Source organism: Oceanihabitans sediminis, assembly GCF_003337215.1.
GTDB lineage: Bacteria > Bacteroidota > Bacteroidia > Flavobacteriales > Flavobacteriaceae > Oceanihabitans > Oceanihabitans sediminis.
The window spans coordinates 346,029-403,699 of record NZ_QPIG01000001.1 but is presented as its reverse complement, the minus strand read 5'-3'; the positions used below and the strand labels follow the sequence as shown (position 1 = coordinate 403,699).

Here is a 57,671-nt window from a genome sequence, read left to right as displayed (position 1 = left end):
GCGGTATTATTCCAGATGTATTTGTCCCTCTAGATTTAAGCATGCAAAACGAAACTTTCGGTTTGGTAACACAAACCGGATTAGTGAATTATTTTGTCTTTGAACAATTAGATAAACAAAGGGAAGCTTATGATGGTTTAACAAGAGAAGACTTTATAAACGACTTTATAATTGGCGATGATGTGGTAGAGGGTTTTAAAGAATATATAAGAGAACGCTTTAACAGTAACGTGGAATTTCAAGAAGAAATTAAACAATACATAAAAGCTTCGTTAGGAGATCAATTATATGGAAATGGTACTTATGAGCAGGTAATCAATCAGCAGGATATAATGATTGAAAAAGTGATTGTCTTAAGCCAACAAAACTAATTATATTTTGTCGTGCACTTTGGTGTGTGCTCCGTTGTTCCAAAGGGTTAAAATATCTGTAGCAACCTGTGCGCCACTTCCAGAAGCAATTGCAAACTGGCTTCTCCAACCCGCTAAAGTTCCAGCTACATATAAGCCTTCTTTTATTTTATGATCGGTGTTTTTTAACCAGATTCTTTCTTTTTCTATAACAGCTCTAGGATGAGGTTCTATATAACTTTCTAATCCTTTTATGTTGATTAAATTTGTGTAACCTACAGCGATAACTACACATTTAGCTGTGTAACTAGATTTGTTTGTTAGGACTCTAAATCCGGTTTCTGTTTGGATTATTTCAGAAACTTTTTCCTTTTCTATTTGTGTAACATGTGGGTACTGCGAAGCGAGTTGTTGCTTGCCAGATTTTAAAATCTCTGCACCTGTTGTTCCTGGCTGTAAGCCTAAAACATTGTTGAATAATGCACTTTGTAAATGTGAAGCTCTTTGGTGAATAATAATACCAATTTTTTTGTCTTTTGCATAGGCTTTGTTTTTTGCTGAACCCAAAATTAAAGCACAAGACATACCAGCCGTTCCGCCACCAATAACTAAAACATCAAACATTACTTTTGCCTTTTTAACTGTTTATCTACTCGTTTAGAAAGTCTTAAAATTTGTAGTAATAAAATAGCACAAAGTGCAGCAAAAATAGTGATTAGAGCAACAACACTTTTGTCTCCAAAAGGATTGCTAAAATCTATTTGTGTAAGGTTGAAAATAATTAGTCCAACACCTATAATGGTAAATATAATTGTGAAAATTTTCATGTTTATTCTTTTTTAATCGAAAAGATTAGAGCTTAAACAACCTGATCGAATAATGCTTTTATATTATGAGCAAATAGTTTTACAGCGATAGCTAATAGTATTACTCCAAATACTTTTCTAATAATACTAATTCCGTTTTGCCCAATTAGTTTTTCAATTTTAGATGAGGTTTTTAAAACGATATATATAATTAATACGTTTACTAAAACAGCAACTATAATATTTTCAATTCTAAACTCTGCACGTAAAGATAGTAAAGTTGTTAAACTTCCTGGTCCTGCAATTAATGGAAATGCTAATGGGAAAACCGAAGCAGTCATGGCGCTATTATCATCTTCTTTGTATAGTGTAATACCAAGAATCATTTCTAATGCAATGAAAAATAAAATAAAAGCACCTGCAACAGCAAAACTGTTAACACCTACGCCAATTAATGAAAGAATATTTTGACCTACAAACAAAAATATAATCATAATAACACCGGCAATAATAGAGGCTTTTTCACTTTGTATATGGCCAACTTTTTTACGTAAATCAATAACGATTGGAATGTTTCCTACAATATCAATTACAGCAAATAAAATCATAAACGCTGTGAATATTTCTTTAAAATCTAGTTGCATAATAGTTGCTTTAAAATTCGGGTGCAAATGTCGTTATAAAAAAGAACACATACCATTAAATCTTTGTAATTTTTAAGTCTATTTAAAGTTAGTTTTTTTTGTTGATTATCTGCTATATTTGCACTTTAATTATATCTCAATATACCAAAAAAAATGTTTCAATTAGGTAATACAATAGTTTCAGAAGACATCATTAAAAAAGATTTTGTGTGTAACTTATCGGCATGCAAAGGACAATGCTGTATTGATGGTGATGCGGGAGCTCCTTTAAATGCTGAAGAAGTAGAAATAATGAAGCGTATTTATCCTAAGGTAAAACCTTTTTTACGTAAAGAAGGTATTGAAGCAATTGAAGCCCAAGGAACTTCTATAGTTACAGAATTTGGTGAGTTGGAGACTCCGTTAATTGGTGGAGCCGACTGTGCTTATGTAATTTTTGATGAGAAAAAAACGGCTCTTTGCGGTATTGAAAAAGCGTATAACCAAGGTGAAATCGATTGGAAAAAACCAGTTTCTTGTCATTTATACCCTGTTCGTGTTAAGGAATACTCCGAGTTTTCTGCTGTTAATTATGACAGATGGGAAATTTGTGACGATGCCTGCTCTTTAGGAGCAGAACTTCAAGTTCCTATTTATAAGTTTGTAAAGGAAGCTTTAATTAGAAAGTTTGGCGAAGATTGGTATGCCGAATTAGAAAAAGTTACCGAATCTATGAAGTAATTAAGCAGATTTTGATTTGCTTGATTCTATTGGTATTTCAATAGTTACTTTGGTTCCTGCTGCTTGTGAATTCCTGTCGTAAAGATCTTCAATCTCTAAATAATAGTTGTTAGAAAAACGATTAGAGTAGTTAGCTAGTCTTTCTTTGGTTAATGAAATTCCTACCGATTTACGTTTCAGTGTTTTTTGTTTTTTAATTTTTCTAGAAGCCACTCTTCCTATACCGTTATCTGTAATGGTAATAGTAATAGCATTGTGCTTTGGTTGAAATACTTCAATACGAATTTTTTTGTTTTCTGCTTTAGACGATAAGCCATGCCATAACGCGTTTTCTAAAAAAGGTTGTAAGATGAGTGATGGTACTTGTATAGCCTCGGTTTTTAGGCCTTCTTCAATTTTAAAATGATAGTTTATTTCATTGTCAAATCGAATATTTTCTATATTTAAATAGAGTTTCATGGTGTCTATTTCTTCTTCTAGTGAGATGGTTTTTTCGGTAGATGCTACTAGGATTTTACGAATGAGTTTAGAAAATTTGTTTAGGTAGTAAACAGCGTTTTCTTTTTCGTTATTAATAATATAAAGCTTGATAGAATTTAGTGTGTTGAAAATAAAATGCGGATTCATTTGATTTCGCAACATATCTTGCTCTAGCGTGATAATTTGTTTTTCGCTTTTTAGTCTCCTTTGTCTGTTGAGAATGTATATGATTCCGAAGATTAAAAAAGCTCCAGCAATGCTTAGTAATAGGATTCTTCTGTTTTTTTCGAGTCTTAGTTTTACGATTTCATTTTCGTTTGCTAATTCTTTAATGCGGTTGGTTTTCTTTTCACTTTCATACTTGATAATTAAGTCGTTTACATATTGTAGATTTCTTTCGTTTATTAAGGTTTGGTCTATGCTTACGTGTTCTTTATAGTATTCTATAGCTTTTTTGTGGTCATCTTTTAATTCGTATAATTCTGAAAGGTACTTATAGGCATCGCTTTCCGAAGAAATTAATTTATAGTCTTTAGATATTTCTAATCCTTTTTTTAAGTTGGCTTCCGATTTATCGTAATGCTTTTCTTTAAATTGTAACCAGCCTAAGTTTATGTATACAGGTGCGAGGTGGTAGTTGTCATTTAATTTTAAGGCTGTTTTTAAGGCGCTATGTAATACCTTATGAGCTTCTTTATAATTCTTTTGTTTGATATAAACTACACCTTTGCTGTTGTTGCAAATAACCCTACCTATATCTGAATTTATTTTATTGTTATACTCTAATGATGTGTTGTAGGATACAAGTGCTTCATTGAGCAGTCCTTTATGTTCTAATACATAACCTATATTATGGTAATTAATTGCTAATCCTAGATAGTTGTTTAGTTCCTCTTCAATAATCAAGGAATGGTTAAACTGGTCTAAGGCTAAATCGTATTGTTTTAATGCTAGATATATATTTCCTAAACTGTTTCTAGATACTGCTATGCTTTTTTTTAAAACATCTGTTTGTGCGCTAGCAGTTTCGGCAAGGTCTAAGGCCTGTGTGTGATAGTCTAATGCGTTGCGTATCAAGTCTAGTCGCCTATTGACAACACCAAGCATGTTTAAACTGATAATTTGTAATTCTAAGTTATCTGCTTTTTCGGCCTGATCTAGAGCTTGTTTATGTAAAAGTAGGGATTCTTTGTACTTAGAGTTATTTCTGTAAATAATTCCAATCTTATTTAAAGCATAACTTTCTCCTTCTAGGTAGTTTGCCTTTTGACTTTTGTTAAGGAGGTAACGTATTCTTAAAGTATCGTTGCGTATAAAGCTAAAAGCACTGTCAATTTGTTTGTACGTTTTAGGTTTTACTTTAATGAAGTTTTTAACTTGATTAGTAAAAAGGGAATCTAAAGATGGGTTTGCAAACGTGTTGTTTGCAATTAGAAAAAAAGTAACCAGAATAAGATACTTATAAGCTATAGACTTATCTTTTTTATTCATGTTTTACAGTCTGTTTAAAAAATCAAGTTTGCGTTGTCTTGCAACAGGAATTCTGTGCTCTGATTGCATGATAACATAACCTTCTGTTTTAATAAATTCCTTAACCTTGTATAGGTTTATTATATAGGAATTATGAATTCTGAAAAACATTTTCTCTGGCAGTAGAGCGGCTAGTTCTTTTATTTTTTTTGTGACAACCATAGCATCGCTTTCAAACAGGTAAATGGTGCAATAGTTTCCTTCGGCTTCTATAAAAATAATTTCGTCAACAGATAAAAATATAAGTTTTCCGTCTGTATTAATAGTTATTTTTTGTTTGTTGTTGTCTTCGTTAAACTTAGAGAATAGTTCTTCTAGTTTATCGTAATTAACAATTTTGGTATTAATGTTTTTTAGCTTGTTTATAGTGCTGCTTAAATCATCCGAATCAATGGGTTTTAATAGGTAGTCAATAGCTTCGTGCTTTATTGCTTTTATAGCATATTCATCGTAGGCTGTAGTGATAACAACAGAAAAGTCTTTGTTTTTAATTTTATCTAAAAACTGAAATCCATCCATAGTAGGCATTTGTATATCTAAAAACAAACAGTCAAGCGTTTTTTCTGAATTATTTAAATAAGCTATCGCCTCTTCTGGTATGGTAAAGGATTCTACAATTTCTATTTCTTTTTTAAAATGACTGAGCTCCCAGGAAAGACTCTGGATTGCTTTAGGCTCATCATCTACAATTACAGCTTTTAACATATTATCAAATATAATAATATAAAGTGTTGTTTTTTAAAATAATGTATAATTGGTAGAGTTTCATGTATAATTGGTTGATATTTTTGCTTTTTTGACATTTTACCAATTTTGTAAAAAATCATACCAAGTATACAAAATTCACTACCAACCATACATTTGTATAAAAACTCTCAGATTTATTTCACAATATTAGCATTGCTATTGGTCAAAATATAGATGGTTAACTCACTTAATCTATTTCGAAATTCATTTTTTAAAAGTTAAATACTAAGAGATTAATTGGTTATAAAATAAACTATTTTGGTTAATTATTTTAGGGGTGAAGAACGAGTGCTTTTGCACTCGTTTTTTGTTTGCTAGCTTTATTCAACTTTCTATATTTTACAGCTGCTAACAAGCTTTTGTGTTTTTAAAAACTTTAAAAACAGGCTTTTAGAATAAATCTGTGTAAACCGTTGTGAGACAAGAGAAACACTGATTTGTTAAAAACTTGTTGACAACGTTTACAGAATCTTCTTTCTTTTTTAAGTACAATTATCAATCTTTGTTGGAGGTGAAAAAAAATAGATTTTTTTATTTTTTTTGAAAAACACACCCTTTTAAATTCCTCTAATTGAGGATGAAACTTTAAATTCATTTTGTCGGTTTATTAACAAATTTTGAATGTGTGAAAATCATTCTTGAAACTGTCTAGCTATTTATTATAAATTATGGAGATTACTCAGATTATTAAAAGAGATTACGAAACAAGCCCATTTGTTTTAAACAAAATCACCAATGCCGTAGAAAAAGCAATGCTTTCTGTTGGTAGTGGAAGTAAAGAAGATGCCAATGCGATTTCTGTAAATGTATTAAAAGCGCTACTGGATAGAAAAGAAAAAGATTACAAGTATGTGCCAACGGTAGAGCAGGTACAAGATCTTGTAGAAGAAAAGTTAATGGAAAGCGCATTTCACGATGTTGCAAAGGCGTATATCTTATATAGAGATGAACAGGCTAGACTTAGAAAAACAAATATTTTTGAAAAACGTATAAACCTGAAGCCTTATGAGTATCCAGAGCTTAACGAGTATGTAGATGCTATTAGACATTCCTATTGGATTCATTCAGAGTTTAACTTTACTAGCGATATTCAAGACTTTAGAACCAAGCTTACCATTGTTGAGCAAAACGCTATTAAAAATACCATGCTCGCTATTTCTCAAATTGAAGTAGCCGTAAAAAGTTTCTGGGGAGATTTATATAATAAAATGCCAAAACCAGAGATAGGCTCTGTAGGAGCAACCTTTGCAGAAAGTGAAGTGCGCCACCAAGATGCATATTCACATTTATTAGAAATTTTAGGTCTAAACAATGAGTTTAAGCACTTAAAAAAGAAGCCTGTAATTATGCGTCGTGTGCATTATTTAGAAACAGCTTTAAAAAATGCTAAAAGCGAAGACAATAAAGAATTTGCCGAGTCAATTTTATTATTCTCTCTTTTTATAGAGCACGTTTCTTTATTCTCTCAGTTCTTAATTATTATGGCATTCAATAAGCATAAAAACATGCTTAAAGGAATTTCTAACGTGGTAGAAGCAACTTCTAAAGAAGAGCAGATTCACGGAGATTTTGGAATTGATATCATTAAAATTATTAAAGCAGAAAACCCAACTTGGTTTGATGAAGCACATGCAACTTTAGTACAGGAAATGTGTAAAGAAGCATTTGAATCTGAAAGCAAAATAATTGATTGGATTTTTGAAGCAGGAGAATTAGACTTCTTACCAAAAGATGTGATTAACGAGTTTATTAAAAACCGTTTTAATAATTCATTAGAAAGTATTGGAATTGAAAAAGTTTTCGTAGTAAACGAAGACTTAGTAGCACAAACCGAATGGTTTGATGACGAAATAATTGGAACAAAGCACGGAGATTTCTTCGTGAAGCGATCTATAAACTATAGCAAAAGAACCAAAAGTATAACAAGCGACGACCTATTTTAAAATGAGTAACTACACAAACCAAACTACCGGGGCTGATTTAAGCCAAGAAGCAAAGACTTCTAATCATGACGAACTAATAAACGCAAGAACAGAGGCTATAAAAGGTTCTACCAAAGATGTAGAAATTAAGTGGCTTACAGAAAATAGTCGTAAGTTTTTGTCGTCTGGATACCTTACAGAAGGAACTACTCCAGAGGCAAGAATTAGAGAGATTGCAGATAGAGCAGAAGAAATCTTAAAAATAGATGGCTTTGCAGATAAGTTTTACGGGTATATGGCAGAAGGTTATTTCTCTTTAGCTTCTCCTGTATGGTCCAACTTCGGAAAGAAAAGAGGACTACCTATTAGTTGCTTTGGTTCGCATATAGATGATGATATGGGTGATATTTTATATACCCAATCAGAAGTAGGTATGATGTCTAAACTAGGAGGTGGTACTTCTGGTTACTTCGGAAAGCTACGCCATAGAGGTGCTCCAGTTAAAAACAACGGAGAATCTTCAGGAGCAGTTCACATCATGCAACTATTTGAAAAAATGGTAGATGTTGTAAGTCAAGGTTCTGTAAGAAGAGGTCGTTTTTCACCATACTTACCAATCGAACATAAAGATATTCATGAGTTTTTAGAAATAGGAACCGAAGGAAACCCAATTCAAGAATTAACCCACGGTGTCACTGTTGGTGATCAGTGGATGCAGGAAATGATTGATGGGGATGTAGATAAAAGAGAAATTTGGGCAAAGGTATTACAGCGTAGAGGAGAGATAGGGTATCCTTATATTTTCTTTAAAGACAATGCCAATAACAACGCAGCAGATGTTTATAAAGACAAGAATTTAGATATCTATGCAAGTAATTTGTGCACAGAAATCATGCTTCCAACCAACGATAGATGGTCGTTTGTATGTGTGCTTTCTTCTATTAACTTATTACATTATGATAAGTGGAAAGACACCGATGCTGTTGAAACCATGGTATATTTCCTAGATGCCGTTTTAGAAGAGTTTATTACGAAGTTAGAAGTGTATAGAGATTCTAGAAATAGAGATGACCAACAAACCTTCCTATTTATGGAAAAAGCTTATAACTTCGCTAAAGAAAACAGAGCTTTAGGTTTAGGAGCTTTAGGATGGCACTCTTTATTACAATCTAAGATGATGCCTTTTGATAGTCAAGAAGCTTTCAATTTAAACAGTGAAATCTTTAAAACTATTCACGAGAAATCTAAAAAAGCATCAGTAGAATTAGCAAAATTATTTGGAGAGCCAGAAGTATTAAAAGGATACGGAAGACGTAATACTACTTTAAATGCTGTAGCACCTACAACATCTTCGGCATTTATTTTAGGACAGGTTTCTCAAGGAATTGAGCCGATTTGGTCTAATAGCTATGTAAAAGATATTGCGAAAATAAAAACGACTATTAAGAATCCGTTCTTAGTAGATCTTTTAGAAGAGAAAGGATTAAATACCAATGAAATCTGGAAGAGTATTCGCGATTATGATGGTTCTGTTCAGCATTTAGAAGAACTTACAGATCACGAAAAAGATGTGTTTAAAACCTATTCTGAAATTGATCAAATGAGTATTATCTATCAAGCGGCAAACAGACAAAACCACATTGATCAAGGACAATCTTTAAACATTATGGTGCACCCAGATATGCCGGTTAAGGATATTAACAAGCTTTATATTAATGCATGGAAACTAGGGCTTAAATCTTTATACTACCAACACAGTATGAATGCAGCTCAAAAGTTCAAACAAAAGAAAGAATGTACTAGTTGCGAAGGTTAATTAGTAGATTATTTAATTAAGTGTTATAAATAAAAAAAACCATCTCAATTGAGATGGTTTTTTTATGGAATAAACTTTAAAGCTTATTAGTGCTTTTGGTTTTCTTCACCTAACACAGCTGGCTTTATACTACTATCGTGTGCTCCATGATACTCTTCCAATAAGTTCATTGTAGCATTCAATAAGTCTTTAGTTTCTAATAATAAACCAAAGTATAAGGTAGTGTTCTTTGGAGAAGATTCTTCAGAACGAGTTCTTGCAACCTGTGCTTGAATCTTCTGTTTTACCAAATTGTACACTTCTGTCTTATCATCTAAGATAGCTCCAATCTTTTCAAACGATTCCGAATCGAAAGCTTCTTTAATATCATCAAATAAGACTTCCACCTTATTATCTACTTGCTTCAATTCTTTAATTTGATTGAATTTAAGTTTCTTATGATTATTGTTAATGTGTTTATGACTCACTTTAGAGATATACTCTAAGGATTGTGCCATATCCTGTAAGTATCCTAATACATTAATGTAGAAGTTACTAGCACCAACACTAGATTCATCTAAGTTTTTAATGAAATAGAAGATGTTATCACGTAACTCATCAATTTCATTAGATAGCTTAACAACTTGTTTTTTGTTCTTTTTAAGCAATGCTAAATCTTGTTTAGCAAGTCCCTTAATAGCATTTGTGTAAATTCTGTTTCCACGTTTTACAACATTTGCAATGTTTTTAGCACTTTCGTGAATAACTCCTTGTACCGAACTACTTTCAGCTTTTGTTAGGCTGTCTTCTTCTTTTACTTCTTTACTCTTTTTGTTATGAGAAATATAGTTTCTTATTAATAAACCAAAAGCAGCAACCAATAAGATTGGGAACATAACTTCTAGGTTTAAGTTAAGTAAATAAGCAACTAAAGCGGCAGCAACAAATGCACTTAAAGCAGTAAAGAACCAACCACCAATTACATTTAATACACCAGCAACTCTATATACAGCACTTTCTGCTCCCCAAGCTCTATCTGCTAAAGAAGTACCCATGGCAACCATAAAAGTTACATAGGTTGTAGAAAGAGGTAGTTTATAAGAGGTTGCTAAAGAAATTAAAACAGCAGCAACCATTAAGTTTACAGCAGCACGAACCATATCGAAAGCTGGTAACTCGTGTACCTTATCTCTAGGTAATTTGATTACAGGTGCTTCAAATTGTTTTTCAATTTTTGTTTGCCAAGTTTCTGGTAATATATAAGAAGACATTTGAGACATTCCAACGGCAACTCTTACAAACCCTCTTGATAGAAAGTTTGGTTGAAAACGCTCTTTTGTTTCTCCTTGACTTGATAAATCTAAAGATGTTTTTACTACGTTTTTCGCTTTTGTTGAAAACCATAAAGTAAGAACCATAATCATTCCAGCAGCAAAAAGTAACCAGTTGTTAGCAGTTACCTTTTCAGCTAAAACTCCCATAGGGAATTCCGTTGCTGGCATTCCTGATGCAGACCATTGCTCGAAAGCACTAAAGGCAGCCATTGGTACACCAATAAAGTTAACTAAATCGTTTCCTGCGAAAGCTAATGCTAAAGCAAAAGTTCCAACAATAATGATGATTCTGTATATATTAAGTTTTAATAAGCTAACTAATAAGAACGAAAGTAAAGACCAAATTATAAAGCTAACTGCAATGATAGATGCAGCATAATGTTCTAAAAATTGGTTCATAGTTTCTCCTCCAAGTATGCTAAATGATTCACTTGCGTAGGAAGTTCCTTTTAAACCTTTTATAAAGATAAAATAGGTTATAGATGTAAGAGCAAAACCTCCAAAAAGAGCAGAAATCCATTTTGCTTTCTTTTCAAAATTATAAGATAAAAGCAATCTTGATACCCATTGTACCAAAGCACCCACAGAGAACGCTATGACGACAGAGAGGAGTATACCAAATATAATTTGAGCAGCCTTAGAAGTGTTTATGTAATTTAAAAGATCAACAAAAGTACCTCCGTCATGACCAATTTTTATTAATGCCATGGCTACAGAAGCTCCAAGTAATTCAAATACAATAGAAACTGTTGTGGAGGTTGGTAGCCCAATAGTATTAAAGAAATCAAGTAGTAGTATATCTGTAATCATTACTGCCATGAATATGATCATGATTTCATTAAACATAAATTCTCCTGGGTTAAAAATTCCTTTACGCGCAACCTCCATCATTCCGCTTGAAAAGATGGCACCAACTGCAACCCCTAAACTCGCAACAATCATAATTGTTTTAAACGAGATAGCCTTAGAACCAATTGCAGAGTTTAAAAAGTTTACCGCATCATTACTTACACCAACTACTAAATCAGCAATAGCTAAAATAGCAAGGGCAATAATCATGTATAAGTATATATTTTCCATATCTTAATTTAAAATTGTTTGCAAATATCTTGAGTGTTCTTGATTATAATGTTACCTAATTGTTATGTTTTTAAAAATGTACTTCAAATTGAAGTCGGTAAAGGAGTTCGTTGTTTCCATTTGCAACTTCTAAATGACTTATATCTGTTTGAAGTTTTAATTTATGTCCGACTATATATTTTGAAATACCAAGTGTATACTGTCTTTGATTGGCTTTAGCTAATACTTTATCCCAATCTACATTGGTATATCTTGCTGAAACTTCCCAATTGTTTTTAAACAAATAACCAGATTGAAGATTTAAAGCAGATCCTATATTTACATAGGAGGTTTTACCATCTTCATTGGTGTAAAAAACTTCATCGGCAGTTCTATCGGCATATTCCACCATAAACGAAATACCCTGATATTTCAGCATTGCGTCTAAATATAAAGTAGAAATGTTTGTTTCATGAAAATTTCCGTTTTCGTTAATCATAAAAGAACCTTGGTTACTTCTAGTTTTAACGGCCTTATTATTGAAATCATAAGAAACTCCTAAAGCTAATTTAGGTGTAGCTTCTCGTTTTAAATCCCCACCAGTATACTCTCCATTATTACTAAAGTTTCCAAAAGGTAAAAACTCTAATCTTCCTGTATATTGAAATCCACCAAGGTTTTCCGAAGTAACATTTCTTCCATCTCCCTTAGAAATTGCAAAAGCTTCTTTAATAACGAAGTTTTCCGATAAATAAAAATGATGTCTTAACTGAATTCCTAAATCGCGGTCTAAAGAAAAAGCACTATTAAGCATGGAGCGATCTACCTGTTGAAGGTTTCCTGAAGAAATCACAGCTTCTCTGTTTCCAGGAAGTTTTGCCTGACCAAACCAAAGTTCAAAGTTTTTATGGAAATTCCATTTAATGGCAGCATCTAAAATGTATCTAGGTGCATTGCTAGTATATTCTGAAGCACCAGACATATCTCTATTAGAAAGTCCTAGTTGTAATTTGTATTTTAATTTCGGACTAAAAACAAAGCCATCGAATTTCAATCTAGCACGTCTTACTAAAAAATTTGATTGATTGGAAGCACCATCTTCCCAATTGGAAGTTGCAAGGAATTGCATTCTAGCACCAATTTTCATCGTGTATGTGCTGTCTTTTCCAACAAGGTTAAATAGGCCTTTTCCAAACGTAGGTGTTTGATTTTCTTGTGCTTGTATTGTAGTAAAACTAAACAGAATCACTGCAATACTTTTGAAAAGTAGTTTCATTTTATAGTTTTTGTCGTTGCAAAGAACTTAAATTTTCGTGAAGTTAATGTTTCCAAATCATTAAATTTTAATAAACGAAAAAAGGCTGCCTTGGCCTGAGGCAGCCTATAGAATTCATGATAATATAGTCGACAAAAACTAATAGATTATATGAAATACTTCTAATGTACTTTAAAATACAAGCAAATATCCATCTTATAAGTAAACTATAGGTCAAGCCAATATTAATTAATTATTAAAAGCAATCTAATTTAAAATAACTTAGATTATTTGTATTCAAGTAATTAAAACTTTAATGTTAAATTAATGTTAAGCGAAAGTTATGTAGGTGTTAATAATTTTCTTATATTTGAATTAATATTAATTAAAACCCATAATAATGATGAAGAAGCAATTTATTTTATTTTTTGTCTTTATGATTTCAGTGGCTTCTTTTGCGCAGCAGGAGAGAACATTAAAACTTAATAAGGAAACCGGATTTATTGAGGTTGTGTACTATCATGACAATGGAGTAGTGAGTCAAACAGGATTCTATACTGCAGATGGTAAACTTCAAGGGGAGTGGTTAAGTTTTGATCAGGAAGGTAAGAAAACAGTTTCTGGAAATTATGATAATGGGAAAAAAGTCGGCAAATGGTTTTATTGGAATGATAAAACTTTAAAAGAAGTAGATTACAACAAAAACGCTATAGCTAGTGTGGTTTCTTGGACGAATTCGTCTGGAGTAGCACTAAGTAATTAAAAAGCTATCTGTTAAAACAAAAAAAAGCATCTTAATTTTAAGATGCTTTTTTTGTTTTGACTAATTCAACCTATTTATTCTACTGTCCAAGAAGCTCCCCAAGTAGCATAATCTGTTCCTGTACCGTTTCCGTTACCAGAAATAAATTCTGCTTCTGTAAAGGTTTCTGCTGTATCGTTTTTCATGTTAAGAGTTACATCTGTAAAAGTAATATCTGTAACGCTTAAGTCTCCACTTAAAACTCCAGCTCCAGTTGGATTGTTACCAGCATCTCCATCTAGATCGAAACCTTCAGTAAATCCTTCAATTAAAACATTATTGAAGATTCCTTGAGTTCCAGCTCTTAATCTAATAGCTTCGTTACCTGTTGCAGATCCTAAACCAATAATTGTAAGGTTGTTTACTGTTGGTTTAGAGAAATAACCTGCAGCATTACTAAAATCTGTATTGTACCCATCTGCTTCAATTCCTTTATCATGACTAGCACCGTGCTTGATGTATGCATGAGTAATTGTTCCTGTATAACCTTCTGTCCAGTCAATAGAATCATCCTGTGCGTTTACTACAGAAACATAACTAGCGTTTACTGTTCCGCCAAAGAATTCTACACCATCATCTTTTCCTTCGTATGCTTGAATGTATTCTACTGTTGTTCCGTTTCCAACACCGTAAAAAGAGAATCCGTTGTTTTCAGATTGTCCATCTGCAGCACCTCCAGAATATTCTACTCTTACATAACGTAAGCTTCCTGAGTTGTCTGCTGCATCTGCTCCTCCAAATGGTAAACTAGCAATTTCTGAAGTGGAAGTAGATGTTCCTGTTACCGAGTTGATAGGAGCCTTTCCTAAAAGAATTAAACCTCCCCAATCTCCTGCAGCAGGAGAAGAAGCGTCTGATGTAAATACGATTGGCTTAGCAGCTGTACCGTTTGCAATAATTCTTGCTCCTTGAGAAATAGCGATATATACATTTGCTCCAGCAGCTAAAGCTTCAACAGTCATACCTGCAGGTACAGTTAAAGTGGTTCCTTCTGCCATGATTAAAGATCCGTTTACTTTGTAGCACTTGTCTGCATCTAAAGTTAAGTCTTCTACATAGGTTCCAGAAAGATAAATACATTCGTCTGTATCGTTGCTTCCGCCGTTGTTATTGTTTACAGTGCTGTTATCGTTGATGATAATGTCTGAAGTGTCATCTGTTGAGCAAGAGAAAAGCACGCTTACTAAGGAAATTCCTAAAATAAATTTTTTCATTGTTTTTAAGTTTAATTGTAATTGAGTTGTGTTTAAATTGTTTTTAAAATTTGTATTTAAGTTGTAGGTTAAGGTCTATTCCTCTTTTGTAGTCGGTTACACCTTTTCCGTTTGCAGAGTTTACAGAAATGTCTCCTAAAACAGTTTCTCTGTAATAATCTATGTTTGTGTTTAAAATATTTTTCACTCCAAGGTTAATTTCAAAGTTTTCTTTCACCTTGTTTTTTAAGATGAAATCTAAAGAGGGAACTCCTTTTTCAATAATATTTCCTAACTGTCCAGAACCTAATGCGTCAATTCTATTAGAGAAATAAGAGAAAACTAGGTTGGCTGTTGGTTTGTAGTTTCCGAAAGTAGGAGAGTAATTAATATCTGCATTTAGAATTAATGGAGAAGCACCTTGTAGAGTTTCATCACTTTCTTGGAAGCTTACGTCATAGAATTTTCCGTCGATAGAGCGATATAAGTCTTGCTCTGTATGCATATATGTAGCGTTAAGTCCGGCAGAAAGTTTTGTGTCGTCATTATCATCTGTTAGAATGTTTTTTCTAATTTCTACTTCCAATCCGTAAACATTTGCTTTATCACCTGTTCTAAAGTAGCGTTGTGTTCCTGTGGCATCTGCACCAACTACTAAGTTTACTGGATCTTTGATTTCTTTGGTAAATGCTGCTACAGAAAGTATTTCGCTTTTACTGAAGAACCATTCGTACTTTAAATCTAGATTCCAAATTTTAGAATATCCTTTTTCTAATAAATCTGGATTTCCACCCATTCTAGTTGAAATGTCTTCGTAAACAAAAGGAGCTACTTCTTTAAACTCTGGAATAGAAACTGTTTGACTAGCAGAGAAACGTAAATTAGCATCTTCTGATAAGGCATACTTCACATTTAATGTAGGAAGTACAAAAGTCTGTTTAGAAGTGATTTCGCTATTTCCTAAGTTTCCTAAGTTGATAACATTAAAAGCAATTTTCTGCTCGATAGATTCTAAACGAACTCCTGGAACGAATAACCATTTTTCACCAGATTTAATTTCGGCATCAAAATATCCTGCGTAAATATTAAGGTTTCCTTTATAAGCATTTTCATACTGTCCCGGTCGGTTTATATTCGATAGAGTAGGAGTAGGCTTGATTACTTGAATTTGGTAAATACCATTGTCCGATTGGTTAAGGTTCAAGTTGTTTAGGTTGAAAATGCTGTCAAAATTATTTACATCTGTAATTCCGTAACCAGCATCTATAATATCATATCCGTAGCGAATATTATTGAAAGATCTTTGTTTGCTTCTTCCGTTGAAACCAATGTTAAACTTTAGGTTTTCCTTTGCGTTATAAGCAAGATTTAATCTTCCGTTGTATTCGTCATCTTCTATATTTTGAAAATAGCGTTGGTTATCAAAAACCACATTGCTATAAAAAGTAGGGTTGGTGCTGCTATCATTATCTAAAGCGTAATGATAGTTTTCTACACTTATACGTTTTCTGTCTGGTTGTTTTGAGAATACGTAGTTATAGCCAAATCCCCAATCTATATCAAGCTTTCCTGAAGTGTGATTTCCTAATAATTGGTTAACGAACATTTGGGTTTGATCAAACTGTGCATTCATTTGATAAAAACCTTCGTCTGTGTTTAAGATAGCATCACGAGATCTACCTTTTCCATCTATTCCGAAATAGCCAATCTTATCAGAAGAACTATTTATAAATAGGGAGTTATACTTAAGACTGTTATCGCTGTTTATTCTGTAGTTAATGGAAGCCATAGCAGTTGTAGTTGTACCGTATTCATATTCTTCGGCATTATCTATAAAGGCTTTCTTTTCGGTAAGTGTATAATCTACTGCAGAACCTTTTCTGTAGTTGTATTTGTTTTCAAAAGAAGCTGTAGCAAAAAGACTTAGTCTAGACTCATCATTTAAATCGAATGATTTTCCAGCGGAAGCTCCATAACCAATATTCATAGGAGTTCCTGCGTTTTCAGGATCTATACCATGGGATAAAACAACAGCAAATGGATTGTGGTTGTATCTTCCGTAGTAACCAAAATATCCAGTTCCTTCATTTCTTACAAAGCTTTTGTCAATTGCATTTGTGTTAAATCCAGTGCTAACGGTAGCTTCAAAGAATCCGTTTCCTTTATAATCTTTAGAACTGATGTCTACATTTCCTGCAGAAAAGTCACTATAATATTTTGAAGAATATGCTTTGCTTATTGAAACATTTTCTATCACATCTGAAGAAAATAAATTTAAGTCGATATTCTTTTTGTTTACATCGTTTGAAGGCAATGCTAAACCATTCATACTTGTATTCAAGTATCTATCTCCTAAACCACGAACATATACATTGCTGGAACCCTCTTGTTTTGATACTCCAGAAATTTTTGCAACAGCTCCAGCGGCATCACTTACCCCCTTTCTAGAAAGTTCTTCTGCACCAATACTTTGTTTGATTTCAACTGCTTTCTTTTGTTCTAATAATAAAGCTGTTTCGCTTTCTCTTTTGGTAGTGGTAGTAATTACAACTTCATCTAAGGAAGCGGAACTCGCACTCATGCTAACATTTACAACAGTAATTTTGTTAGGTAGGATTTCAACAGGTACTTCCTGCGTTTCGTATCCAACATAACTATATGCTATGGTGTAGCTTCCAGGAGCTAGATTGTTTAAGGTGTAAAGGCCGTCCATGTCTGAAGTAGTTCCTGTAGAAGTACCTTTAATAATTACATTTGCAAAAGCAAGAGGTTCATTATTATATTCTTTATCAATTAATTTTCCTGATAAAGAGCCTGCCGATTGCGAGTAGCTAATGAATGAAGTAAATGCTGTTAATATGAATAAAATTTTTCTCATTATTAGTTTTAATTTCTTGGGGCAAAGAAACCGCAACAAAGTAAAGAGGGTGTTAACTAAGCATTAAACAAGAGTAATAAAACAGTTAGCTTAATGTTAAGAAATAAGCGTTTTTATTTTATTTCGAAATAATTTCTTAACATTCAAAATACTATCTTGCACCTTATTATTTATATACTATGAACTGGGAACAATTACTCTCTTTAAAGCGCTTTGGCGATACCAATAAAAGATTAAGAAAAGAACAAGACGAAACGCGATTAGGGTTTGAAGTAGATTATGATCGTATTATATTCTCTTCCGAATTTAGAAGTTTACAGGATAAAACACAGGTAATTCCGCTTTCGCAAACAGATTTTGTTCATACACGCTTAACACATAGTTTGGAAGTAAGTGTGGTTGGTCGTTCCCTAGGAAGAAAAGTAGGGATTAAACTTCTTGAGAAATATCCGCATTTGCAAAATATTCACGGCTACCATGCAAATGACTTTGGAGCTATTGTAGCATCTGCAGCCTTGGCTCATGACATAGGAAATCCGCCTTTTGGACATTCAGGAGAAAAAGCTATTGGCGAGTTTTTTAAATCTGGAGCAGGAAAAAAATATAAAGAACAGCTTAGCCCTAAAGAATATCAAGATTTATGTGATTTTGAAGGAAATGCAAACGGTTTTAAAATTTTAACCGAAAGTAGAGTAGGACGTGAGGGTGGATTACGCTTGAGCTATGCAACTCTTGGTGCCTTTATGAAATATCCAAAAGAGTCTCTGCCTAAAAAGCCAACAAAGCATATAGCAGATAAAAAATACGGATTCTTTCAAAGTGAAAAAGAAGCATTTTTAGATGTGGTAACAGATTTAGGTTTAATAAGTAGAAGCGAAACAGATATTAGCTATGCACGACACCCACTTACTTATTTAGTAGAAGCAGCAGATGATATTTGCTATACCATCATAGATTTTGAAGACGGAATTAACCTTGGTTTAATCCAAGAGGAATATGCTTTGGAATATTTAATTAAGCTGGTAAGAAATACACTTAATATTCAAAAATACAATGAGTTAAGTAATACTCAAGATAGAATTAGTTATTTAAGGGCTTTAACGATTAATACCTTAATTAATGAAGCGGTGGATATTTTTATTAAAAACGAAGAAGCTATACTAAAAGGAGAGTTTAGTTCGGCTCTTTTAGATAAAAGCATGTACGAAGCACAAATTAACGACATTATTAAAATAAGTATTGATAATGTATATAATTCGCCAGAGGTTTTAGATAAAGAGGTTTCAGGTTTTGAAGTATTAAAAACCTTATTGCATATTTATACCACTGCGGTAAATAATAATTTTGATGGAACGCTAACAGAGTTCGATAAAATAATTCTAAAAAAGCTACCAAATACTATCAATACTGAAGAGGAAAGTCTTTACAAACGATTATTGAGCGTATGTAATTATGTTTCTGTATTGTCTGATAGCAAAGCAATAATGGAGTATAAAAAAATCAAGGGACTGAGTTTTAATATTTAAGTCCTTTTGAAGTGCTTATTAGTTAGATTCGTTAATCTCCTTTATTTTATTAGCGATGCTTTCTGGATCCAGTCCGATAATCTTTTGAAGATTATTTACAGTTCCTTGCTCTATAAATTTATCTGGAATACCAAGTATATGTACTTTGTTTTGGTATGCTTGTTCTGAAACAAATTCAAGTACTTCACTTCCAAAACCACCTTTTATAGAACCATCTTCAATGGTGATAATGGTTTTGTGGTTTTTACATATTTCGTGAAGCAAGGTTTTGTCTATAGGTTTTACAAAACGCATATCGTAGTGAGCCATTCCTTCATCGTCATCAAATAGATTTATTGCTTCTATAACATTATCACAAATAGTTCCAATGCTTAAAATCGCTATGTCTTTTCCTTCTTTCAAGCATTGACCTATCCCTATTGGAATAGGAGAGAAAGCTTGTTTCCAGTTTAGGTTATTCCCTCTTCCTCTAGGGTAGCGAATAGCAATCGGTGCATCTAATCCTAGCTGAGCTGTGTACAAGATGTTTCGTAGCTCAATCTCATTTCTAGGAGCAAAAATAATGAGGTTTGGTATGCATCTTAAACACGATAAATCAAAAACACCATGATGGGTTGCTCCGTCTTCACCAACCAAACCAGCTCTGTCTAAACAGAAAATTACTGGGAGTTTTTGTAAGGCTACATCATGAATAACTTGGTCGTAAGCACGTTGTAAAAAGGTAGAATAGATATTACAAAACGGAATATATCCTTGGGTAGCCATACCCGCAGCTAGAGTAACGGCATGTTGTTCTGCAATACCTACATCAAAAGCGCGATCAGGAAATTCTCGCATCATATATTTTAAAGAACTCCCTGTTGGCATTGCTGGAGTAATACCAATTATATTTTTGTTTTGTTTTGCAAGTTCCACTAAAGTATGACCAAAAACATCTTGGTATTTTGGTGGCTCAACGGTATTTCCTTTTGGATGTAATTCCCCGGTTAAAGCATTGAATTTTCCAGGAGCATGATAAGTCACCTGGTTTTCTTCTGCTTGCTTTAAACCTTTTCCTTTAGTGGTTATTACGTGTAAAAATTTCGGGCCACTAAGCTTTTTAAGTCGTTCTAATTCTGAAATCAAAGCAGGAAGATCGTGTCCGTCTATGGGTCCCGAATAATTAAAGTTTAGGGCTTCAAAAATATTGTCTTGCTTTTGTGTTCCTTTTTTTACGTTGGTTAAATATTGTTTTAAAGCGCCCACACTAGGGTCTATTCCAATAGCGTTATCGTTAAGAATTACCAATAGATTGGCATTGGTAACCCCTGCATGATTTAGTCCTTCAAAAGCCATTCCGCTTGCTATAGAAGCGTCTCCAATAACCGCAATATGTTGTTTGTTGGTTTCCCCTTTTAAATGTGAGGCAATTGCCATTCCTAAGGCAGCAGAAATTGAAGTTGAAGAATGCCCCACTCCAAAAGTATCATATACACTTTCTTCTCTTTTTGGGAATCCAGAAATACCCCCTAACTGTCTGTTGGTATGAAAAACAGCTTTTCTTCCTGTAAGTAATTTATGCACATAGGCTTGATGCCCAACATCCCAAACCAATAAATCTTCCGGAGTATTAAATACATAATGCAAAGCAATAGTAAGTTCAACAACGCCTAGGCTTGCTCCTAAATGCCCTTCTTTTGTAGCAACAATATCTATAATAAAAGCACGTAACTCTTTGGCGAGTTTAGTTAGCTGCTCTTCCTTTAAAAGACGTAAATCTTTTGGATAGTTTATATGGTCTAGAATCTTCTTCATCTAATACAAATGTAATATTTGAAAATGATACAATACTAGTTTCGATTTGAAATTGTATTTTTACTAATTCGAAAATGATAAAACCGATACAATGATAAATCCGTTTGATGATACTTATTTCATGAAGAAAGCACTACAAGAGGCCGAAGCTGCTCTTGAAAAAGGCGAAGTCCCTGTAGGTGCTGTTATTGTTGTTGAAAATAAAATTATAGCTAGAGCACATAATTTAACCGAATTATTAAATGATGTTACAGCTCATGCCGAAATGCAGGCAATTACTGCGGCTGCTAATTACTTAGGCGGAAAATACCTCAAGAACTGTACTTTATACGTGACTTTAGAACCATGTCAAATGTGTGCAGGGGCTTTGTATTGGAGTCAGATTTCGAAAATAGTTTACGGTGCTACCGATGATCATAGAGGTTGTAAGGCAATGGGTGCTACATTACACCCTAAAACTAAAATAGAAGGTGGTGTAATGGAAGAAGATGCTGCTGCTTTAATGAAGCGATTTTTTATTGAAAGAAGAAACTTGAACTAGTTGCTTCTGTAGATCTATTATAATTTTCTAGCGTCTCCTTCGCGTTTACGCATTTTCTCTAAATTTTCTTTGGTAAGCATATAGTCTTCTAATTTTTTATCTTTCCATCTATAATAAGAGAATAACGGAAACACAATAACAAATAAACTAATAACCCCAAAACCAATTAGTTTCTCAGCATAAGGAACATCCAAGGTAAAACCAGCGATGATACTTCCAATGGTTGCTAAAAATATAATAAGAATAAGCTGTTTCATTTATGGTTTAAATTATTGTGTAAAGTTAATCAATTCTCGTCTGTATGCCGTTAGTAATTTAGATTTTGATACAAAACCATGATATTTTCCGTGTTTAATAACTGGTAAATTCCATGCTCCGGAATGTTGAAACTTTTTCATTACCATTTTCATAGAATCTTTTTCGTAGATAATATATTCTGGCGGATTGTGCATATAGGTTTCTACAGAAGTTGTTTTGTAAAGCTCTTGATCAAACATGACTGTCCTGATGTCATCTAGTGTAATAACACCTACCAATCTTGTGTCTTTATCTATAACTGGAAATAAATTTCGGTTCGATTTCGACACTGCTTGATGTAGCATTTCTTCCAAAGTCATTTCAGGACGTACTTTAACAAAGTTTTTTTCTATTACACTATCTAATTGCATAAGTGTTAAAACACTGTGGTCTTTATCATGGGTAAGTAAGTCGCCTCTTTCTGCCAATTCGCGGGTGTAAATCGTATGATCCATATAGTTTTTGGTAATCATATAAGAGATAGCAACCGTAATCATAAGCGGTAAAAATAAAATATAGCCACCTGTGATCTCTGCAATTAAGAAAATAGCAGTCAATGGCGCGTGAATTACTCCTGCAATCAAACCCGCCATACCTATTAGGGTGAAATTAGCTTCGGAAACTTGATGTCCAAAACCAATATTATTTATCACTTTGGCAATAACATTCCCCAAAGCACTTCCCATTACCATAGTTGGTACAATAACCCCACCAATTCCACCGGCAGCAAAAGTAGTTGTCATTGCTATCGCTTTAAAAATGGTGAAACCAATTAATAGGAGAATTACCACCCAAATATTGTCGGTATAAGCGTCAAACGGATTAGTTCCAAGTGCATGAAGATAGTTTCCTTCAAATAAATCTTTTGTAAAACTTAAACCCTCCCCGTAAAGTGGCGGAATAAAATATAGCATTATACCAATGGCAATACCTCCAACCATGAGTTTGCTAAACTTGGTTTTAAACCGATCGAAAAAGGCATAAATAGCAAAGTATATTTTTGTGAAATAAATAGAAGCAATTCCTGTACCTATTCCTAAAAGCATATAAAAAGCAGTGTCTCTTGCTTGAAACTTTTCGCTAACATTAAAATCGAATAATAACTCGTCTCCTAAAAAGAAATAGGAAGTCAATACCGAAGAAATGGAAGCTATAAGTAAAGGTAATAAAGAAGCAAAAGTAAGATCTAAGCTAAATACCTCTACCGCAAAAACGATAGCTGCAATTGGGGATTTAAACATAGAAGCTAATGCTCCAGAAGTAGCACAAGCAATAAGCAGTGTTCTTGTTTTTTTATCTACATGTAAAATCCTGCTTAAATTTGAACTTAACGCCGAACCAGAAGTGATTGCGGGTCCTAATAATCCAACCGAACCACCAAAACCTACAGTAAGCGGGGCGGTGATTAAAGGGTGGTAAATTAGTTTATAGGATAAAAGCCCCTTCTGTCTTAATAAGGAATAAAGTAAAGAAGGAATAGCACGCTTAATAAAAGGAGGAACGATTGGTGTCATGCCTTTTTTAGCGAGATATTTAGTATATAGAAAAACTAAAAATAACCCAATTACCGGGAGTATAAAATACAACTGATTTTCAGAAAAGATAATTCCTCTTTTTAAAAACGATTGTATCGTATAGGTGATGTTTTTAAGAGTAACTGCAGCAACACCAGTTAACAAGCCAACTACAACACTAAGTATATAAACAAAGTTTTTTTGGGAGATGTGCTTATACCTCCAAACTAAAATCTGTTTAATGATCTGTTGCTTTGGCATGTGATGAAGTTACTAAAAAATCCTGCACTTGGCAGGATTTTTAATTTATGATTTTAAGTTCAGTTTTAAACTTAGTTCTGTCAGTTGCTCATCGTCAATTGGAGCAGGAGCGTCAATCATAACATCTCGACCTGCATTGTTTTTAGGGAATGCGATAAAGTCTCTAATAGTTTCTTGTCCACCAAGAATAGCAACCAATCTGTCAAGACCAAATGCAAGTCCACCATGAGGAGGAGCTCCGTATTCAAAAGCATCCATTAAGAAACCAAACTGTGCTTTGGCATCTTCTTCAGAGAACCCTAAATGTTTCAGCATGATTGCTTGTGTCTTTTTATCGTGAATTCTAATAGATCCACCACCAATTTCATTTCCGTTTAAAACCAAATCGTAAGCATTGGCTTTTACTTCTCCTGGATTTGTATCTAATAATTCTAATTGTCCTGGTTTAGGAGCGGTGAACGGGTGATGCATTGCGTGGTAACGGTTTGTTTCTTCGTCCCATTCTAATAGTGGGAAATCCATTACCCATAAAGGAGCAAATTCGTTTGGTTTTCGTAAGCCTAAACGAGTAGCTAATTCCATACGTAAAGCACTTAGTTGTGCTCTTACTTTATTGGTTTCGCCAGAAAGTATACAGATTAAATCTCCTGCTTTTGCACCTGTTACTTCTGCCCATTTAGCTAAGTCTTCTTGGTCGTAAAATTTATCTACAGACGATTTAAAAGAACCGTCATCATTCACGCGACAGTAAACCATTCCTAAAGCTCCAACTTGTGGACGCTTTACCCAGTCAATTAATTTATCAATTTCTTTTCTAGTATAAGCGTTTCCGCCAGGAACAGCTATACCTACAACTAATTCGGCATTATTGAAAACACCAAAATCTTTGTGTTGGGCTACTTCGTTTAACTCCCCAAACTCCATTCCAAAACGAATGTCTGGTTTGTCGTTTCCGTATAAACGCATAGCATCGTCATATAGGATTCTAGGGAATTTCTCTACTTCAACGCCGTTTACTTCTTTTAATAAGTGACGCGTTAGTCCTTCAAAAGCATTTAAAATATCTTCTTGTTCTATGAAAGCCATTTCGCAGTCTATCTGTGTAAACTCTGGCTGTCTGTCTGCACGTAAATCTTCATCTCTAAAGCATTTTACAATCTGGAAGTACTTATCCATTCCTCCAACCATAAGTAATTGCTTGAAGGTTTGTGGTGATTGTGGTAATGCGTAAAACTGTCCGGCATTCATTCTAGATGGTACAACAAAATCACGAGCACCTTCTGGTGTAGATTTTATTAAGTACGGAGTTTCAACTTCGATAAAGCCTTCTTTAGATAAGTAATTTCTTACTTCTTGAGTTACTTTATGTCTAAAAATCAAGCTGTTTTTTACAGGATTACGACGAATATCTAAGTAGCGATATTTCATTCGTAATTCTTCTCCACCATCCGTTTCATCTTCAATAGTGAAAGGTGGAACAAGAGCTTCGTTTAAAATAGTTAATTCGGAAACTAACAACTCAATATCACCAGTAGCCATATTAGGGTTTTTAGAAGCACGTTCTATAACCGATCCTTTTACTTGAATTACAAATTCACGTCCAAGTTTTTGTGCTTGCTTCATCATTGCTTCTGAAGTACGTTCTTCATCAAAAACTAATTGCGTGATTCCGTATCTATCTCGTAAATCTACCCAAACAATAAAACCTTTGTCTCTAGATTTTTGAACCCATCCAGCTAGAGTTACTTCTGTATTTATATGTGATGCATTTAACTCACCACAGTTGTGACTTCTGTACATATCCTTATCGAAAATTAAGTTGCAAATTTAACATAAAAAAACTTCAACTAAAATGTTGTGCAAGTTTTATTCTATTCTAAAGAAATAAAAAAATCCGAAGCATTATACTTCGGATTTTTTAAGAGTTAATCTTCTATGCCTGCTATTGGCTCTTTTACTATTGGCGTTTCTTCTTCTAGGTTTTCAGTAGAAGCAGATTTTTTTCGTAACCACATTTTAAACTTCATAACTAAAAAGAATAAAATAGGAACTACAATCAAAGTCAAGAAAGTAGCAACTATCAGTCCGTAGATTACTGTCCACGCTAATGGCCCCCAGAAAACTACGTTATCTCCACCCATATAAATATTTGGATCAAAGTCTGAAAATAAAGTAAAGAAGTTAATATTTAAACCAATTGCCAACGGTACTAAACCTAATATGGTGGTAATTGCCGTTAATAAAACCGGACGTAAACGAGCTTTACCGGCTTTTACAATACTTTCGTATAAGTCACGTGTACTTAGGTATGCATCTTCTTCTAGATCTAGTTCATGTTTTTTTCTATCAATTAATAGTTGTGCATAATCTAGTAAAACCACACCGTTATTTACTACAATTCCGGCAAGGGAAATAATTCCAACCATGGTCATCATAATTACGAAAGCACTTCCAGTAATAACGATTCCGCCAAACACACCAATTAAACTCAACATAATTGCTAGCATAATGATAGTTGGTTTGGAAACAGAATTAAATTGGAAAATTAATATGAAAAATATCAAACCAATACCAGTAAAGAAAGCTCCCATCAAGAAGGTCATTTGTTTATTCTGCTCTTCAATCTGACCAGTAAAATCAAGTTTTACTCCTTCTGGAACTCCTTCAAAACCTTTCATTTCATTTTGAATTTGCGAAACTATTGCTCCGGCATCTGTATGACCGGGAGATAGTGCAGAGTAAACGGTAACCACACGCTTGGTGGCCTTGTGTTTGATTGCACTAAATCCAGAATTGTTTTCATGCTTGGCAACAGCAGAAATAGGGACACTTTTTATTTGTCCGGTATTATCTCTAAAGGTAATGTGCTGGTTAAAAAGCGCACTAGTATTGTATCTGTTCTCTTCATTAAAACGAATATAGATATCAAAATCATCTCCGTCTTCCTTGTAAATTCCTGCTTTAGAACCAAAGATAGAGTTACGTAATTGTTGACCAATCTGCGCTGCGCTAATGCCTAATTCTCCTGCTTTTTCTCTGTCTATAATAACACGCATGGTAGGCTTGTCTTTATTGACATCGATTTTTAATTCATCAATACCTGCAATATTTTTGGTGTTGATAAATTCACGCATATTTTCTGCAACAGCAATTAACTCGTTGTAATCATCCCCTTCAATTTCAATGTTAATTGGGGATCCTGCTGGCGGTCCGTTGGAATCTTTTTCTACAGAAATTAAAACTCCCGGGAATATCCCTACCAACGACTCCTGTACTTTTTGACGTAATAATTCACTGTCCTCACCTCTTCTAAATTTATACTCACGCATAGAAGCTGTAATCTTTGCTTTGTGAGGCATTTCGGCAGCAGAACCACCGTCGGTTTGCGGATTTCCTGCTCCTTCACCAACCTGAGAAACGGCACTTTCTACTAAGAAGTTATATCCGTTATCTAAGTATTGGTCTTGGTTAATTACATCATAAACACGCTTTTCAATTTGCTTTGTAATAGCGTTTGTTTTTTCAATGGCAGTACCTTCAGGATATTCTATATAAACAATAATCTGATTAGGTTTATTATCTGGAAAGAACTCTACTTTGGTTCTTTGAGATTTCAGGGAAGCACCAAAGGAAATAAAGGCAACTATTAAAAGAATAAATGTTACGATGCTTAAAACGTATGGTCTCCAACGGGAAAGTGCCCAACGTAATTGTCCTTCGTACCAACGTTCTAATCTTACTAAGGTTTTTGTCTGGAAGCTATTTGCCCACTTACGAAGAAGTAAACGATACACCCAAAGCATGATTGCTGTAAAAATTATTAGAACTCCTAATGCTCTATAGTCTCCTCCAAAAAAGAAAATTAAAAGACCAATTACTGTCATTATTATGGTGCTTCTAACTATTTTAGCTAATGGCATGTTTTTGTCTTCAATACTCATAAATTGAGAAACCAATACCGAGTTAAAGAAGATTGCAACAAATAGCGAAGAACCTAAAACTACAGAAAGAGTAATTGGTAAAATCATCATGAATTGCCCCATGATACCTGGCCATAAACCTAAAGGAATAAATGCAGCAACGGTTGTAGCGGTAGAAATTATAATAGGGAAGGCGATTTCGCTAATTCCTTTTTTAGCAGCTTCCTTTCTATTCATGCCTTCCTCGTCCATAAGCCTGTAAACGTTTTCAACAACTACAATACCGTTGTCTACCAACATTCCTAGTCCCATGATTAGCCCGAAAAGTACCATGGTATTTAGGCTTTGTCCTAATAACTCTAAAATCATTAAAGACATAAACATAGACATTGGTATTGCAAAACCAACGAAAATGGCGTTTTTGAAACCTAAGAAAAACATCAAAACTGTTACAACAAGTATAACCCCAAAGATGATATTGTTTACTAAGTCGTCAACCTGCCCAATAGTTACTGGTGATTGATCGTTTGTGATAGTGACTTTTAAATCTTGTGGAAAAACATTTTCAATAGCATCTTTCACAATTAATTGTACCTTCTCTGCTGCATCCACCATGTTTTTGCCTGCACGTTTTTTTACGTCAAGCATCACTACAGGTTCTCCAAACTCACGAGCAAAGGTGGTTCTGTCTTCTTCTTTAAAGGATACGCTTGCTATGTCTTTAAGATAGATTGCTTTTCCTTTTTCAGCTTTTACAACAAAATTTTCTAGTTCTGAAGGTTTTTCAATTTCTCCTAAAATCCTAATAGTTCTTCTTTGTCCACTAGCAATAAGGTTTCCGGCAGACATGGTTATGTTCCCGTTGTTGATTGCTCCAATAACATCGTTAAAAGTTACCTGTGCAGCCATCATTTTATAAATATCTACAGCAACTTCAACTTCTTTTTCTTGAGCACCTCGAATGTCTGCTTTTTTGATTTCCTGAATATCTTCAATTTTATCTTGTAAGTGTTCTGCAAACTCTTTTAGTTTTTCAACTGTATAATCTCCAGAAATATTAATGTTTAGGATAGGCATTTCTTCCGAAAGGCTTAATTCAAAAACATCTGGATCTACTTTTGCACCGTTAAAAGAAGGCCAGTCTTCACTAGAAACTTCTGTGTCTATTTCGTCTTTTACCTTTTGTTTGGCTTGGTCTACAGTAATATTTTCATCAAACTCCACTATAACCATAGAGAAATCCTCTTGCGAAGTTGAGGTGATTTCTACTACATTGCTTATGGTTTTTAACTTGTCTTCTAAAGGGTTTGTTATAAGCTTCTCAATGTCTTCTGCGGTGTTTCCAGGGAAAACAGAGCTAATGTATATTTTAGTTTCGTTTACTTCTGGGAAATTTTCTCTAGGCATGCTAAAGAATGCAGAAACACCCAAATAGAAAAAGACCAAAATAAGAACATACATAGTAGTCTTATTATTGATAGCCCAAGAGGACAAACCAAATTCCTTTTCTACTTTTTTCTTTTTGTTTTCAATCATGAGTTAAACAATTTATAAATTGCAAGCTTATTGGTTAATTACTTGAACGGTTTGTCCGTCTTTAATACTTCTTGCACCTTCTTGTACAATTTCTGTCCCATCTTCAATACCGCTTAAAACTTCAATAACATCTCCTTGCGTTTTTCCGGTTTTAATGATGATTCTCTCTACGACACCTTCCTGCTTGTCATTTTTGTTTTTTATTACATAAATGTACTGTTCTCCATTTGCATTTTCAGAAATGATACTTTGCGGAATTAGTAGGGCATTTTTATTGGTGTAATCGTTGATTTTAAGCTTAGCGACTAAGTTTGGTTTAATTGATTTGTCTTCGTTTGGAATGTCTACTTCTACCTTAAAAGTTCTGTTTGCTGGATGGATAACATCTCCGGCTTGTTTAATTTTTGTAGCTATTGTTTTTCCTAAAATAGGAAACTCTACACTTACATCTTTACCTTTAACAACATCGGAAATATAACGCTCTGGAATATCTGTTTCAATATACATTTCATCCAGGTTTACTATTTGCATAAGCGGTGTTTGCCCTGCAGCAACTACGCTTCCTTGCTCTGAAATAACATCGTCTATAGTTCCTGAGAATGGCGCTCTAACAGTGGTTTTTGCAATTTGTTTTTGAAGTTGGTTTACTGCTTCGGTCTGTGCTTCAAAATTAGATTTTGCTTGTAAGAACTGAATTTCACTTCCAATTTTTTGATCCCATAATCTTTTTTGACGTTCAAAAGTGGTTTTAGCTAAATCTGCCTGAATTTGTAACTGTGCTAATTGTTGGCTTAATCCGCCATCATCAATTTTCGCTAGAGTTTGTCCTTTCTTCACTTTTTGTCCTTCCTTAACGTACACATTGGTAAGAATACCATTGAATTCTGGAGTTAATGTTAAAAGGTTTTTGGTGGTAACATTTCCTTGTATTTCAAGTACGTGCTTAAATACTTCTTGCTTTGCAGTAAAAGTTGTAATTAATGGAATATGCTTCGCGGTATCTAACAGCGAAATCTTTTCGTCAAGTAACTTGATTTCATCTTGTAATTCTTTAAGATTATTTACTAATTCAGTTCTTTTAGTTCGGATAGTGCTTAAGTCATTACTTTCAATGACTTTTTCCACCGAATTGTTTTTCTTTTCACCGGAACAAGAAGCTATAAGTAACGTTAATAATAGAATGGAAAATATATTTTTCATTTGTTTACTGAGATTATGCGTGAGTTGGTTTATTAGTTTTTTGGAGTTATGTTTAGTACCGTTTCTAGCTCTGCTTTTGTATTAATAACGTCTAGCATAGCTTGTAATAATTCTTGTTGTGCGGTATATAATTGTGTTTGTGCTTGGCGTAAATCAAAACTAGAGGAAATACCTTCAAAAAACTTGGTTTGGTTTTTCTTTTCAATACGTTCTGCAAGATTTAGATTTTGTTTTTTGTTCTCGTAATCCTCTAAAGCAAATTGGTAATCGCTTTTTGCCGATGCAATTTGAAGCTTTAATTGTTGTTGTGTTTCGGTTAAATCATCTTGTGCTTTTTCAAGGTTGATTTGAGCTCTTTGCGTAGCAGCGCTTCGCATTCCTGAACTAAATATTGGAATGTTTAAACTCATGCCAAATAAAGAGGAGCCAAACCATTTTTGATCATCCGTTGTAAAAGAAAAAGTTTGACTGTTTGCCATATAGCCGCCATTTACAAAAGCGTTCAGGGTTGGTAACGCTTTGCTTTTTTCTAGTTTTAATAAAAGCTCTTTAGAGATTTTATCATTCTGTGCAATTTTAAAATCAATAGTGTTTTCTACATTTTCTTCTACAGTTAATAAACCTAAAACGGAATGATAATCTGCTAATCCGCTTAAACTATCTGTTAGCTTTGTTTTTGTTTCAAGATCTAAACCAAGCGTGATGTTTAACATTTGGTAGGCTAGTTTTTTTAGTCTTTCGGTGTTGTTTAGTTGACTTTGGACTCCTGTAAGGGTGATTTGTAGTTGCTCTACACTTTCTTCTTCTCCTAGTCCGTTTTCGTAAATTTTATTGATTTCGAAAATATTCTTTTCAAGGACAGCGATGTTTCTCTTTAAAATGCTAATGCTTTCTTCTGCTAATAATACATTTCCGTAGGCGTTGATTACTGCTTTTCTAACCTCTAGGTCTGTTTTTTCTTTAGCATTTTTTGAGATTTCTAAAAACACCTTAGCAGATTGTAGCCCAACAAGGTAAGATCCGTCAAATATTTTTTGCGAAAGGGTAGCGGTTGCACTCATGCTTTGCTTGGTTCCAAAAGCTACAGGAATAAAGCTTCCTGGAGTACCGCCAGCTAATTCCCCTGGTAACAAGGAAACTTGCTGCTTTATCCAATTTTGGTAGTCTACAGCAGCATTTATTTGTGGTAAACCGGTAGCAGTTGTTTCCCATTTTTGTTGCTCTGCCGCTTGAATATCTCTAGCGGCATTTTTTGCTTTTCGATTGTTTTCTAAAGCATAATCTATCGCTTCCTCTAAGCTAAAACTTTGGCTGTTTTCTTGAGAAAAAGAAATAAAACCAATTAATAATAATATTGCTAATGAAATGTTTTTCATTTTTGATCTGCGTTTAATTGTTTGTTTAAAACTTCTAGTCCTTCTGTTGTGCAAATACCACGAAGGTGATATTCTATAAAAAGTTCCATAAGGGAATTCATAGAAAAGCTTGTTAATGGGAAAACCTCTTGGTCTTTTAAAGATGTTATACCATTAAAATAAATCCTAGAGATAAAGTCTTTGTTTATGGAGTCTCTATACAGTTTTTGTTTTACTCCTTTTTCTAAGTTTTCTTTTACGCAACAAAGCATTTTATCAAAATACTTTGCTCTTAAAGAGGTCGAAATCTTTGGGTAGTACTTTTTAAGCTGGTATTGTGGCGAAGATTTTTCGTCTTTTAAATGTTCCATTACAAACCTTTTGATTTCAAAAACTTCTTCAATAGGGTTTTTATTTAAGTCACATATACAGTCAATTCCGTGAGAAATAGTTTCGTACATGTGAGAGGTAGTGGTTTCTACTAATTTGGTTTTATTGTCAAAATGTTGGTAAATAGTTTTTTTAGATATGCCAAGCTTATTGGCTATATCATCCATGGTAACACTTTTAAAACCATAGCTTATAAAAAGCTCACTTGCGGTATGTATAATTTTTTCCCTCATAATTTTGCGCAAATTTACAACGGGAAACTTTATAAACCTAAATAGTTTCCGTAGTATTGTTTTTTTTTCTTAACATTTACTAAAAAGTATGCTTATGTTATAGCTTTTCGATTATTTTTGCAGCATGCAAAATATACCTTACTATCAGGAAGCATTTACAAAGTATTTAAATGCATTTACAACAGATAAGAATCCGCAGACCTTATATAATCCTATACATTATATATTAAATTTAGGAGGTAAAAGGTTGCGCCCTGTTTTAACTTTAATAGCAGCAGATATTTTTAACTCCGATTATAAAAAGGCATTAGACGCTGCATTAAGTATTGAAGTATTTCACAACTTCTCTTTAGTTCATGATGATATTATGGATGACGCTCCATTACGTAGAGGGCATCAAACAGTGCATGAAAAATGGAATATCAATACGGGAATTCTTTCTGGAGATGCTATGCTAATTTTGGCATACCAACTTTTTGAAAAATATGATCCAGAAATTTTTCAAGCCTTAGCGAGGTTGTTTAGTAAAACGGCTTTAGAGGTTTGTGAAGGACAGCAGTATGATATCGACTTTGAAACAAGAGAAGATGTTAGTATTCCTGAATACCTAAAAATGATTGAATACAAAACAGCTGTTTTGGTTGGTGCTGCTATGCAAATGGGGGCTATTGTTGCAAAAGCTTCAGAGGAAGATCAAAATAAAATATATGACTTTGGAAGGTTCTTAGGAATCGCTTTTCAATTACAAGATGATTATTTAGATGCTTTTGGAGACCCTAAAACTTTCGGAAAACAAGTTGGAGGAGATATTATTGAAAATAAAAAAACATACCTATATATAAAGTCTATTGAGTTTTCTGCTGAAGAAGACCGAATTCAGTTGCAGCATTTATTCAGTTTGAGCCCTTCAGATCCTAAAGATAAAATTGAAGCGGTAAAAGAAGCTTTTACTACAAGTGGTGCTGCCGAAGCAACTAGACAAGAGATTGTAAATTACACAAATATGGCTTTTGCGGTATTAGAAACTTTAGATATTTCTGAAGAAAATAAAGTTGCTCTAAAGTTATTTGGAGAACAATTAATGAATAGAGAAGTTTAATAAATTCTCTGCTGTAGCAGAAACGTATAACGGAAACAAGTAATGAAATTGCTGTTTCGCAAGACTAAAATTATGCATGTACCTGCTACTTTTAATGAGTTAATAGAAAAGGCTGAAGACTTAAATCTTTATAAAAAGCTAATCCAACAACTGAATAAAGATTTTCTTTTTGCTAATATCGATTTAGATTTTAGTGAAGAGATACTTCCTTCTAGCCTAAAGTTAATGCTTCATGAAACGGTGTATCACCTTATTCAAGAAAAATTTGTCGAGTATTTGAATCTACTATATATAATAGATGTGCCAGAAGACAAAGTTAGGCAGTTAGATGGTAGCGATACCTTGCAACTAGCGGAAGATGTTTCCTTCTTAATCCTAAAACGAGAATGGCAAAAAGTTTGGTTTAGAAATAAGTATAGTGAGTAAGGAACTCATTAAAACCTTAGAAATACACTCTCACAAAAGGACTCCAAGCATTTGCATAAATACTTTTATCGTCATCAAAAAGTAAATCGTATTTCACCCCAACAGTAACATTTCTTGTTCGGTATCCAGCTCCAACATATAGTGCTGGCGACCAATAATTATCATCTTTAATAGCAGGGTTGTCAAAATTTCTACTAACATTATTTTGCTCAAACTCTCCAGAAACTTGAATCTCTCTTATAGGATTGTATAAGCCAATTATGCTTCCGCCAATAATAGTAGATTTCAACATATTTTTTCTGCTGTAGTAAGAACCACTCAATCCTACCCCTAAAGCAAAACTATCATCAAACTGATAAATGGCACTAGGAGCTAGAGTTGCACTAAAGGTATTACTTCCTGTACTTAAGCCAATTCCGCCACCAAAACGCACCTTTTTCCAGAAATCACTTTTTTCATTTTGAGGAGTAACTTGTGCTATTACTGTTGTAAAAGCAAAACTTGAGAAAATTAAAAAGGCTACAATTTTTTTATTTAAAAGTGTGGAACGAAGCATGTTTTCTTGGTTTAGGAATTATGATGGAATGAAATAAGTAATTATTTTGTTAATTATAAGTTTAAATATACTAAAACTCCTTCTAAGTTTAGTAAAATTTGTATTTTTGAAGAAATTTTGTAGAAGCTAGATTTTTTCAAAAAACATAATGGATAAATATTCCTTTTTAAACGCAGCACATACAGCATATTTTGCTGAACTATACGACCAATATTTAAAAAATCCAGACTCTGTAGAGCCAAGTTGGAGAGCCTTTTTTCAAGGCTATGATTTTGGAAACGAAAGCTCAGGAGCAAACGATATAAACCCAGAAGACTTTTCTTGCGATCACGTTTCAGAAAGCTTAACCAAAGAATTTCAAGTTGTAAAACTTATTGATGGTTACAGAACTAGAGGGCATTTGTTTACTAAAACAAACCCAGTAAGAGCAAGACGTAAATACGCGCCAACATTAGAGATTGAGAACTTTGGTCTTTCAGAAAGCGACTTAGATACGGTTTTTAACGCTGGAGAAATAATTGGAATTGGAACGAAAACACTTCGTGAAATTCGTACGCATTTAGAAGCAATATATTGCAACTCTATTGGTGTGGAATACATGTATATTCGTAAACCAGAAGAGCTTTCTTGGTTCCAAGAGAAGTTAAATGTAAACGATAATCAGCCACAGTTTTCTGCAGAACAAAAAAAATACATCCTTAATAAATTAAACCAAGCTGTTTCTTTTGAAAACTTTTTACATACTAAATATGTAGGACAAAAACGTTTTTCATTAGAAGGAGGGGAGTCTTTAATTCCTGCTTTAGATGCTTTAATTGAAAAAGCTTCCGAATACGATGTAAAAGAATTTGTAATGGGAATGGCTCACCGTGGTCGTTTAAACACTCTGACAAATATCTTCGGAAAATCGGCTAAAGATATCTTTAGTGAGTTTGATGGTAAAGATTACGAGCAAGAGGTTTTTGACGGAGATGTAAAATACCATCTAGGTTGGACTAGTGATAGAGTTACAGAAGCTGGTAAGAAAATAAACCTAAATATTGCACCAAACCCTTCGCACTTAGAAACAGTTGGAGCAGTAGTTGAAGGGATTACAAGAGCAAAACAAGACGATAAATATGCCGATAACCCATCGCAAGTATTACCAATAGTAGTACACGGAGATGCTGCAATTGCAGGACAAGGTTTGGTATACGAAATTGTGCAAATGTCACAATTAGATGGTTACAAGACAAACGGAACCATTCATATAGTAGTAAACAACCAAATAGGATTTACTACCAATTACTTAGATGCACGTTCTAGTACTTACTGTACAGATATTGCTAAAGTAACACTTTCACCAGTATTACATGTAAATGCAGATGATGCAGAAGCAGTAGTACATGCAGCTTTATTTGCTTTACATTTTAGAATGAAGTTTAAGCGTGATGTTTTTATCGATATGCTTGGGTATAGAAAATATGGGCATAACGAAGGTGATGAGCCTAAGTTCACGCAACCTTTGTTGTATAAAGCAATTTCTAAACATAAAAATCCAAGAGATATTTATGCCGATAAGTTAATTGCTGAAGGTATTATAGATGCAGATTATGTTTCTAAGTTAGAAAAAGAATATAAAAATTCTTTAGAAGAAAAATTAGAAGATTCTAGAAAAGAAACTAAAACAGTAATCACTCCGTTTATGCAAAATGAATGGGAAGATTATACGACTGTTGAAGAAGATAAAATGAATAAAGCTATTGATACCACTTATTCAAAAGAAGCTTTAGCTAAAATCACTAAAGTACTTTCTAGTCTTCCAAAAGATAAAAAGTTCATTCGTAAGATTTCTCGTTTAATCGAGTCTAGACAAAACATGTTTGATGAAAACAAGTTAGACTGGGCTATGGCAGAGCATTTAGCTTATGGGTCTCTATTAGAAGAAGGATACGATGTTAGAATCTCTGGACAAGATGTAGAAAGAGGAACATTCTCACACCGTCACGCAGTTGTAAAGGTAGAGGATAGCGAAGAAGAAATTATTTTACACAACAGCATTAGCGATAATCAAGGAAAATTCTATATTTATAACTCCTTATTATCAGAGTACGGAGTTGTAGGTTTTGATTATGGATATGCAATGGCAAGCCCAAAAACATTAACTATTTGGGAAGCACAATTTGGAGACTTCAGTAACGGAGCGCAAATTATGTTAGATCAATATATCTCTGCAGCAGAAGATAAGTGGAAACTTCAAAACGGATTAGTGATGTTGTTGCCACATGGTTATGAGGGTCAAGGAGCAGAACACTCTTCAGCAAGAATGGAGCGCTACCTTCAAATGTGTGCAAAAGATAATATGTTTGTTGCAGATTGTACAACACCAGCAAATATTTACCACTTGTTGCGTAAGCAAATGAAAGCTAATTTCAGAAAGCCTTTAATTGTTTTTACGCCAAAGAGTTTATTACGTCATCCTTTAGTAGTTTCTACCGTGGATGAATTTGCAAACGGAAGTTTCCAAATGGTAATTGATGATGCACAAGCGAAAGCAGATAAAGTAAAAACATTGGTGTTATTAACTGGTAAGTTCTACTATGATTTATTAGAAGAGCGTGAAAAACTAGAAAGAGAAGATGTAGCTTTAGTAAGAGTAGAGCAACTTTTCCCATTACCAATCGAAGAAATTCGTGAAGTATTAAGTAAGTATAAAAACGCTGATGATATTGTTTGGGCTCAAGAAGAACCAAGAAACATGGGAGCTTACAGTCATATGCTAATGCATTTAGACGAAGCTAAAACTTTTAGAGTAGCAAGCAGAAGACCTTACGGTGCACCAGCAGCAGGTAGCTCGGTTCGTTCTAAAAAACGTCACCAAGAAGTTATCGATTATGTTTTTGATAAAACAAAAAACAACCAACGTTAATAAAGTAAATTGCCATTCTTGTTAAACCGAGAATAAAATATATAATTAAAAATAAATAATTAAGTTTCCTGCAAAAGCTGGAAAATAAAATAAAATTGTAGAGCATGATTTTAGAAATGAAAGTTCCTTCACCAGGAGAATCTATTACAGAAGTAGAAATAGCAACATGGTTAGTTGAAGAGGGTGATTATGTTGAAAAAGACCAGGCTATTGCAGAAGTAGATAGTGACAAAGCAACACTTGAGCTTCCAGCAGAAGCTAGCGGAACAATTACCTTTAAAGCAGTAGAAGGAGATGCTGTTGCTGTAGGTGCAGTTGTATGTTTAATCGATACAAGTGCAGCTAAACCAGAAGGTGGATCAGCACCAAAAGAAGAAACTAAAACAGAAGCACCAAAGGCGGAAGCTCCTAAAGCGGAAGCGCCAAAGGCAGAAGAAACTTATGCAACAGGAACTGCAAGTCCAGCTGCTAAAAAGATTTTAGCAGAAAAAGGAATGGATGCATCTGCAATTAAAGGAACAGGTAAAGACGGTCGTGTAACAAAAGAAGATGCTGTAAAAGCAGTGCCATCTATGGGAACTCCAACAGGAGGAAACAGAGGTACATCTCGTAGCAGAATGTCTATGTTACGTCGTAAAGTAGCAGAGCGTTTAGTAGAAGCTAAAAATACTACGGCAATGTTAACTACATTTAATGAGGTTAATATGACGCCTATCTTTAATCTACGTAAACAATACAAAGAAGAGTTTAAGTCTAAGCATGGTGTAGGACTTGGGTTTATGAGTTTCTTTACTTTAGCTATAGTAAGAGCATTAAAAATGTATCCTGCTGTAAACTCTATGATTGATGATAAGGAAATGATTTCTTATGACTTCATCGATGTTTCTATTGCTGTCTCAGGACCTAAAGGATTAATGGTTCCGGTAATTAGAAACGCAGAAAACTTAACTTTTAGAGGTGTTGAATCGGAAGTAAAAAGATTAGCACTAAGAGCAAGAGATGGAAAAATAACAGTAGATGAAATGACTGGTGGTACATTCACAATTTCTAATGGTGGGGTGTTTGGTAGTATGTTATCTACGCCAATTATTAACCCTCCTCAAAGTGGTATCTTAGGAATGCACAATATTATTGAACGTCCAATCGCTGTAGATGGAAAAGTGGAAATTCACCCAATGATGTATGTGGCATTATCTTATGATCACAGAATTATTGATGGTAAAGAATCTGTAGGTTTCTTAGTAGCTGTTAAAGAAGCATTAGAAAACCCAGAAGAATTACTAATGGATAACGATATCAAGAAAGCCTTAGAACTATAGATTAGTTTTAAATAAAAAAAAAGCGCAATTCGAAAGAGTTGCGCTTTTTTTTTGTGATTAACCAACAAACTAATTTATATAAAATGTATATAAATATTAATCGTGATAACTACTATAATTAATACTATAAAAGCAGCAATGATAAATTTCTGTAAAGTGTTAATGGTATTTTTCATTTTTTTATTCAAATTAAACTCTGCGGATAAGATACCACGCAGAGTTTTTTCTTGTAAATAATTCTCCCTAAGAACTAAATAATAGCATGGTAAAGGTATAGGAAGTTGTTCTTATATCAAATACGTAGTTCTACGTAATTTTTTTAGGCTACCCCTAAAAATGCGAAAACCCCACATTATAATAATGCAGAGTTTTCATGTAAATAATTCTCCCTAAGAACTAATTAATAGCACTGTAAAGATATACTTTCTTATTGGTATATAAAATACGTAGTTCTACGTAATATTTATTTAGACTTGGTTTTTAAAAAAGTAAAGGCTCTAATTTATGTAAAAATTAGAGCCTTCAATAGCCTTCCATAAGGCCGATTAATAGCAATGTAAAGATATATTATATAGTGAGAATTTAAAATACGTACTTATACGTAATTTTTAAAACCTATCTTTATTTAGGCTTGCCCAAATAGAAAGGGAAGTGGGTTTATTGTCTATTGCTAACTTGGCAACTATATTCGCACGGTGCTTCTCAATGGTTCTTATAGAAACACATAGCTTATCTGCTATTTCTTGGCTAGTTAATCCTTCTGCAATTAAATAGATAATCTTTTTTTCAGATTTAGTTAGACAGGCTATAATACTTACCTTTTCTGTGTTTTTCGGTTTGTTGAGGTAGTTAAAAATTTCTTCGCTAAAATAAGTTTCGTTCATTTCAACATGCGCAATACATGTTTCAATTTCCTCAATAGCAAACTCTTTTAGTATATAACCATAAACACCAAGTGCTTTTGCTTGATCGTAAATGTCTTCGTCTTTATCAAAAGTGATTAAAATAATCTTGGTGTTTATGCCATTCTTTTTACATGCTTCGGCAACTTCAAGACCAGTCATTTGTGGCATTCTAATATCTAAGAGAGCAATGTCTGGCTTTTTTTTTACAATAAGGTTATAAGCAACCTGCCCGTTTGTAGCGCTTCCTAAAACATTAAATCCCTTAGAACTTAAAAAGTCCTGTATGCCTCGAAGCATTAAAGGGTGGTCATCTGCTATAATTATAGAAGTGTTCATAAATTTTTAGGAACTAAATTCTTGCTTATGTGTATAAAATTAGTAAAATTCTTTACTTTATCTTCTTCAGATATAAATATTTTTTCTCGTAATCAATAATTGCTTTTCCTTTTTTTAATATGTCTGCACCAATAATACCGTCTACAGGCTGTGCGTTATGATTGGTGAGAGCTGTATTAACATGTGTCAGATTAAAAAGTATTAAAGCTACTTTGTCCTTTTTCCAAGTTCCAATTTTTATATCATTGCTTTTAGATATTTGCGTATGCATATCACTAGCTCCAGCACCTGCTGCTTTTATTTCAGAGTCTTTCACCTGCAAGCCAAAAGTTTCAATAGCTTCAAATCCTACACAAGAACTAGATGCTCCAGTGTCTAAAATAAAAAGACCTTTCACACCATTTATAGTTGCTTTAATTTCAAAGTGATTCGTTTTCGTAAGTTTAATCTTGATTTTTGTATAACCTTTCTTTAGGAGGAAATCCTTAAGGTCAAGGTCTTCGATGTTTGTCATAATTTCTTGTTTCAATGTTATAAAAATACAATAATTGAAAGAGTTAGTGCATAAATGCGAAATTATATTAAGGATGCTTTTGTTTTATGCTAAAAGCAGGTAGTACTTAAGGTTATTTGTAAAAGAACTTATACTTTTGCAACATGATTGTAACAGATACCCATACTCATTTATATAGCGATGCTTTTTCGGAAGATAGAGAAGCAATGATGCAACGAGCTTTAGATGCTAATGTAAAACGATTTTTTATTCCTGCAATAGATTCTTCGTACACCGAGTCTATGTTGCAATTAGAAAAAGATTACCCAGAATACGTGCATTTAATGATGGGCTTGCACCCTACTTCTGTAAAAGAAAATTACAAAGAAGAACTTGCTCACGTAGAAGAAATGCTAGCAAAGCGAAAATTTATTGCTATTGGCGAAATAGGAATAGATTTATATTGGGATAAAACCTTACTAGAAAATCAAAAAGAAGCATTCAAGCACCAAATACAACTTGCAAAACAATATGACTTGCCAATTGTAATTCATTGTCGCGATGCTTTCGATGAGGTTTTTGAAGTTTTAGAAGAAACAAAAGACGAAAAGCTGTTTGGAATCTTTCATTGTTTCACTGGGAATGTAGAACAAGCAAAACAAGCTATTTCCTATAATATGAAACTAGGTATTGGGGGAGTAGTTACATTTAAAAACGGAAAAATAGATCAGTTTTTAAACCAAATTGATATCAAGCATATTGTTTTAGAAACAGATTCCCCATATTTATCACCTACACCATATAGAGGAAAGCGAAACGAATCTTCCTATATAATTAAGGTATTAGAAAAATTATCGGAGCTATATAATCTTCCGCATGAAAAAATTGCCGAAATTACCACACAGAACTCCAAAGATGTTTTTGGAATCTAAAGCGCTTTTGCTTTATTTAAAAGAAATATCGTATCACTTTAAAACCTAAATCAAATTGTCTATCACGCAACCAAACATACTATTAATATATACAGGAGGAACTATAGGGATGATAAAGAACCCAGAAACGGGAGCTCTAAAAGCTTTTGATTTTGAAAATCTTTCCGATAAAATTCCAGAACTAAATTTATTAGACTGTACTATTAATGCTATTTCTTTCGACGAACCAATAGATTCTAGTAATATGAATCCGGTATATTGGACGCAGATAGCAGAAATTATAAAAGATAATTATTCAAAGTTTGATGGTTTTGTGGTGTTACACGGAAGTGATACCATGAGTTATACCGCTTCGGCACTAAGTTTTATGTTAGAAAACTTAGCCAAACCTGTAATCTTTACAGGATCGCAATTGCCAATAGGTGATTTACGAACAGATGCCAAAGAAAATTTAATTACATCTATTCAAATTGCTTCCTTACAAAAACATAAAGTTCCAGTAATACAGGAAGTTGGTTTGTATTTTGAGTATAAATTATACCGTGCAAACAGAAGTACCAAGATAAATGCCGAGCACTTTGAAGCATTTGCTTCATTAAATTATCCAGAGTTAGCAGAATCTGGAGTGCACTTAAAAGTGAATTATGACGATTTGTTAAGGCCTAAAAGAGGAACCAAACTCAAAGTTTTTACAAATTTTGAAGAAAACATCGCATTGGTGAAGTTGTTTCCTGGAATTTCAGAAACCCTTTTAGAAAGCATTTTTAGTGCTCCCAACTTAAAAGGAATTATTTTGGAAACTTACGGGGCAGGTAACTGCACTACCGAAGAATGGTTTATAAATTTACTAGAAAAAACAATTGCAAAAGGGATACAAATTGTCAATGTTACGCAGTGTTCTGGAGGTTCTGTGGTGATGGGACAGTATGAAACTAGTGAAAAACTTAAAAAAATAGGCCTAATTTCGGGGAAAGACATAACAACTGAGGCAGCAATTTCAAAACTAATGTACCTATTAGGACGAAAAATACCACGTAAAACATTCAAAATCACCTTTGAAACACCATTAAGAGGGGAAATGATATAAAATTAACTTTCAAAATTTTATCAACTCCTATTTTTTTTGTTATTTGAGCCCCTGTAATTAAGAGTTAAAATAACTAGAGAGGTGGCCGAGTGGTCGAAGGCGCACGCCTGGAAAGTGTGTATACCTCAAAAGGGTATCGAGGGTTCGAATCCCTTCCTCTCTGCAAAAGGATTTAAAGATGTTTTCCTATAAATTCTTTTAATACTTAATACAAATGAAGTTTTATCTGAAATAAAATCGCATTGTATAAGGTATATTTTTATTTTTTAATTGCATTTTTTTTATATCTTTAACACTTTAAACTAATAAAATTAAGATCAGAACGATGAAAAGATTATTTTCAATTCTAGCCATAGTATGTTTTATGGCATTCGGAACAGCAAATGCAACTACTAACGCAAGTGCTATTGCAACTACAGTTGTTACAACTCAAGATGATGCAGCTGATGGTGCAGCAGAATCTCAAGGATTTCACCAAGAGCTTAAAAAGCGTTTTATAGAAGGTGGTCCAGGATTCATGGGGATCGTATTATTATGTTTAATTCTTGGTTTAGCTATTGCTATTGAAAGAATTATCTATTTAAACTTATCAACAACAAACACAAAGAAATTAACGCAAAACGTTGAAGACGCATTACAGTCTGGTGGTATTGATGCTGCTAAAGAAGTATGTAGAAACACAAAAGGACCTGTTGCTTCTATTTTCTATCAAGGATTAGATAGAGCTGACGGAGACTTAGAGTCTGCTGAAAAAGCTGTTGTAGCTTACGGTGGAGTTCAAATGGGACAATTAGAGAAAAACGTTTCTTGGATTTCTTTATTTATCGCTTTAGCGCCAATGTTAGGATTCATGGGTACAGTAATCGGGATGATTCAAGCCTTTGATAAAATTGAAGCAGCTGGAGATATGCAACCATCACTTGTTGCAGGAGGTATTAAAGTAGCACTTTTAACAACAGTATTCGGACTTGTTGTGGCTATTATCCTTCAAATCTTTTACAATTACATTATTGCGAAAATTGATAGCATCGTTAATGACATGGAAGATTCTTCTATCACATTAATGGATATGTTATCAAAGCACAAGAAGTAATAGTAATAATTCTAATTTTTAAATAATATTATGAATTCACAAAAAATAATTACCATAATAGCAGGGGTTATTGGTGTTATAGCCATGTTCTTCCTAATTAGAATTATTGGAGTTGGTGATGAAGCCATTAAAGCTGGAGAATCTAGCGGAATGGTAAATACCTTTATGTATATAGCTTATGCTGTATTAGCTCTAATTTTAGTTCTAGTGGTGCTATTTACCTTAAAAAATGTTTTCACCAATGCAGCCACTTTAAAAAGTACCTTAATGGGAGTTGGAGCTTTCTTAGTTGTAGCCCTTATTAGTTACTTTATGGCATCAGGAATAGAAACTCCAATGAAAGATGGTGAAGTACTTTCTGCTAGTGGTTCAAAACTAGTAGGAGCTGGGTTAAACATGTTTTATATACTTGCAGTTATTGCAATAGGATCTATGTTATTCTCAGGAATTAAAAAAATGATTAAATAAGATGGCAAAAAGAGCAGCACCAGAAGTAAATGCAGGATCTATGGCTGATATCGCCTTCTTGCTCCTCATTTTCTTCTTAGTAACCACAACCATTGAAACAGATTCTGGACTAAATAGGAAATTACCTCCTATGGAAGAAACAGAACAGGATGTGATTATTAAAGAAAAGAATATTTTCCAATTAGAAGTGAATAGAAATAACCAGTTATTTCTAAAAACTGGAGGAGAAGAGAAGGTAATCGAAATTAAAGATTTGCGTGCAGCTGCTGTTGATTTTCTTGATAATGGAGGAGGAACAGGAGAAGATGCTTGTAAATATTGCCAAGGGAAAAAGAACCCTAGGTCATCAGATAATTTTGATAAAGCTATTATTTCTTTGCAAAATGACAGAGCTACTAAGTACGACACTTATATAGCAGTACAAAATGAGATCATAGCTGCTTATAATGAGTTAAGAAATAGAGAGTTTAAAAGAACCTATCCTAGTTTAAATTTGAGTTTTGTTGAGGCGGAAAAAGCGTATGCAGATCCAAGAACCTCTTCTGATACAAAAGAAAAACTTAAATCTAAGCTAGAAGAAATTAAATTAAGAGTTCCTCAAAAATTCTCTGAGGCAGAGCCGAAGTCTAATTAGATAAAAAATTAAATATGTCTAAATTTAAAAAGAAAAAAGGAGGCGAATTGCCAGCAATTTCTACAGCATCTTTACCAGATATTGTATTTATGTTATTGTTCTTTTTCATGGTGGCTACTGTTATGAGACAAAACAGCTTAATGATTGAGAATAAATTACCACAAGCAGATCAAATTGAAAAATTAGATAAGAAAAACTTGGTAATGTACATATATGCTGGAAAACCAAGCGAAAACTATAAAAAGCAATTCGGTGACGAAGCTAGAATTCAGTTAAACGATAAGTTTGCTGATGTAAAAGATATCGCCGCTTTTATAGCTGCGGAAAGAGCTTCTAAACGTGAGGAGGAAGTTCCTTTTCTAACTACTGCTTTAAAAGTAGATAGCGATGCTAATATGGGATTGGTAACAGATATTAAACAAGAGTTGCGTAAGGTAAACGCACTTAAAATTAATTATACAACCAGAAAAGGTAATGCCTTAGAAGGTTTAAAAAAATAATTAAATCTTAATTTTATTAAAGGCGTTTTGAGAAATCTTAACGCCTTTTTTGTATCATTTTATGAAAAATTATCTTCTAATATTGCTTAGTACACTTTGTTTAGCAACTGCTTTTTCACAAGAAGAAGAGGTTGTTACGGAAGTGGATAGCCTATATAAAGAAGATCAATTTTATGGTGGTGCTACCTATAATTTACTACTAAATAGTCCAAAAGGAATCTCACAAAGCGGGTTCTCTAGCGGATTTCATATCGGCTTTATAAAAGATATGCCTATCAATACCAAAAGAGACTTAGCTATAGGCTTAGGTATTGGTTTGTCTAGTAATTCTTTTAATCAGAATATGCTTATTGATACAGCAGATGACAAGAACTACAGCTATACTGCATTAGATAATAATGATATTTCTTATAGTAAAAATAAATTTACTACCTATATGGTGGAAGCCCCTTTAGAGTTTAGATGGAGAACTTCTACCGCTACAGAATATAAGTTCTGGAGAATTTATACCGGAATAAAGCTTGGTTATGTGTTTGCTAATTCTTCCAAGTTTATTGGAGAATCAGATATCAAGCATAGTAATATAGCGGACTTCAATAAAATGCAGTACGGACTAACCTTAAGCGTAGGTTATAATACCTGGAACATACATGTGTATTATGGCTTGAATCCTATCTTCAATAGCGATGCAAAATTAGATGCTGCTTCTATAGATATGCGAGCAGTGAAAATTGGCTTGATGTTTTATATCCTTTAAAACTACCAATAAAACATAACCATTAGTTGCGGTACAAACCCAACACAAAATCCAACAAGGAGTTCCTTATAAGTATGTGCTTTTAAATGCAACCTAGAACTTGCAATAGCTCCAGTAAAAATAGCCATTAAGGAAAGTGTGCCATTTATATTTATTCCAAAATTAATGCTGAAGGCTATAAAGAACATAAATAAGCCCGAAATACCAATCATGTGAATACTTGCCTTAAATTGAAAAATAGCTAGTATTAAACAGGCTAAATTGGATAGTAGTACACCAATGAAGAAATAATATAATTCTATCATTTGGTTAGAAGGAAAAACCCGCTTTAATATCAAATATATAATAATACAGTTTAAGCCTAAGGGTAAAACTCGTTCTTTGGTGGTTTTTAAATCAACACTCTCTGCCTTACCTAATGTTTTTAAAAGATAATAGATAAGGATAGGCAGGATTAAAGTTAATATGGTAATAGATATAAGCTTCGCTTCTATAATCTCAATAGGAATATATCTAGGAGATTTTGCAAAGTAAAAAACCAAACCACATAATGGCATGATTAAAGGATGTAAGATATAGGATATGCTTTTTAATAAGAAGTTTATCATATTTTCTTACGTAATCTAGCCACAGATATATCTAATTGCTCTCTGTATTTTGCAACGGTTCGCCTTGCTATAGGGTAGCCTTTTTCTTTAAGAATTTTGGATAAAGCTTCATCTGTTAAAGGTTTTCGCTTGTCTTCTTCCTCAATTACTGTTTCTAATATCTTCTTTATTTCTCTAGTAGAAACTTCTTCTCCCTGATCGTTAGTCATAGATTCACTAAAGAATTCTTTAATCAGTTTCGTTCCGTATGGGGTGTCAACATATTTGCTATTTGCTACACGAGAAACGGTAGATACATCCATGTCTATTTCGTCTGCAATATCTTTTAAAATCATAGGTTTTAGTTTGCGCTCATCCCCTGTTAAAAAATACTCTTTCTGATAGTGCATAATAGCACTCATGGTTACAAATAAAGTTTGCTGACGTTGTTTTATAGCTTCAATAAACCACTTTGCTGCATCTAGTTTCTGTTTGATAAACATCACAGCATCTTTTTGCGACTTACTCTTCTCTTTAGATTCTTTATAGCCTTTAAGCATATTGTTATACTCTCTAGAAACATGAAGCTCTGGAGCATTTCTTCCGTTTAAGGTAAGTTCTAATTCCCCATCTACAATCTTAATAGCAAAATCAGGAACCACATGTTCTATGATTCTGTTATTTCCTGCATAGCTTCCACCCGGCTTCGGATTCAAACGCTCGATTTCATGAATAGCATCTTTTAGTTGCTCTTCTGTAATATCAAATTTTTGTAATAGCTTTTTGTAGTGCTTTTTAGTGAACTGCTCAAAAGCATGGTCAATAATATTGGATGCTAATACAACATTAGCGTTTTGTTCCTTTCTATGTAGTTGTATACTTAAACATTCTTGTAAGTTTCTTGCTCCAACGCCAGCTGGATCTAACTGATGCACAATTTTCAGTACCTTTTTAATGTTTTCTTCGGTGGTAAACACATTCTGAGTGAAAGCTAAGTCATCCATAATATCAGATAGCTCTCTACGTATATACCCACTTTCATCTACACTACCAACCAAAAATTCAGCAACATCACGTTCTTCGTCATTAAGTCTGTAGGTGTTCAACTGGTTTATTAAATGCTGTGTAAAGGAGGTGCCAGCAGCATAAGGCATGGTTTTTTCCTCATCATCTGCACTATAGTTGTTGGCTTGGGTTCTATAATCAGGTACTTCGTCATCACTTAAATACTCATCTACATTAATGTCTCCCGCATCTATAGTATCGTTATCCTCATAGTCATCATTAGAGTTATCAAAATCATCATCAAAATCACTATCTACTTCTTCTTTACCAACTTCTAAAGCAGGATTTTCTTCAATTTCTTGCTTTAAACGTTGTTCAAAAGCTTGCGTAGGCAACTGTATCAATTTCATTAATTGAATTTGTTGAGGCGACAATTTTTGCGATAATTTGAACTGTAAATATTGTTTAAGCATTGCGTATTTTGATTTAATATAAAAATAAATAAAACTAGCTATATTTCTATTTAAAACGAACTTGTTTTGAAATATAATTTAATAAATATTTTTCACATCTACACTCCTTTTGATTTTATGTTTTTTAAAATCAAAAAATCTCTCCACTTTAATAAAAAAGAGGAGAGATAATATAAATAGGAATGAAAGATAAACTTTTAAATGCTATAGCGAATAGTATTTAATTAGCTTCTTTCTAAAACTCTGCGTTATGTGGTGTTCTTGGGAAAGGTATTACGTCACGAATGTTCGTCATTCCGGTAGCGAACATTACTAAACGCTCAAATCCTAAACCAAATCCAGAGTGAACTGCGGTACCGTATTTACGTAAATCTAAGTACCACCAAAGTTCTTCTTCAGGAATGTTAAGCGCTTGCATTTTTTCTTTTAAAACTTCTAAACGCTCTTCACGTTGCGAACCTCCTACAATTTCTCCAATTCCTGGGAAAAGGATATCCATAGCGCGAACGGTTTTGCCATCCTCGTTTAAACGCATATAGAATGCTTTGATGTTTGCAGGGTAATCAAATAAAATTACCGGACATTTAAAGTGCTTTTCTACTAAGAAACGCTCGTGCTCCGATTGTAAATCTGCACCCCATTCCTCAATGATATATTTAAATTTCTTTTTCTTATTTGGTTTAGAGTTTTTAAGAATATCAATAGCTTCGGTATAGCTAACTCTCTTAAAGTTATTGTCTATAACAAAGTTTAATTTCTCAATCAAACTCATTTCACTTCTTTCTGCTTGTGGCTTCGTTTTTTCTTCGTCTAATAAACGCTTTTCTAAAAACTCTAAATCTTCTCTGTTGTTATCTAAAACGTATTTTAAAACAAACTTCATGAAATCTTCTGCTAAGTCCATGTTTCCTGCTAAGTCCATAAAAGCAACCTCTGGTTCAATCATCCAGAATTCGGATAAGTGTCTAGAGGTATTAGAGTTTTCTGCTCTAAAAGTCGGACCAAAAGTATACACTTTACCTAAAGACATCGCATAGGTTTCTGCTTCTAACTGTCCAGATACAGTAAGGTTTGTTTCTTTTCCGAAGAAATCTTCTTTAAAATCTACTTCACCAGCTTCGTTTAATGGCGGGTTTTTAGCATCTAAGCTAGTTATACGAAACATTTCACCAGCTCCTTCTGCATCACTACCAGTAATAATTGGTGTATGCATATAGTAGAATCCGTTGTCATTAAAATATTTGTGAATTGCAAAAGATAAAGTAGAGCGTAAACGCATTACAGCACTAAAAGTGTTTGTACGTGTACGTAAGTGTGCGTTTTCACGTAAAAACTCAAAAGAGTGTTTTTTAGGTTGAATAGGGTAGCTTTCCGGATCAGAATCTCCAAGTATTTCAATACTAGAAACTACTATTTCTACATTTTGTCCTTTTCCCTGACTTTCTACCAACTCTCCTTTTATGTGTACTGCAGCTCCTGTAGTAATACGTTTTAAAGTTTCTTCTGCAGTGTTTTCAAAATCTACAACACATTGAATGTTGTTTAATGTAGAACCATCATTTAAAGCAATAAAACGATTAGCACGAAAGGTTCTAACCCAACCTTTTATTTCAACTTCTTGACCAAATTGTTCTGATGTTAATAATTTTGAAACGGTATATGTGTTCATAATATGATATTTTAAAATCTTATAAATGCTTTAAATAATATAGTTGCAAAGATAATTTATTGTTGTTATTATTTTTCATTTTCCATGGCATCTTCCTCATCATTTTCCTCCGGAATAATATTGATAGAAGGTTCTTTTAAAACCTCCTTGTTTGCAATACTTCTTTCTAAAGAAAGTAATAAGGAAGGTAAAAGTAATAAGTTAGATAACATGGCAAATAATAGTGTTGCAGAAACTAATGCTCCTAAGGCAACGGTTCCTCCAAAACTAGAGAATGTAAATACTAAGAAACCAAAGAATAATACGATAGAAGTATAAAACATACTTACTCCTGTTTCGCGTAAAGCGGCATAAACAGATTTCTTAATCTTCCAGTTGTTTGCAATTAATTCTTGTCGGTATTTTGCTAAAAAGTGAATAGTGTCATCTACCGAAATTCCAAAGGCAATACTAAATACTAAAATGGTAGAAGGTTTTATAGGAACGCCTAAATAGCCCATTAATCCCGCTGTTATTAATAAGGGAAGGATATTAGGAATTAAGGACACTATAATCATTCTTAAAGACCTAAACATATAGGCCATGAATAAGGCAATTAATAAAATGGCTAGCGATAAGGAAATGGCTAAATTCTTAACCAAATACTTAGTTCCCTTTTGAAAAACCAATGCTTTTCCGGTCATGGTAACCGTAAACCTATCCTCTGGGAAAACCTTGTTTATTTTGTTTTGAAGGTCTTCTTCAATATTTTCCATTTTATCGGTACCAATATCTTTCATAAAGGTAGTGATACGTGCATACTGCCCAGTGCTATCCACAAAATTCCTTAATAAGTCTACATCAGACGAAGAGTTTTTAGCATAAGACATGATAAAACTATTCTCCTGACTTGTTGGTAACTGATAGTATTTTGGGTTTCCGTTATAATAAGCTTGTTTAGAATATTTCACCAAACTAACTACAGAAATTGGCTTTGAAAGTTCTGGCTTCTCAAGAATGACCTCTTCGAGTTCATCCATTCTTTTTAAAGTAGAAAGTTTCATAACACCTTTCTTACGTTGGGTGTCCACCAAAATTTCTAAAGGCATAATACCGTTAAATTCTTCTTCAAAAAAGCGAATATCCTGAAAGAACTCAGCCTTTTTAGACATGTCTTCAATCAGACTTCCAGAAATTTTAATCTGAAAGATTCCAATTAAACTAAAAGTTAGCAGTAATACAGCCGAGATATAAATGGTAATTCGTTTCTGCTTCACCATTTTCTCTATCCAATTTACAAAACCACCAATCCAACGTTTATTTAAATGCTCTAAATGTCTGTCTTTAGGATGTGGAAGGAAAGTGTAAATAATAGGAATAATAAGTAAGCATAGCATGAAAATAGCTACAATACTTAAGGAAGCAACAATTCCAAATTCTTTTAAAAGCTGACTTTCGGTTAGAATAAAAGTAGCAAAACCAGATGCGGTTGTGATATTCGTCATTAAAGTTGCATTACCAACCTTAGTGATCACACGCTGTAAAGATTTTACTTTATTACCATGAAGCTTAACCTCTCGCTGGTATTTATTAATTAAAAAAATACAGTTTGGTATTCCAATAACAATAATTAATGGCGGAATAAGAGCTGTTAAAACAGTTATTTCATATTTCAAGAAACCTATGATACCAAAGGTCCACATTACCCCAAAAGAAACAACAATCAACGAAATGAATGTTGCTCTAAAAGATCTAAAGAAGAAAAAGAAAATTAAGGAAGTAACCGCTAGTGCTAAACCAATAAAGGTTCCTATCTCATCTACAATATTTTGTGCGTTTAGGGTTCTAACATAAGGCATCCCCGAAACCCTAACATCCATATTAGTTTGTGCTTCAAAAGCAGAAATCTTAGGAATTAGATGGTCAAAAACAAAATCTTTTCTAGCAGCAGTATTAACAATGTCTTTCTTTAAATAGATTGCTGTACGTACTGTTTTTGTTTCCTTATTGAATAAAAAGTTGTCGTAAAAAGGATACTTCTGAAAGAGTTCTTCTTGAAGCAGGTTTATCTGTTCTATAGAAGTGATAGAGTCTTTTATAAAAGGCTCTAGTGCAAACTGTTCCTTTTCGGAGTCTTTAACAAGTTTTTGAAGGTCGCTAATAGAAACAACCGTTTCTACTTCTTCTATATTTTTAAAGCTTTGCGAAAGTTTGTTCCAAGCATTTAGCTTTTCAACCGTAAAGAGTGTTGTGTCTTTAACTCCTATAACAATTAGGTTACCTTCTTCCCCAAAAACATCTAGAAAGTTGTTGTACTCTTGGTTAACTATGTGGTCATCTGGTAATAAATTTGCTTCGGTATAGGTAAAGCGCATATGCTTCCATTGCGAAGCAAGCAACCCTGTTGCTATTAGTATAGCAAGGATGATAGCAATTTTATTACGAAGTATTATTCTAGCTACAACGTCCCAGAAACTTTTTGTAAATAGTTTAAGCATAGTATAATTAAAAAAATATAGATCCTATTTAACTACAAGAAAAACGCTTTTTGTAAACTGTTTTTATCGTATTTAAACAGAATTTGCAAAGGTATGGAAAAGCTAGGTATTACTATGGTTAAATAATTATAAAGTAACATTAAAAGTAAATTTCAATGCCATATTATCTTCTATATTAGTTAAGTGATAAGCTCCGTATCTGTAGGTGAAGCTTAAACCGAAACCAAAAACCAGTTTGTTGATTTCTATTCCAGATTCTGTATAGCCTTTGTCTAGCGTGTTAAAGGATATTTGCTGATGTCTGTCTATATGACTCATGTCCCCAATAGCAAATCTTGTAATAAGTACTAACTCTGGTTTAAAACGTCTGCTTATTTTAAACGGACTCAAATGATGTTTTAATTGAAAGGTGGTAATTCTATCGGAAAAGAACTCATTAAAAAACATGGTTTCAAAACTAGTTACTCCGGCAACAGAAAAACGTTGCATCACTGTTTCTTTATTAATATTGTTTGGGTAGGCATGATATAAATGGGTAAGAGGGGTTTCGCCACTAGCCAATCCTGCAGTTACCGTTAATAAAGAAAAAGCATCGTTTGCAAATTCTTTTTTAAAGATGGTTCTAAAATCTACTTTAGAGAAATTAAAATTCCCTTTAAAAACGCCATTAAAACTCTTGGTGTATTGTAAGGTGAATTTTGGGTAACCATCCTTCAATATTTTAAACTTATTATCTACGGTTTCAAACTTACTAAACGGACTCCACTGCACAGCAGTTTTAGAAGTGCTCAAGTGAATTTCGTTAAAGGATTTCCCGTTTACCACAAATTGATAATCGTAGGTGGTGTTTACATTACTTATAGCTACTTCTGTTTCTCCAATCAAACTCGGAGTCAATTGATGCTCTAAAGAAATAGCTTTGGTAATATGTTTGTGAAACAGATTAATATTTAAAAGACGAGGTTCAAAAAGTTGAAAAAACCTGCTATCGGTTAAAAAGGTAGAACTTCCTGTCTCACTTAAATCATCGGTATAGGATACGTTAAGCCAAGTGTTTGTCTTGTCTTTCAGTTTAACACCACCACCAATACTGTATTTGAATTTCTGGTCACCAAAACCATAAACTACATAAGTATTGAATCGTACATTTTCTGAAAAAGTATTGTTGGTTTGTCCGCCAATACCATTTCTAAATCCTTCGTATTGGTTGTATTTTACCAAATACTTCAGATCAATATCAATATATTTTGTTGGAAAAAATCCGTTTCCTAACTGCTGTACAAATGCCTTTCGTTTTATAGAATCTTTTTTTACAATTTTTACTTGTAGGCTATCGTTTGCAATAGGAGTTTGTGCCTTACTTAAAAAGAACGAAATACATAACAAAAAGCTAAAGCAGAATTTTTTCATTAGGATTATAAGGATGCGTCTATAGAAGTTGCTAATACTTCTTTAATATTGGTTCTATAACCTAATTCTTTCAGAACAATTTCTCCTTTTTTATTTATTACTATGCTAGTAGGGTAGCTGTTTACTCGGTACATAGAGATAACATCATTAGCATTTGGTAAAATAGTATATGCAAAAGGATTACTTTCTAGAAAAGGTTTTACAATATCTTTCTTGTTAAAGGTGATTGCTAAGAATACAACATCTTTGTTTTTGAAATTAGAAACTAAAGCATTTAACTGCGGAATTTCAGCAATACAAGGTCCGCACTTCGTAAACCAGAAATTTAAAACCACCACTTTTCCTCGTAATTCCGAAAGCTTATAGTGTTTCCCGTTAATATCTTTCGCAATAAAGTCTAATGCTTTTTCTCCTGGAGTAAAAGCTGCTTCCTTATTTACTTCCACTAAAACAGGTTGCTTGTTCTGCTTTATAAAAACAACGCTTTTTACTTGCCCTTGTGTGTCTGCAAAGAAAAGAGGTTTGTAGTCTGGGTTGGTCATTAACGACAAGTTAGACATAGAAAGTATCTTTCCTCTCTCGTTAAACAATAAGATGTCTGCAGTTATGTTAATTGGCGTGTTTTCTATCTGCGCTTCGGTTAACTGGTGTTGGTTGCTTGGTATAAATGGGAATTTATTTTGCGCAACACCTATAGCAAACTGCAAGAAACAAACTAGTAATAAAAAGTTCTTTATATGTTGCATAATTATAGTAACGAAAACGGAGATGAAAAGGTATAAATAAAGCGACTTTTAAGTCGCTTTTATATTAAACAGTCATGATTTCCTTATCCTTAACAGCGTACAAGTCATCTATCTTTTTGATAAAGCTATCTGTTAATTCTTGAACTTCCTGCTCAGCACTTTTTTGAAGGTCTTCAGAAATACCATCTACTTTTTTCAAGTCGTTATTAGCATCTTTTCTTGCGTTTCTAACACCAATCTTAGCATCCTCAGCTTCTGCTTTAGCTTGTTTTGCTAAGGCAAGTCTTCTTTCTTCTGTTAAAGGCGGAACATTTATAATAATAGTTTCTCCATTATTCATCGGGTTAAAACCAAGATTCGCATAAGCAATACCACGCTCAATCTCTTGAAGCATGTTTTTCTCCCAAGGCTGTACCGTAATCGTTCTACCATCCGGAGTGTTTACGTTTGCAACTTGACTTAAAGGTGTTTGCGATCCGTAATAGTCTACTTTAACACTACCAAGCATAGCAGGACTTGCCTTTCCCGCACGAATGTTTAAGAATTGTTTTTCTAAATGCTTAACAGCATTCACCATTGCTTCCTTTGTAGAGTCTATTATAAATGTAATGTCTTCGTTCATTTCTAAAAATTTTAATTACTTGTTGGTTTTCAAAAACTAAGCCAAAATTAGTGCTCGCTTCTTAAAAGCAATACTAAGCTTTGGTTGCATTTATTTTATTGCTTGCTAATTGTATTATAAATTTACTTTGGTACCGATATTCTCACCAGTAACTACTTTCAATAAATTACCTTTTTTATTCATATCAAAAACAATAATAGGTAATTTGTTTTCTTGACTTAAAGTGAATGCAGTTGTATCCATAACTTTTAAACCTTTACGTAAAACATCGTCAAAAGTGATATGTTCAAATTTAATGGCATTACTGTCTTTTTCTGGATCTGCGTTATAAATACCATCTACACGAGTTCCTTTTAAAATAACATCTGCTTCAATTTCAATAGCTCTTAAAACTGCAGCCGAGTCTGTAGTAAAATAAGGGTTTCCTGTACCACCACCAAAAATAACTACACGTCCTTTGTTTAAATGACTCATGGCTTTTCTGCGAATGAATGGCTCTGCTACCTCATTGATTTTAATAGCTGTTTGTAAGCGCGTTTTTACTCCGGCATCTTCTAGTGCGTTTTGTAGTGCTAAGCCGTTAATAACCGTTGCAAGCATCCCCATATGGTCACCTTGTACGCGGTCCATACCGTTCATAGCTCCTGCAACTCCCCTAAAAATGTTCCCTCCACCAATAACAATGGCAACTTCTACACCTAGTTCTGTTATCTCTTTAATGTCTTTGGCGTATTCTGCTAAACGTTCCGGGTCTATACCGTATTGGCGTTTTCCCATTAATGCTTCACCAGATAATTTTAAAAGAATTCTTTTGTATTTCATTTTTTGTTTAGCTGTTTGTAAGTTTTTACACTTTTATTTAAAAGGGTTTAGCAAATATAATGAATATCTTTTTTTAGATATGAGATTTGCAGAAATAAAAAAACCACTACATCTTAAAAAAGAGTAGTGGTCTTATATTTTATATACTGCTGCTTTCGCAGGTATTGGATTATCCTAAAGATACACGTTTAAATCCTGTAACTTCTAAACCTTTAGAAGAAACATAATCACCAACGCTCATTTTTTCATCTTTAATAAACTTTTGATCTAATAAACATTGTTCTTGATCTAAAGTAGTATTGTCAGAGATAAAACGCTCCATTTTTCCTGGAAGAATTCTGTCCCAGATTTGTTCTGGCTTTCCTTCTGCTTTTAATTCAGCTTTAGCATCTTCCTCTGCTTTAGCAAGAACCTCAGGAGTAATTTGTTGCATAGAGATATATTGAGGTACGTTTTTAAGGGTTTTTCCTAAACGTCCTAACTCGATATTATCTTTTTCAATAACTGCAATTCTAGCTTCTGTTTCAGCAGCTACATATGCAGGATCAAAATCTTTGTAAGTTAATGAAGTTGCTCCCATAGATGCTACTTGCATTGCTACGTCTTTTGCTACTTCTTCAGCGTTATCTGTTTTTTCAGATAAACCTACTAAAGCTCCAATCTTGTTAATGTGTACGTAAGTACCAACAAAAGGTGCTTCTAATTTCTCAAATGCATTGATGTCAATTTTCTCACCAATTACACCAGTTTGCTCAACTAATTTTTCTGCAACGGTCATACCACCGAAATCTGCAGCTAAGAAATCTTCTTTGTTATCAAAGTTTAAAGCGATTTCAGCAAATTCGTTTGCTAATTTTAAGAAAGATTCGTTTTTACCAACAAAGTCAGTTTCACATCCTAAAACGATAGCAACACCTGCAGTGTTATCAGCGTTTACTTTAGAAACTGCAGCTCCTTCAGTAGACTCACGATCTGCTCTCTTTGCTGCTACTTTTTGACCTTTTTTACGTAAAATTTCAATTGCTTTATCAAAATCACCTTCAGCTTCTACTAAAGCTTTTTTGCAATCCATCATTCCAGCCCCTGTAGACTGTCTTAATTTATTTACTTCTGCTGCTGTTATTTTTACCATAGCTTCGATATGTTTTATTTAAAAAAGTCGTTTCATTATATTTCCAATAAAGAAAAAAAACGAAACGACTTATTTGTAATTTGTTTACTTATTTTATTCTTCCTCTTCTTTAGACGCTGCTGCTTTCTCAGCTTTTTTAGCTGGAGCTGCTTTCTTGTCTGCTTTTGGAGCTTCTTTTTCAGCTTTACGTTCTGCTAATCCTTCTGCGATTGCATTAGTAACGTGCGTTAAGATCTTGTCAATTGATTTTGAAGCATCATCGTTTGCTGGGATTACATAATCTACCTGACGTGGATCAGAGTTTGTATCCACCATAGCAAAGATAGGAATGTTTAATTTTTGTGCTTCTTTAATTGCAATATGCTCACACTTAATATCTACAACAAATAAAGCTCCTGGTAAACGAGTCATGTCGCTAATTGAACCTAAGTTTTTTTCTAACTTAGCTCTTAAACGATCTACTTGTAATCTTTCTTTTTTAGAAAGAGTCATGAATGTTCCGTCTTTCTTCATTCTATCAATAGAAGCCATTTTCTTAACAGCTTTTCTAATAGTAACAAAGTTTGTTAACATTCCACCAGGCCAACGCTCAGTAATATAAGGCATATCAATGCTGCCTGCTTTTTCTGCAACGATGTCTTTTGCTTGTTTCTTTGTAGCAACAAATAAAATTTTACGACCAGATGCTGCAATTTTTGCAAGTGCTGCACCAGCTTCGTCCATTTTAGCTGCTGTTTTGTAAAGGTTTATAATATGGATACCGTTACGCTCCATATATACGTAAGGAGCCATGTTTGGGTCCCACTTACGTGTAAGGTGTCCGAAGTGTACACCTGCTTCAAGTAATTCTTTTACTTCTACTGCCATTTTGTAATAGTTTACGTTCTGTTGAATTAGCAATAATTAAGTGGTCATTTTATAAATCGCCTTAATCATTTAGATGCTAAACTAAATCCTGCACCGAATTGCTTCGGGTTCCTAGGACAACAATAACTGTTTTATTTTTTTTGTTTGTTTGCAATAAGTTGGTATTAACGATACAATAGATTATCCAACCAATTGCAGATAAATTAACGTTTCGAGAATTGGAATTTCTTACGAGCTTTCTTCTGACCGAATTTCTTACGCTCTAC

At 33.5% G+C, this 57,671-nt stretch carries 49 protein-coding genes and 1 tRNA gene (2 of these 50 cut by a window edge); 19 read left to right on the top strand and 31 right to left on the bottom strand.

Annotation, left to right across the window (positions count from 1 at the left end; translation table 11 throughout):
• A protein-coding gene (locus DU428_RS01725; RefSeq protein ID WP_113965655.1) for a S41 family peptidase crosses the window boundary here: on the top strand, positions 1-371 show its end. It extends 1,210 nt beyond the left edge of the window; the window shows 371 of its 1,581 coding nt (coding positions 1,211-1,581); its start codon lies beyond the left edge, outside the window; it ends in the stop codon at positions 369-371.
• On the opposite strand, the gene DU428_RS01720 is transcribed toward DU428_RS01725, so the two are convergent.
• From DU428_RS01720 to DU428_RS01710, 3 genes are read right to left on the bottom strand one after another with little or no spacing between them, the layout of a single operon-like run.
• Entirely contained in the window at positions 372-974 is a 603-nt protein-coding gene (locus DU428_RS01720) for an FAD-dependent oxidoreductase (RefSeq protein WP_113965654.1), read from the bottom strand. It abuts the gene before it with no gap.
• Positions 974-1,177, bottom strand: coding sequence for a hypothetical protein (locus tag DU428_RS01715; protein WP_072348217.1), 204 nt, complete (start codon positions 1,175-1,177; stop codon positions 974-976). The genes DU428_RS01720 and DU428_RS01715 overlap by 1 nt, the downstream gene beginning before the upstream one ends.
• A gap of 32 nt (positions 1,178-1,209) precedes the next feature.
• Complete coding sequence (locus tag DU428_RS01710) at positions 1,210-1,800, bottom strand: MarC family protein (RefSeq protein ID WP_072348219.1); 591 nt, start codon at positions 1,798-1,800, stop codon at positions 1,210-1,212.
• A gap of 153 nt (positions 1,801-1,953) precedes the next feature.
• Here DU428_RS01710 and DU428_RS01705 point away from each other — a divergent pair, with 153 nt between their 5' ends.
• Positions 1,954-2,520: a DUF3109 family protein gene (locus tag DU428_RS01705; protein ID WP_072348221.1), complete on the top strand. Its 567-nt coding sequence runs from the start codon at positions 1,954-1,956 to the stop codon at positions 2,518-2,520.
• On the opposite strand, the gene DU428_RS01700 is transcribed toward DU428_RS01705, so the two are convergent.
• Positions 2,521-4,491 (bottom strand): tetratricopeptide repeat-containing sensor histidine kinase, encoded by a 1,971-nt coding sequence (locus DU428_RS01700; RefSeq protein ID WP_072348223.1) that lies wholly within the window; start codon positions 4,489-4,491, stop codon positions 2,521-2,523. It lies immediately after the preceding gene.
• A gap of 3 nt (positions 4,492-4,494) precedes the next feature.
• Positions 4,495-5,235: a LytR/AlgR family response regulator transcription factor gene (locus DU428_RS01695; RefSeq protein ID WP_113965653.1), complete on the bottom strand. Its 741-nt coding sequence runs from the start codon at positions 5,233-5,235 to the stop codon at positions 4,495-4,497.
• Positions 5,236-5,945: 710 nt separating this feature from the next.
• On the opposite strand from DU428_RS01695, the gene DU428_RS01690 reads away from it, so the two are divergent.
• Positions 5,946-7,220 carry a ribonucleotide-diphosphate reductase subunit beta gene (locus DU428_RS01690; RefSeq protein WP_072348227.1) on the top strand — a complete coding sequence of 425 codons (1,275 nt, stop codon included), beginning with the start codon at positions 5,946-5,948 and terminating at the stop codon, positions 7,218-7,220.
• A gap of 1 nt (position 7,221) precedes the next feature.
• On the top strand, positions 7,222-9,015 hold the full coding sequence (locus DU428_RS01685; protein WP_072348229.1) for a ribonucleoside-diphosphate reductase subunit alpha: 1,794 nt from the start codon (positions 7,222-7,224) through the stop codon (positions 9,013-9,015).
• A gap of 86 nt (positions 9,016-9,101) precedes the next feature.
• On the opposite strand, the gene DU428_RS01680 is transcribed toward DU428_RS01685, so the two are convergent.
• Positions 9,102-11,408 (bottom strand): inorganic phosphate transporter, encoded by a 2,307-nt coding sequence (locus DU428_RS01680; RefSeq protein ID WP_072348231.1) that lies wholly within the window; start codon positions 11,406-11,408, stop codon positions 9,102-9,104.
• A gap of 70 nt (positions 11,409-11,478) precedes the next feature.
• Positions 11,479-12,663, bottom strand: a complete 1,185-nt coding sequence (locus tag DU428_RS01675) for a porin (protein ID WP_072348233.1) — start codon at positions 12,661-12,663, stop codon at positions 11,479-11,481.
• Between the two features lie 379 nt (positions 12,664-13,042).
• On the opposite strand from DU428_RS01675, the gene DU428_RS01670 reads away from it, so the two are divergent.
• Positions 13,043-13,405 (top strand): toxin-antitoxin system YwqK family antitoxin, encoded by a 363-nt coding sequence (locus DU428_RS01670; protein ID WP_394340972.1) that lies wholly within the window; start codon positions 13,043-13,045, stop codon positions 13,403-13,405.
• Between the two features lie 74 nt (positions 13,406-13,479).
• Here the strand turns inward: DU428_RS01670 and DU428_RS01665 are convergent, their stop codons facing one another.
• Both DU428_RS01665 and DU428_RS01660 read right to left on the bottom strand, forming a co-directional pair.
• Entirely contained in the window at positions 13,480-14,658 is a 1,179-nt protein-coding gene (locus DU428_RS01665; protein WP_072348237.1) for a multidrug transporter, read from the bottom strand.
• 43 nt (positions 14,659-14,701) lie between these two features.
• On the bottom strand, positions 14,702-17,515 hold the full coding sequence (locus DU428_RS01660) for a TonB-dependent receptor (RefSeq protein ID WP_072348239.1): 2,814 nt from the start codon (positions 17,513-17,515) through the stop codon (positions 14,702-14,704).
• A gap of 179 nt (positions 17,516-17,694) precedes the next feature.
• On the opposite strand from DU428_RS01660, the gene DU428_RS01655 reads away from it, so the two are divergent.
• Entirely contained in the window at positions 17,695-19,041 is a 1,347-nt protein-coding gene (locus tag DU428_RS01655; protein WP_072348241.1) for a deoxyguanosinetriphosphate triphosphohydrolase, read from the top strand.
• Between the two features lie 18 nt (positions 19,042-19,059).
• On the opposite strand, the gene dxs is transcribed toward DU428_RS01655, so the two are convergent.
• Complete coding sequence (gene dxs / locus DU428_RS01650) at positions 19,060-20,835, bottom strand: 1-deoxy-D-xylulose-5-phosphate synthase (RefSeq protein WP_072348242.1); 1,776 nt, start codon at positions 20,833-20,835, stop codon at positions 19,060-19,062.
• A 91-nt stretch (positions 20,836-20,926) separates the two neighbouring features.
• Here dxs and DU428_RS01645 point away from each other — a divergent pair, with 91 nt between their 5' ends.
• A complete protein-coding gene (locus DU428_RS01645) occupies positions 20,927-21,376 on the top strand; it encodes a nucleoside deaminase (RefSeq protein ID WP_072348243.1) in 450 nt (149 codons plus the stop codon).
• Between the two features lie 17 nt (positions 21,377-21,393).
• Here DU428_RS01645 and DU428_RS01640 read toward each other — a convergent pair whose 3' ends face one another.
• From DU428_RS01640 to DU428_RS01610, 7 genes are all read right to left on the bottom strand, one after another.
• The gene (locus DU428_RS01640) at positions 21,394-21,633 is read right to left on the bottom strand and encodes a hypothetical protein (protein ID WP_072348245.1); all 240 of its coding nucleotides are present in this window, start codon (positions 21,631-21,633) and stop codon (positions 21,394-21,396) included.
• Positions 21,634-21,645: 12 nt separating this feature from the next.
• Complete coding sequence (locus DU428_RS01635) at positions 21,646-23,448, bottom strand: chloride channel protein (RefSeq protein ID WP_113965652.1); 1,803 nt, start codon at positions 23,446-23,448, stop codon at positions 21,646-21,648.
• A 45-nt stretch (positions 23,449-23,493) separates the two neighbouring features.
• Positions 23,494-25,248: an aspartate--tRNA ligase gene (gene aspS / locus DU428_RS01630; protein WP_072348248.1), complete on the bottom strand. Its 1,755-nt coding sequence runs from the start codon at positions 25,246-25,248 to the stop codon at positions 23,494-23,496.
• A 125-nt stretch (positions 25,249-25,373) separates the two neighbouring features.
• Complete coding sequence (locus DU428_RS01625; RefSeq protein WP_113965651.1) at positions 25,374-28,904, bottom strand: efflux RND transporter permease subunit; 3,531 nt, start codon at positions 28,902-28,904, stop codon at positions 25,374-25,376.
• A gap of 27 nt (positions 28,905-28,931) precedes the next feature.
• Complete coding sequence (locus tag DU428_RS01620) at positions 28,932-30,104, bottom strand: efflux RND transporter periplasmic adaptor subunit (RefSeq protein WP_113965650.1); 1,173 nt, start codon at positions 30,102-30,104, stop codon at positions 28,932-28,934.
• Between the two features lie 32 nt (positions 30,105-30,136).
• Positions 30,137-31,480 (bottom strand): TolC family protein, encoded by a 1,344-nt coding sequence (locus tag DU428_RS01615; RefSeq protein WP_113965649.1) that lies wholly within the window; start codon positions 31,478-31,480, stop codon positions 30,137-30,139.
• Positions 31,477-32,082, bottom strand: coding sequence for a TetR/AcrR family transcriptional regulator (locus tag DU428_RS01610; RefSeq protein ID WP_072348255.1), 606 nt, complete (start codon positions 32,080-32,082; stop codon positions 31,477-31,479). The genes DU428_RS01615 and DU428_RS01610 overlap by 4 nt, the downstream gene beginning before the upstream one ends.
• 124 nt (positions 32,083-32,206) lie before the next feature.
• On the opposite strand from DU428_RS01610, the gene DU428_RS01605 reads away from it, so the two are divergent.
• Both DU428_RS01605 and DU428_RS01600 read left to right on the top strand, forming a co-directional pair.
• Positions 32,207-33,181, top strand: a complete 975-nt coding sequence (locus tag DU428_RS01605) for a polyprenyl synthetase family protein (protein ID WP_113965648.1) — start codon at positions 32,207-32,209, stop codon at positions 33,179-33,181.
• 72 nt (positions 33,182-33,253) lie between these two features.
• Positions 33,254-33,607: a hypothetical protein gene (locus DU428_RS01600; RefSeq protein WP_113965647.1), complete on the top strand. Its 354-nt coding sequence runs from the start codon at positions 33,254-33,256 to the stop codon at positions 33,605-33,607.
• 16 nt (positions 33,608-33,623) lie between these two features.
• Here the strand turns inward: DU428_RS01600 and DU428_RS01595 are convergent, their stop codons facing one another.
• The gene (locus DU428_RS01595; RefSeq protein ID WP_243633433.1) at positions 33,624-34,163 is read right to left on the bottom strand and encodes an alpha-ketoglutarate decarboxylase; all 540 of its coding nucleotides are present in this window, start codon (positions 34,161-34,163) and stop codon (positions 33,624-33,626) included.
• Between the two features lie 148 nt (positions 34,164-34,311).
• Between DU428_RS01595 and DU428_RS01590 the strand changes: the two genes are divergently transcribed.
• A complete protein-coding gene (locus tag DU428_RS01590) occupies positions 34,312-37,071 on the top strand; it encodes a 2-oxoglutarate dehydrogenase E1 component (RefSeq protein ID WP_072348263.1) in 2,760 nt (919 codons plus the stop codon).
• A gap of 104 nt (positions 37,072-37,175) precedes the next feature.
• Positions 37,176-38,390 (top strand): 2-oxoglutarate dehydrogenase complex dihydrolipoyllysine-residue succinyltransferase, encoded by a 1,215-nt coding sequence (odhB, locus tag DU428_RS01585; protein ID WP_113965646.1) that lies wholly within the window; start codon positions 37,176-37,178, stop codon positions 38,388-38,390.
• 608 nt (positions 38,391-38,998) lie between these two features.
• On the opposite strand, the gene DU428_RS01580 is transcribed toward odhB, so the two are convergent.
• Together DU428_RS01580 and DU428_RS01575 are read right to left on the bottom strand one after the other, a co-directional pair.
• Complete coding sequence (locus DU428_RS01580; RefSeq protein ID WP_072348267.1) at positions 38,999-39,631, bottom strand: response regulator; 633 nt, start codon at positions 39,629-39,631, stop codon at positions 38,999-39,001.
• 52 nt (positions 39,632-39,683) lie between these two features.
• Positions 39,684-40,145 carry a retropepsin-like aspartic protease gene (locus DU428_RS01575; RefSeq protein ID WP_072348269.1) on the bottom strand — a complete coding sequence of 154 codons (462 nt, stop codon included), beginning with the start codon at positions 40,143-40,145 and terminating at the stop codon, positions 39,684-39,686.
• A 143-nt stretch (positions 40,146-40,288) separates the two neighbouring features.
• Here DU428_RS01575 and DU428_RS01570 point away from each other — a divergent pair, with 143 nt between their 5' ends.
• The 8 genes from DU428_RS01570 to DU428_RS01535 all read left to right on the top strand — a co-directional run bounded on the left by DU428_RS01570 (position 40,289) and on the right by DU428_RS01535 (position 45,595).
• Positions 40,289-41,056, top strand: a complete 768-nt coding sequence (locus tag DU428_RS01570) for a TatD family hydrolase (RefSeq protein ID WP_072348271.1) — start codon at positions 40,289-40,291, stop codon at positions 41,054-41,056.
• Positions 41,057-41,165: 109 nt separating this feature from the next.
• Positions 41,166-42,143 carry an asparaginase gene (locus tag DU428_RS01565; protein WP_394340973.1) on the top strand — a complete coding sequence of 326 codons (978 nt, stop codon included), beginning with the start codon at positions 41,166-41,168 and terminating at the stop codon, positions 42,141-42,143.
• 75 nt (positions 42,144-42,218) lie between these two features.
• Positions 42,219-42,306: transfer RNA gene (locus tag DU428_RS01560), tRNA-Ser, on the top strand.
• A gap of 162 nt (positions 42,307-42,468) precedes the next feature.
• Positions 42,469-43,236: a MotA/TolQ/ExbB proton channel family protein gene (locus DU428_RS01555; protein ID WP_113965645.1), complete on the top strand. Its 768-nt coding sequence runs from the start codon at positions 42,469-42,471 to the stop codon at positions 43,234-43,236.
• Positions 43,237-43,266: 30 nt separating this feature from the next.
• A complete protein-coding gene (locus DU428_RS01550) occupies positions 43,267-43,704 on the top strand; it encodes a hypothetical protein (protein ID WP_113965644.1) in 438 nt (145 codons plus the stop codon).
• Between the two features lies 1 nt (position 43,705).
• On the top strand, positions 43,706-44,338 hold the full coding sequence (locus DU428_RS01545) for an ExbD/TolR family protein (RefSeq protein ID WP_072348278.1): 633 nt from the start codon (positions 43,706-43,708) through the stop codon (positions 44,336-44,338).
• Between the two features lie 14 nt (positions 44,339-44,352).
• On the top strand, positions 44,353-44,838 hold the full coding sequence (locus DU428_RS01540; RefSeq protein WP_072348280.1) for an ExbD/TolR family protein: 486 nt from the start codon (positions 44,353-44,355) through the stop codon (positions 44,836-44,838).
• 82 nt (positions 44,839-44,920) lie between these two features.
• A complete protein-coding gene (locus tag DU428_RS01535) occupies positions 44,921-45,595 on the top strand; it encodes a porin family protein (RefSeq protein WP_317047516.1) in 675 nt (224 codons plus the stop codon).
• Between the two features lie 2 nt (positions 45,596-45,597).
• Here DU428_RS01535 and DU428_RS01530 read toward each other — a convergent pair whose 3' ends face one another.
• From DU428_RS01530 to rpsI, 11 genes are all read right to left on the bottom strand, one after another.
• Entirely contained in the window at positions 45,598-46,203 is a 606-nt protein-coding gene (locus DU428_RS01530) for a hypothetical protein (protein WP_072348282.1), read from the bottom strand.
• Positions 46,200-47,660: an RNA polymerase factor sigma-54 gene (gene rpoN, locus DU428_RS01525; protein WP_072348283.1), complete on the bottom strand. Its 1,461-nt coding sequence runs from the start codon at positions 47,658-47,660 to the stop codon at positions 46,200-46,202. The genes DU428_RS01530 and rpoN overlap by 4 nt, the downstream gene beginning before the upstream one ends.
• 235 nt (positions 47,661-47,895) lie before the next feature.
• Positions 47,896-49,329, bottom strand: coding sequence for an asparagine--tRNA ligase (gene asnS / locus DU428_RS01520; RefSeq protein WP_113965642.1), 1,434 nt, complete (start codon positions 49,327-49,329; stop codon positions 47,896-47,898).
• A gap of 68 nt (positions 49,330-49,397) precedes the next feature.
• Positions 49,398-51,806, bottom strand: a complete 2,409-nt coding sequence (locus DU428_RS01515; RefSeq protein WP_072348287.1) for an efflux RND transporter permease subunit — start codon at positions 51,804-51,806, stop codon at positions 49,398-49,400.
• Between the two features lie 126 nt (positions 51,807-51,932).
• Positions 51,933-53,216: a hypothetical protein gene (locus DU428_RS01510; RefSeq protein ID WP_113965641.1), complete on the bottom strand. Its 1,284-nt coding sequence runs from the start codon at positions 53,214-53,216 to the stop codon at positions 51,933-51,935.
• A 5-nt stretch (positions 53,217-53,221) separates the two neighbouring features.
• Positions 53,222-53,962, bottom strand: coding sequence for a peroxiredoxin family protein (locus DU428_RS01505; RefSeq protein WP_072348291.1), 741 nt, complete (start codon positions 53,960-53,962; stop codon positions 53,222-53,224).
• Between the two features lie 64 nt (positions 53,963-54,026).
• Positions 54,027-54,584: a ribosome recycling factor gene (gene frr / locus DU428_RS01500; protein WP_072348293.1), complete on the bottom strand. Its 558-nt coding sequence runs from the start codon at positions 54,582-54,584 to the stop codon at positions 54,027-54,029.
• 114 nt (positions 54,585-54,698) lie between these two features.
• Complete coding sequence (gene pyrH, locus DU428_RS01495; protein ID WP_072348294.1) at positions 54,699-55,406, bottom strand: UMP kinase; 708 nt, start codon at positions 55,404-55,406, stop codon at positions 54,699-54,701.
• A 169-nt stretch (positions 55,407-55,575) separates the two neighbouring features.
• Positions 55,576-56,538, bottom strand: a complete 963-nt coding sequence (gene tsf, locus DU428_RS01490) for a translation elongation factor Ts (protein WP_072348296.1) — start codon at positions 56,536-56,538, stop codon at positions 55,576-55,578.
• A gap of 93 nt (positions 56,539-56,631) precedes the next feature.
• A complete protein-coding gene (gene rpsB, locus DU428_RS01485; protein WP_113965640.1) occupies positions 56,632-57,405 on the bottom strand; it encodes a 30S ribosomal protein S2 in 774 nt (257 codons plus the stop codon).
• A gap of 203 nt (positions 57,406-57,608) precedes the next feature.
• On the bottom strand, positions 57,609-57,671 hold the 3' end of the coding sequence (gene rpsI, locus DU428_RS01480) for a 30S ribosomal protein S9 (RefSeq protein ID WP_072348298.1). 324 nt of this gene lie beyond the right edge of the window; 63 of the gene's 387 nt are visible here — the last part of the coding sequence; its start codon lies off the right edge, out of view; the stop codon is at positions 57,609-57,611.

Excerpts from the sequence above, each read along its gene's own strand:
- DU428_RS01705 (WP_072348221.1), top strand. The coding sequence starts at position 1,954 with ATGTTTCAATTAGGTAATACAATAGTTTCAGAAGACATCATTAAAAAA.
- DU428_RS01510 (WP_113965641.1), bottom strand. The coding sequence starts at position 53,216 with ATGAAAAAATTCTGCTTTAGCTTTTTGTTATGTATTTCGTTCTTTTTA.
- DU428_RS01570 (WP_072348271.1), top strand. The coding sequence starts at position 40,289 with ATGATTGTAACAGATACCCATACTCATTTATATAGCGATGCTTTTTCG.
- dxs (WP_072348242.1), bottom strand. The coding sequence starts at position 20,835 with ATGAAGAAGATTCTAGACCATATAAACTATCCAAAAGATTTACGTCTT.
- DU428_RS01710 (WP_072348219.1), bottom strand. The coding sequence starts at position 1,800 with ATGCAACTAGATTTTAAAGAAATATTCACAGCGTTTATGATTTTATTT.
- DU428_RS01565 (WP_394340973.1), top strand. The coding sequence starts at position 41,166 with ATGATAAAGAACCCAGAAACGGGAGCTCTAAAAGCTTTTGATTTTGAA.
- DU428_RS01680 (WP_072348231.1), bottom strand. The coding sequence starts at position 11,408 with ATGGAAAATATATACTTATACATGATTATTGCCCTTGCTATTTTAGCT.
- DU428_RS01665 (WP_072348237.1), bottom strand. The coding sequence starts at position 14,658 with ATGAAAAAATTTATTTTAGGAATTTCCTTAGTAAGCGTGCTTTTCTCT.
- DU428_RS01625 (WP_113965651.1), bottom strand. The coding sequence starts at position 28,904 with ATGATTGAAAACAAAAAGAAAAAAGTAGAAAAGGAATTTGGTTTGTCC.
- DU428_RS01515 (WP_072348287.1), bottom strand. The coding sequence starts at position 51,806 with ATGCTTAAACTATTTACAAAAAGTTTCTGGGACGTTGTAGCTAGAATA.
- DU428_RS01540 (WP_072348280.1), top strand. The coding sequence starts at position 44,353 with ATGTCTAAATTTAAAAAGAAAAAAGGAGGCGAATTGCCAGCAATTTCT.
- DU428_RS01505 (WP_072348291.1), bottom strand. The coding sequence starts at position 53,962 with ATGCAACATATAAAGAACTTTTTATTACTAGTTTGTTTCTTGCAGTTT.
- DU428_RS01550 (WP_113965644.1), top strand. The coding sequence starts at position 43,267 with ATGAATTCACAAAAAATAATTACCATAATAGCAGGGGTTATTGGTGTT.
- odhB (WP_113965646.1), top strand. The coding sequence starts at position 37,176 with ATGATTTTAGAAATGAAAGTTCCTTCACCAGGAGAATCTATTACAGAA.
- DU428_RS01605 (WP_113965648.1), top strand. The coding sequence starts at position 32,207 with ATGCAAAATATACCTTACTATCAGGAAGCATTTACAAAGTATTTAAAT.
- DU428_RS01600 (WP_113965647.1), top strand. The coding sequence starts at position 33,254 with ATGCATGTACCTGCTACTTTTAATGAGTTAATAGAAAAGGCTGAAGAC.
- pyrH (WP_072348294.1), bottom strand. The coding sequence starts at position 55,406 with ATGAAATACAAAAGAATTCTTTTAAAATTATCTGGTGAAGCATTAATG.
- DU428_RS01590 (WP_072348263.1), top strand. The coding sequence starts at position 34,312 with ATGGATAAATATTCCTTTTTAAACGCAGCACATACAGCATATTTTGCT.
- DU428_RS01685 (WP_072348229.1), top strand. The coding sequence starts at position 7,222 with ATGAGTAACTACACAAACCAAACTACCGGGGCTGATTTAAGCCAAGAA.
- DU428_RS01690 (WP_072348227.1), top strand. The coding sequence starts at position 5,946 with ATGGAGATTACTCAGATTATTAAAAGAGATTACGAAACAAGCCCATTT.
- DU428_RS01575 (WP_072348269.1), bottom strand. The coding sequence starts at position 40,145 with ATGACAAACATCGAAGACCTTGACCTTAAGGATTTCCTCCTAAAGAAA.
- DU428_RS01530 (WP_072348282.1), bottom strand. The coding sequence starts at position 46,203 with ATGATAAACTTCTTATTAAAAAGCATATCCTATATCTTACATCCTTTA.
- DU428_RS01545 (WP_072348278.1), top strand. The coding sequence starts at position 43,706 with ATGGCAAAAAGAGCAGCACCAGAAGTAAATGCAGGATCTATGGCTGAT.
- DU428_RS01720 (WP_113965654.1), bottom strand. The coding sequence starts at position 974 with ATGTTTGATGTTTTAGTTATTGGTGGCGGAACGGCTGGTATGTCTTGT.
- DU428_RS01610 (WP_072348255.1), bottom strand. The coding sequence starts at position 32,082 with ATGAGGGAAAAAATTATACATACCGCAAGTGAGCTTTTTATAAGCTAT.
- DU428_RS01595 (WP_243633433.1), bottom strand. The coding sequence starts at position 34,163 with ATGCTTCGTTCCACACTTTTAAATAAAAAAATTGTAGCCTTTTTAATT.
- DU428_RS01555 (WP_113965645.1), top strand. The coding sequence starts at position 42,469 with ATGAAAAGATTATTTTCAATTCTAGCCATAGTATGTTTTATGGCATTC.
- DU428_RS01645 (WP_072348243.1), top strand. The coding sequence starts at position 20,927 with ATGATAAATCCGTTTGATGATACTTATTTCATGAAGAAAGCACTACAA.
- DU428_RS01670 (WP_394340972.1), top strand. The coding sequence starts at position 13,043 with ATGATGAAGAAGCAATTTATTTTATTTTTTGTCTTTATGATTTCAGTG.
- tsf (WP_072348296.1), bottom strand. The coding sequence starts at position 56,538 with ATGGTAAAAATAACAGCAGCAGAAGTAAATAAATTAAGACAGTCTACA.
- DU428_RS01640 (WP_072348245.1), bottom strand. The coding sequence starts at position 21,633 with ATGAAACAGCTTATTCTTATTATATTTTTAGCAACCATTGGAAGTATC.
- frr (WP_072348293.1), bottom strand. The coding sequence starts at position 54,584 with ATGAACGAAGACATTACATTTATAATAGACTCTACAAAGGAAGCAATG.
- DU428_RS01580 (WP_072348267.1), bottom strand. The coding sequence starts at position 39,631 with ATGAACACTTCTATAATTATAGCAGATGACCACCCTTTAATGCTTCGA.
- DU428_RS01660 (WP_072348239.1), bottom strand. The coding sequence starts at position 17,515 with ATGAGAAAAATTTTATTCATATTAACAGCATTTACTTCATTCATTAGC.
- DU428_RS01695 (WP_113965653.1), bottom strand. The coding sequence starts at position 5,235 with ATGTTAAAAGCTGTAATTGTAGATGATGAGCCTAAAGCAATCCAGAGT.
- DU428_RS01700 (WP_072348223.1), bottom strand. The coding sequence starts at position 4,491 with ATGAATAAAAAAGATAAGTCTATAGCTTATAAGTATCTTATTCTGGTT.
- DU428_RS01620 (WP_113965650.1), bottom strand. The coding sequence starts at position 30,104 with ATGAAAAATATATTTTCCATTCTATTATTAACGTTACTTATAGCTTCT.
- DU428_RS01655 (WP_072348241.1), top strand. The coding sequence starts at position 17,695 with ATGAACTGGGAACAATTACTCTCTTTAAAGCGCTTTGGCGATACCAAT.
- asnS (WP_113965642.1), bottom strand. The coding sequence starts at position 49,329 with ATGAACACATATACCGTTTCAAAATTATTAACATCAGAACAATTTGGT.
- DU428_RS01675 (WP_072348233.1), bottom strand. The coding sequence starts at position 12,663 with ATGAAACTACTTTTCAAAAGTATTGCAGTGATTCTGTTTAGTTTTACT.
- DU428_RS01615 (WP_113965649.1), bottom strand. The coding sequence starts at position 31,480 with ATGAAAAACATTTCATTAGCAATATTATTATTAATTGGTTTTATTTCT.
- rpoN (WP_072348283.1), bottom strand. The coding sequence starts at position 47,660 with ATGCTTAAACAATATTTACAGTTCAAATTATCGCAAAAATTGTCGCCT.
- DU428_RS01715 (WP_072348217.1), bottom strand. The coding sequence starts at position 1,177 with ATGAAAATTTTCACAATTATATTTACCATTATAGGTGTTGGACTAATT.
- DU428_RS01635 (WP_113965652.1), bottom strand. The coding sequence starts at position 23,448 with ATGCCAAAGCAACAGATCATTAAACAGATTTTAGTTTGGAGGTATAAG.
- aspS (WP_072348248.1), bottom strand. The coding sequence starts at position 25,248 with ATGTACAGAAGTCACAACTGTGGTGAGTTAAATGCATCACATATAAAT.
- rpsB (WP_113965640.1), bottom strand. The coding sequence starts at position 57,405 with ATGGCAGTAGAAGTAAAAGAATTACTTGAAGCAGGTGTACACTTCGGA.